Consider the following 57,671-nt stretch of genomic DNA (forward strand, 5'->3'; position numbering starts at 1 on the left):
CACAAGCTGATCAGTACGATGGACGACATCCTCGATCTGATGGAAGACGTGGCGACTGCCGTGTGGATGTACGACATCAAGAGCGTGCCGTCCGAGGCCCGCACGCTCGGCGAGATCTGCGTGAAGTGCTGCGAGCGTGTGCAAAGCACGGTCGCGTTGCTCAACGACATGGATCGCGCCCGCGACATTCTGAAGCTTTGTGAGGAGATCGACGGTCTCGAATCGGAAGCCGACCGACTGCTGCGCGCATCGCTGTCGAAGCTGTTCCGCGAGGAAGCCGACGTGAAGGAACTGATCAAGCAGAAGGCGGTGTCCGAATTGCTCGAGTCGGTGACCGATAAGTGCGAGGACGTTGCCAACATCATCGAAGGCATTGTGCTGGAAAACGCCTGAGCGGAGACTTTCGATGGCAACGCTGCACATCAGCCTCTGGCTGGTCGGACTCTTGGTCGTACTGGCGCTTCTGTTCGACTTCATGAACGGTTTTCACGACGCCGCCAATTCGATCGCCACGGTCGTCTCGACGGGCGTGCTCAAACCGCATCAGGCGGTGGCTTTCGCCGCCATGTTCAACGTCATCGCGCTGTTCGTCTTTCACCTGAAAGTCGCAGCGACGGTGGGCAAGGGCACGGTGCACCCCGAGATCGTCGATCACTATGTGATTTTCGGCGCGCTCGTCGGGGCCATCGCCTGGAACATCATCACGTGGTACTACGGCATTCCGTCGAGTTCGTCGCATGCACTGATCGGCGGTCTCGTCGGCGCTGCGGTGGCCAAGGCGGGCACGGGATCGCTCGTCGCGAGCGGCCTGCTGCAGACCGTGGCATTCATTTTCGTCTCGCCGCTGCTCGGTTTCGTGCTCGGCTCGTTCTTCATGCTGCTCGTGTCGTGGCTCTTCTTCCGCACGCCACCGGCGCGCGTGGATCGCTGGTTCCGTCGCTTGCAACTGGTTTCGGCCGGTATGTATAGCCTCGGGCACGGCGGCAACGATGCGCAGAAGACCATCGGCATCATCTGGATGCTGCTGATCGCGGCCGGCCTGTGGCCGCAGGAAGCTGCCGAACCGCCGCTGTGGGTGATCATCGGTTGCTACCTGGCGATCGGTCTGGGCACCATGTTCGGTGGCTGGCGCATCGTGCGCACGATGGGGCAGAAGATCACGAAGCTCAAGCCGGTCGGTGGCTTCTGCGCCGAAACGGGCGGGGCGTTCACGCTGTTCTTCGCGTCGTGGCTCGGCGTGCCGGTCTCGACCACGCACACCATTACCGGCGCCATCGTCGGTGTGGGCGCCACGCGCAAGCTCTCGGCAGTGCGTTGGGGCGTGGCAGGCAACATCGTCTGGGCGTGGGTGTTGACGATCCCGGCATCGGCGTTCATTGCCGCCATTGCGTGGTGGGTCGGCAAGCAGTTCCTGTGATGCGGTTTGCCGTCGACCGACGGCGGCAGGCGTCAGAAACAGAAAAAGCGGCTTCGGCCGCTTTTTTTGTTTTTCACCGGTGATTGAAATGGCAAATCGGCATCATCGGGACAATCAATTTCAATAGTTAATTGCGATTGATTATCATTTTTTCATAGCGTTTTTTTTGAGTCCCGCAGGAGGCTGACATGACCCCATTGATCCGATCGCTTCGCCATCATCCGCTGCGCCTGTTGATGGGCGCTGCGATCAACCTCGGCGGTGCGGCGACCTTGCTCGTGCATCTGCATTGACGTGACCCTCAAGCAGATTGTGGCCCGTGCGCGGCGTGCGGTAGGGGCTTCGCCCGATGGGCACGACGGATCTCGCCGGCAGGCGTGACTACATCGAACTGTTGGCGAAGCGTGCGATCGGATCGTCGTCCTGAGCCGGTGGGGCGGTGAGGCGGGCAGTGCTGCTGGGCGATGTCGCCTGGGGTGTTTCCAGCGGCGAGGCCGTAGATGCTGTCAATGGACGATTCGGTGCCGTATTCATGGGCACGTTCGGCAGAGGAGCCGCAGCCGGTGCTTCGGCAACCGTCGCCGGTGCGGAGCGGTCGACGTAAATCGTATTGCCTGCGGGGGCCTTGTTGGCGGCCACGCGGCGCACACCGTCGATACGCTTTGCCCAGTACGGGATGAAAATGCTCTCCAGCCGTACGGTGCCGCCGGAGTTCGGCGCATGCACGAACTTCCCTTGTCCCACATAGATGCCCACGTGCGAATGCGGGCGTCCCGTGGTGTTGAAGAAGATCAGATCGCCTGAGGCGAGGTCGTCGCGCTCCAGAACGGTGCCTACACCGCTCATGTCCGCGGTCGTGCGGGGCAGATTGACGCCGGCGGCGCGCGCCACCACATAGCGCACCAATCCACTGCAATCGAAACCGGAATCGGGTGTATTGCCGCCGTAGCGGTAAGGAATGCCAACGAGGCTCATCGCTTCGAGCGTGATTTCTTCCTGGCCGGCGCTGCGCTCCGGACCGACGGTGCGGTTGCCATAGTTCGCACTGCCACCTTGCCGCACGGTAGGGCCGGAAGAGCATGCAGCAACCAGCAGGGTCAGCGCCAGCACCCCGGCGCTTCGCCACGGCACGCCGGCCAGCGTTGTGGGTGACGTCTTGCTACGGGCCATCGGACGAGTCGGGGAACGAGACATGCTCGGCGGGCGCTGGATTGGCATGCGCAGAGTTTACGACGCTTGCCGTGCGAATGCATCGCAAAAGTGCCGATTTTCGGGCCTTTTGTAGCATCGACGTCACAAATTTGCGGCTTCCCGGGCGATTTCGTCGGCGCAGTGCCATGGTTCCTTGAGGGAAGCGCGTCGATGGCGTGGTTATGCTTCGCACAAAAAAACGGCGCCCGAGGGCGCCGTCTTGTCCGCATCGATCCCCGAGATGGGGTGGGGTAACGTCAGAGAATTTCTGCCGCGTAATCGGCCAGACGCGAACGTTCGCCGCGCGCCAGTGTGACGTGTCCGCTATGTCCCCAGCCCTTGAACCGATCCACGACGTACGTCAGCCCCGAGCTGCCTTCGGTAAGGTAAGGCGTGTCGATCTGTGCAATGTTGCCCAGACAGATCAGCTTGGTGCCGGGGCCGGCACGCGTGACCAGTGTCTTCATCTGCTTCGGCGTCAGATTCTGCGCTTCGTCGATGATGACGAACTTGTTCACGAACGTGCGTCCGCGCATGAAGTTCATGCTCTTGACCTTGAGTCGCGAGCGGATGAGTTCCTGCGTGGCGGCGCGACCCCATTCGCCCGCGGAGTCGTCCGTCTTTTGCAGCACTTCGAGGTTGTCGTCAAATGCACCCATCCACGGTTGCATCTTCTCTTCCTCGGTGCCCGGCAGGAAGCCGATATCTTCACCGACGGGCACGGTCGCGCGCGTGATGATGATTTCGTTGTAGCGCTTCTCGTCGAGCGTCTGCGCCAGACCGGCGGCAAGTGCGAGCAGTGTCTTGCCGGTACCGGCCTGCCCGAGCAGCGTAATGAAGTCCACTTCGGGATTCATCAGCAGGTTCAGCGCGAAGTTCTGCTCGCGGTTGCGTGCCGTAATGCCCCACACGTTGTTCTTGTGATGGCCATAGTCACGCAGCGTTTGCAGCAACGCCGTCTTGCCGTTGATCTCCCGAACCTGCGCGTAGAAAGGCGCCTCGCCGTTGTTCGTCTCCAGATAGACGAACTGATTGATGAGGAAGCTCGCGCAGAGCGGGCCGGTAATGCGATAGAACGTGGTGCCGGTGCGGTTGTCCTGCCAGCTCTCCATGCCTTTGCCGTGCTTCGTCCAGAAGTCCGGCGGCAGGGACATCACACCCGAGTAAAGCAGGTCGCTGTCCTCGAGCACCTTGTCGTTGAAGTAGTCTTCCGCAGGCAGGCCGAGCGCATGCGCCTTGACGCGCATGTTGATGTCCTTTGACACCAGCACTACCTGGCGGTCGCGGAACTTGTCCTGCAGCGCGCGCACGACGCCCAGAATCTGGTTGTCGGCCTTGCCTTGCGGCAGTCCTTCGAGCGGCGGGACATCGGGCAGATCGGTCTGGAAGTACAGGCGCCCGGTGGCGTCCTTGTTGCCGAGCCGCGAGAGCGGAATGCCTTCGGCCATCGACTTCGTGCCGCTCTCGGCAACCAGCCCATCGAGCGTGCGGCTCACCTGACGCGCATTGCGCGCGACTTCCGACATGCCCTTCTTGTGATTGTCGAGCTCTTCCAACGTCATCATCGGCAGATAGACGTCGTGCTCTTCGAAACGGAACAGACTGCTCGGGTCGTGCATGAGCACGTTCGTGTCGAGCACGAACAGCTTGGCCGGTTCCGTATCCCTGCCGCGCGTACGTTTCGAACCCGAACCGCTTGCCGTCGACTTCACGGACTTGAGCGATGGGCTGGCGCCGGTCGAGTCTGCCGGCGACGGCGACTGAGGCGAACGTGCGACGGGCGACGGCTGTGGTGCAGTCTGCGTCGCCGGGGCGGTTTTCGGGACGACCTTCAATTCGGTCGCGTTTGCGGCAGTTGCAGCACCTGCAGCACCGGACGTTTCGCCCAGTGCATGTTGTTCAGACGAGGGAATCGGTTTCTTGGCCTCCGTGCGCGAAGGTTTGAGGCGAGTGGGGAATTGTTCCGGGGCAAGCAGCGTGCCCGGTTTGGTCGGCGCCGATGGCAATGGCATAGATTTCCCGTTCAAGAAAACACAACACTACTCGGCCGGGACAAACGGCAATACATCACGTCCCGGCAACAAAAAAGCCGCCTGCCCGGACGCACCGGAGAGGCGGCTTGGCTGAAGGCGCCGCCATGGCGACGCCTGCAATAGTCTCGTTCAATGCGCTTGATCATTACGGCCGACTATAACGTCTCTTGCCGTGCTTGTATAGCGTCGAATGCCCTCACTGGCGGTCGCAGCGGCCCTTGCGCAACACCACAGCGAATAGCGCTCGGGCGGCGGGCGTGCTCGCACGCGACCGCCCGTGCGACGCAGATGTCGTGGGTGGACCGAGCGGTCAGAGCGCCTGCACGGCAGCCAGCACTTCCGACACGTGATCGGGCACGCGAACGCCGCGCCATTCCTTGCGCAACACGCCTTTCTCGTCGATCAGAAACGTGCTTCGCTCAATGCCAAGATGCTCTTTGCCATACAGTTTTTTCAACTTGATGACACCGAACAGCTTGCATACCGCTTCATCGGTGTCGGAGATCAGCGCGAAGGGCAATTCGAGTTTGTTCTTGAAGTTCTCGTGCGAGCGCAGGCTGTCGCGCGACACGCCGACGATCTGTGCGCCGGCGGCCTGAAATTGCGCGTAGCTGTCGCGGAAATTCATGCCTTCCGTGGTACAGCCCGGGGTGTTGTCCTTCGGGTAGAAGTAGATCACCACCTTCTGGCCGCGATGGCCTTTGAGCGAAAAATCGCCGCCGGTGGCCGGTGCGGTGAAATCGGGCACGGGAGTGTCGATGGCTACCGTCACTATGGTCTCCTTGGATGGCCTGTGGCAGGCCGGTTCGGGAAAGGGTTTCGAATTCTGTTTGCGATGTCTGCCGGCACGGCGAGCCGTGTCATGTCGCGCCTGGCGATCAGGCGACGGCCTGGCCTTCGAGGATCAGGTCGCCCGAGCGGCCCGGAATCTCACCCCACACCACAGGATGGGCAGGCAATGCGGCGAGATCGAGCGTCTCGTAATACTGGCCCATCGTGATCAGATCGTGCCCCTGGCGACGCCAGCCGGCCAGAACCTGGCGGAACAACGGCGCAAGCTTTTGACCTTCGAGTTCCGCATGTAGCGTGAACACGTGATCTTGCGCCGGATTGGCGCTCAGGGCAAGCAGATGCGCCGCCACATCGTTAATGTCACGGCCATCGACGCCAAGCAACTCGTCGACGGTCGGAAGCGTCGTCGGCATTTGCACGTGTTTCAGGCGCACGCCGTCCACGATCGGATAGTGCGGCGCGGTGCCGCGGCCATCCGACGAGTATTTCATGCCCCAGGCATCGATCTGGCGAAACGCATGGTCGTTCATCTGCCAACCCGCCGCGCCATGCGTTACCGGGGGTGCGCCGAAGATCTGTGTGAAGCGCGCGTGCGCTTGCGACATCTGACGCTGCGTCCAGGCGGCGTCTCGCGTGCGCACATTGTCCTGCCAGTACGTGTGGTCCCACGTATGGATGCCGGTTTCGTGTCCGGCGCTCTGCACGGTGCGCATGACGTCGGCCGCACGTTTGCCGATGTCCGGGCCGGGCAGCAGGGTGCCGTACATCAGGGTCTTGAAGCCGTAATGTTCGACGACCGACGTGCGCGACACCTTCTTCAGGAAGCCGGGGCGAAAGACGCGCTTGAGTGCCCAGCCGGTGTGGTCTGGGCCGAGGCTGAACAGAAAGGTCGCTTGTGCGTCATGCTCGGCCAGTGCGGCGAGCAGGTTGGGGACGCCTTCACGCGTGCCGCGCAAGGTGTCGACGTCGATCTTCAGGACAATTTTGGCCATAGCCGTCCTTGAGGGGGACATCGGGATGTGGCGCGTGTGGCGCGCGATATCTCGAATGTCGAATCAATTTACGAAGTCGAACTGCGCTGTCCGGGTGATGCGCCGGCATCCGCAGTCAAAAACGCCCGATGCGCCAAAGGGCGCACCGGGCGTGTCGGGCGTATCTGGCGAAGCTCAGACGGTGCCACATGCTCGACGGGCCACAGTCCGAGCGATGCGCCGGCGTTATTCGCCCTCGACCAGACGGCGAGCTTCGGCGACGTGACCGCGATACGCTTCGAAAATCTTGCGCAGTGCGTCGTCCATCGACGTGGTCGGCTTCCAATCGAGTTCCTGCATGGTGTTCTCGATCTTCGGCACGCGGTTTTGCACGTCCTGATAGCCGTTGCCGTAGTAGGCGCCCGACGACGTTTCGACGAGTTGAACCTTCTTGGCCGTCTCTGCGTACTCCGGGAACTCGCTGGCGAGCTTGAGCATCATGTTGGCCAGTTCGCGCACCGAGAAGTTGTTCGTCGGGTTGCCGATGTTGTAGATCTTGCCGCTGGCGATGCCGCCCTTGTTATCGATGATGCGCACCAGTGCGTCGATGCCGTCGTCGATGTCGGTAAAGGCGCGCTTCTGGTGACCGCCGTCAACCAGGCTGATGTTCTCGCCGCGAGCGATGTGGCCGAGGAACTGCGTGACCACGCGCGACGAGCCTTCCTTCGGCGTGTAGATCGAGTCAAGGCCGGCGCCGATCCAGTTGAACGGACGGAACAGCGAGAAGTTCAGGCCTTCCTGCATGCCGTAACCCCAGATCACACGATCCATGAGTTGCTTCGAGCAGGCGTAGATCCAGCGCGGCTTGTTGATCGGGCCGTAAATGAGCGGGGAGGCTTCCGGGTCGAACTCGGCGTCGGTGCACATGCCGTACACCTCGGAGGTCGACGGGAACACCAGATGCTTGCCGTACTTCACGGCCGAGCGAACGATCGGCAGGTTGGCTTCGAAGTCGAGTTCGAACACGCGCAGCGGTGCCTTCACATAGGTCGCCGGCGTGGCGATGGCAACCAGCGGGAGGATCACGTCGCACTTGCGAATGTGGTACTCGACCCATTCCTTGTTGATCGTGATGTCGCCTTCGAAGAAGTGCATGCGCTCGTGGTTGACCAGATCGCCAAGGCGATCGGTGAGCATGTCCATGCCATAAACTTCCCAGTCGGTCGTCTCCAGGATGCGCTTCGACAGATGGTGGCCGATGAACCCGTTGACACCGAGAATCAGGACTTTTTTCATATTACGGTCAGTGATTGAGCTGGGAAAACTGTTCCGGCGCGACAGGCTTGCCGTCCAGCATTAGTTCATGAATGACAATGGCATTTCCGTCGCCGCAAATGCCGAGGAGCGCATTATCCACTACTTGCAGTCCGCAGGGCAAACCGGCGGGCACGCGCGTGCCCGACAGGCGGGCACGTGTGACCACGAACCGACGCTGTGCGAGGTCGGTGAACGCCCCCGGATACGGCGGTGCAACGGCGCGGATCAGGTTGTAGACCGCCTGCGCCGGCTGAGTCCAGTCGATGCGACCGTCCTCGGGTTTGCGTCCGCCGAAGTAGCTGCCGGCGGCCAGTTCGTTCGGATGACGCACCGCCGTGCCGGCGATCAGCCCCGGCAGGCAGCGCCAGAGCGTTTGTTCGGCGGCCACTGTCACTTTCTCGAAAACCTCGCCCGCAGTGTCGTCCGGCAGGATGGGCACCGACGTCTGGTCGATGATCGCCCCGGCGTCCGGCTTGAGCGCCATCTCGTGGAGCGTTGCACCGGTTTCCGTTTCGCCTCGCAAAACCGCCCAGTTCACCGGCACGCGGCCGCGATACTTCGGCAGCAGCGAGCCGTGCATGTTGAACGCGCCGCGCGGTGCGATGTCCAGCACGGCCACCGGAATCATGTGCCGGTAATAGAAAGAAAAAATAAAGTCCGGCGCAGCGGCGCGAACGCGTTCGGCCAGCGCCGGATCGGCCGGATCGTCGGGGGTGATCACCGGAATGCCGTGCTCGGCGGCAACGCCGGCGACGCTCCCGAACCAGATGTTCTCGTTCGGATTGTCCTGATGCGTGACCACGAGCGCGACCTCGACGCCGCGCGCGAGCAGTACCTGCAGGCAGCGCACGCCAACGTTGTGATACGCGAATACGACGGCCTTGGGGGCGCTGGTAACGCGGTTGGCTTGCGTGCTCATGGGGCGTGCGATCCCAGTTCGGTGGCGCCAGTGCTCAGCGTGGCGCTTTGTGCACCACCTCGCGCGTCGTCTGCTGTCTTGTCGGTGCGGCCAGCCGATTCTTCGAGTACCGCCTGAACCAGATAGCGCGGACGTTGACGCACCTGCTGGTAAATGCGGCCGATGTACTCGCCGAGCAGGCCCATGCCGAACAGGATGACGCCGAGCAGGCAGAAGGTCACGGCAAACAGCGTGAAAACCCCCTGGACTTCGGAGCCGAACAGGAAGCGTCTTGCCATCAGTACGATGAACAGCACACCGGAGGCCGCCGAAAGCGAAATGCCCACGCCCGAGAGCCATTGCAGCGGCACCACGGAAAAGCCGGTGACGAGGTCGAAGTTCAGGCGAATCAGCGCGTAGAGCGAATACTTCGATTCGCCCGCGAAGCGCTCTTCATGCGCGACGTCCACTTCCGTCGGATTCTGCGCGAACGTATAGGCGAGCGCGGGGATGAACGTATTGATTTCGCGGCACTGATTCACCGTATCGACGATGTGACGGCTATAGCCGCGCAGCATGCAGCCCTGATCGGTCATGCGAATGCGCGTAATGCGCTCGCGCAGACGATTCATGGCGCGCGATGCATTGCGCCGGAACCATGTGTCCTGGCGGTTCATGCGCACCGTGCCAACGTAATCGTGGCCGGCGGCCAGCTGGGCAACCAGCTTGCCAATTTCTTCGGGCGGATTTTGCAGGTCGGCGTCTAGCGTGATGACCCATTCGCCACGGGTGTGTTCGAAGCCCGCGAGAATGGCCATGTGCTGGCCGTAGTTGCCGTTGAACAGCACGACGCGCGTCACGTCCGGGCGCGCACGGTATTGCTCGGCCAGCAGGGCGGCCGAGCGGTCGCGGCTGCCGTCGTTGACGAACACCACTTCGTAGGTCACGCCCAGCTTGTCGAGCGCCGGGTATAGCCGGGCGAATAGTGCGCCGAGGCCCGCCTCCTCGTTATAAACCGGGATGACGACGGAGAGTTGTGGTCGATTCATTTTTGATGATCAGCGCAAATGGCATTTACGGCTTCGCAGACGCGCGCAACGTCGGCATCCGTCATGGCGGGGAACAGCGGCAGCGTCAGAATGGCGCGGCCCAGGCGTTCCGTCAGCGGGAACTGGCCTTCCTTGAAGCCCAGCGCACGGTACATTGTAAACAGGTGGATCGCAGGGTAGTGGACACCGCTGCCGATGCCGCGCGCCTTCAGCTGCTCCATGAAACCTGCGCGGTCGATGGTCAGGCGCTCCAGCGGCAATTCGATCTGAAACATGTGCCAGTTCGAATTGGTGAAATCGGCGTGCGGCAGCCCGACACCCAGCTTGACGGCTGCGCCGCCCGCGAGCGTGTCGAAGTACAGGCGCGCCAGCTCGGTGCGGCGGCGGTTGAATTCCGCCAGATGCGGCATCTGGCCCAGCCCGACGCGCGCGGCCACGTCCGTCAGGTTGTACTTGCCGCCGAGCACGTCGACATCCATGCCGTCGAGCCCAAAGCGCGTCACACCTTGCAGACGATACTTCTCGGCCAGGCGTGCTTCCTCATCGGTATTGAATACGAGCGCGCCGCCTTCGATGGACGTCAGATTCTTGTTCGGATGGAAGCTGAACGACACAAGGTCGCCGAACGAACCGATACGTTTGCCTTTCCAGCTCGAACCCATGGCCTGTGCAGCGTCTTCGACCACGCGCAGGTTGTGACGGCGCGCGATGTCGTACAGACGGTCCATATCGACCGGCAGACCCGCGAGATAGACAGGGATGATGGCCTTGGTCTTCGGCGTGATCGCCTTTTCCAGCAAGTCGAGATCGATGTTGCGCGTGGCGGGGTCGACGTCGACGAACACCGGCGTGGCGCCCACTTCGAGAATGACGTTGGACGTTGCGACCCACGACAGCGGCGTCGTAATGACTTCGTCGCCGCCTTGCACGCCGGCGATACGCAGGCCGATCTCCAGCGTCGCCGTGCCCGAATTGAACACGCGTACGGGACGGCCGCCGAAATATTCGGACAGGGCCTTCTCAAACGCCTGGACTTGCGGACCCGAGGTAATCCAGCCCGAGCGCAGAACTTCGGACACACCGGCGATGGTGGCGTCGTCGATGGTCGGCCGCGTGAACGGGATGAACGGTTGATTCGGTTGGGAGGTTGCCGAGTCGCTCATGATGTATGACTAAGCCTCAAAGTAGCTCGAATATGCAGGGGAAACACGCCGGTCCGCCCGTGGCCCGGACGCCCCACAGTCCTGAGGGTTTTCCGGTGCGGCCACGGCGAAAGCGGCGCGTTCTGCGATTGCGTCGGGCGCAGCCTTAGCTGCGCGCCAGAATATAAACACCCACCAGAATGATGCCGATGGCGACCATGCGTTGCATCGACAGCGTCTCGCCAAACAGGTACCACGCGGCGAACGCATTCACCACATAGCCCAGCGACAGCATCGGATAGGCGATCGACACTTCCACGCGCGAGAGCGCCAGAATCCAGACGACCACGCTGATGGCATAGCAGACGAGCCCGCCCATGATCGGTACCTGCGTGGCCAGCTTGATGCCGATCGGAACGATGTTCGCGCGCGTGAACTCAAGCGCGCCGATGGCGTTGGCGCCCGCTTTGAGCAACAACTGGGCGCATGCGTTGAGCAGCACGCCCGTGAGAATAAGGGAAAACGTGGCGAGATTCATGGAACGTTTGTGAACGTTTGTGAATAATTATGGATACCGCAAATGGTCTCGGAAAGCCCCGAGCGCGTTATTTTACGTTGTCTTCGGGCAGCGGTTTCGAGATCACGACGCGACGCGCATCGCGCGCGATGATGCGCATCGGCAAATGCACCGCCTCAAGCTGCCTGAACGTGTCGGGATCGACCAGCGCAAGCGCCTTCGGATCGGCCCGCCAGCGTGCGTAGAAATCCTCGAGCGTCGGCAGCCACTTTTGCGGCTCCTGTTTCACGCCGAACTCCAGCTCGTCCGGGTGCTGCACCATGATCATCGTGTGCCCGAGGTAGTAGGGCATGGTGTGATCGAGCACGTTCACGGAGTAAAACGGCACGTTCGGCCCGAGTCGCTGCATCTCCGCCTTGACGGCCGGGACCAGCAGCACGCCCGTACTTTGTCGGCCGAACACCTCGTGGCCCATGCCGCCAATCGTCACGAGCAGCAACATGCCGCCGGCGAAGGTCAGCAACGCGCGGCGCGCACTGTGACGGGCGACGCGCCACGCGACGAGCGTGCCGATCAATCCGGCGCCGAGCGCGAAGTAGAGCCAAACCTGAAATGCCTTGTACAACTCGTTCGGATTGCGCACGCTCCCGGCGCGTCCGGCAAAGATGGCGACCATCACGAGCGCCGCGATCAGGAACACGGCGTAGCCGGCCATGTGCACGCGCACGGTATCGCGACGCAATTGCGCGAGATACAGGCCGAACAGCAACGCCATGGCCGGCGCGATCGGCAGCAGATACGAAATCAGCTTCGAGTGCGATGCACTGAAGAAGACGAAGATGAACGCGGACCATACCCACAGCATGACGGTGGGCGCGAACCCGTTGGGTTGCCGCGGCATGCGCAGCGTGGCGCGCACGGTGCCCGGCAAAACCGACAGCCACGGCAGAAAGCCCACGACGAACACGGGCACGAAGTACCACGGCGCGCCGTCGCGGTTATGGCCCTCCATCGCGAAGCGGCGGAAGTGCTCGTTGATGAAGAAGAAGTCGAAGAACTCCGGGTTGCGCATCTGAACGAGCACGAACCACGGGGCGGCGATCGCGAAGAACACGATCAGGCCGCTGCCCAGATAAAGGCGGCGCCACAATGCCCAGTCACGGGTGATGAGCGTGTAGAGCACGAGTACGGCGCCCGGCAGCACGACACCGACGAGCCCCTTGCTCAGCACGGCAAGCGCCATCGCCGCCCAGCACAGCCACATCCAGCCGCGCACGGCGCCGCGCGCCAGCCCGGGTCGTTGCGCCAGCAGCAGCGCGCAGAGCGACAGTCCCATGAAGAACGACAGCCCCATGTCGAGCACGTTGAAATGCCCGAGCAGCGACCACAGCGGTGCGGCAGCCAGCGCGGCGGCGGCAAACAGGCCCACGCGCGCGTTGAACACGCGGCGCGCGGTGAAGCCGACCACCAGTACGCCCGCGAAGCCGGTGAGCGCAGTCCAGAGTCGCGCCTGCCATTCCCCCAGCCCGAACGCGGCAAACGTCAATGCATTCATCCACGTTTGCAGCGGCGGCTTTTCGAAGTACTTGTAGCCGTTGTAGCGCGGCGTGATCCAGTCGCCGGTCGTCCACATCTCACGTGCCATCTCGGCGTAACGGCCTTCGTCGCTCGAAATCAGATGGCGATAATCGAGCACGCCGAACCATACGAGCGCGAATGCGATGAGCAGCATCCAGAACGCCGCCGGTGACAGCGGGTAGGCGGCGTCACCCGGCAGCGCGGGCGGCGGTGCGGCGGTGGTCGCGAAAGGTGGTGGCGTAGTCAGCGAGGTGGGCGTGGTGGGCGTGGTGGTTGCGGTCGGCGTAGTCGCGTTGAGCGGCTCGGCCGCCGACGGACCGGAAGCGAGCGGGCGGCGGCTCACTCAGCCGTCCCGGTTTCGATGAGCAGGGCAAGCACGACGCGGCGTCCTTCGCTCATCAGAATGTTGTACGTACGGCAGGCCGCCTGCGTATCCATGGAGTCGACGCCGACGCGCTGGCTGGTGAGCGCTGTGGTCAGGCGGGGGTGCGCAAAGCGCAGGCGCGCGCCGCTGCCGAAGATGACGACCTCGGGTTCGCGGGCGCGGAGCATGTCGAAATGGGAGGCGTCGAGCGCGTCAAAACGCGATACCGGCCAGGGCGAAATCTCGCCCTCGGGCGAAATGATGACGCTATGGTCGTAGCGAACCTTGTTGACCTCGACATAGCCCGAGCCGTAGCCGGTGACCGTGTTCAATGCCGCTTGCGACGGGTCTTGATGCAGTTTCACTTTCGGAGATTCCCTACCCAGTGGTGGCTGAGCGTCGACAGATCGTGACGGATAACGGGCGGGCATCTTGCCTTGCGTGCCGCAAACCGTCAATGATGCATTGCCGAACTCTGTCATAATTGGCTAAATTATAGCTTTTTGCCGTACGCAGCACGGCAAAACCGTTGCAGCGCGGCATTTTTCACTTCATCCCGCCTGTTACCGGCCTGTCCGGACCCCTGCGCCGCCCGTCAAGACCACAACCGCCGTGAAACCGATCCTCAAATCGCAGAAATTGCAGAATGTCTGCTACGACATTCGTGGGCCCGTGCTCGAACATGCCAAGCGCATGGAAGACGAAGGTCATCGCATCATCAAGCTCAACATCGGCAATCTGGCGCCGTTCGGTTTCGAGCCGCCTGACGAGATCGTTCAGGACATGATCCGCAATCTGCCGAACTCGGCCGGTTATTCGGATTCGCGGGGCGTGTTCGCGGCGCGCAAGGCGATCATGCATTACTGCCAGCAAAAGCACATCAACGACGTGCAACTTGACGACATCTATCTCGGCAACGGGGCGTCCGAGTTGATCGTGATGGCGATGCAGGCGCTGCTCAACGATGGCGACGAAGTGCTGGTTCCGGCGCCCGACTACCCGCTCTGGACGGCGGCGGTCAGCCTGTCGGGCGGCACGCCGGTGCATTACGTGTGTGACGAGCAGGCCGACTGGCAGCCCGATCTGGCCGATATCCGCAAGAAGATCACGCCGAACACGCGCGCGATCGTGGTCATCAACCCGAACAACCCGACGGGCGCACTGTACTCGGACGAACTGCTCAAGGACATCGTGGCGCTTGCCCGCGAGCACAAGCTCATCATTTACGCCGACGAGATCTACGACAAGATCGTGTACGACGGCGAAGTGCATACCTCGATCGGATCGCTTTCCGAAGACGTTCTGACGATCACCTTCAACGGTCTGTCCAAGAGCTACCGCGCGTGTGGTTACCGCGCGGGCTGGATGGTCGTCTCGGGCGACAAGCGCCATGCGCGCGACTATATCGAGGGGCTCAACATCCTCGCATCGATGCGTCTTTGCCCCAACGTGCCGGGGCAGTACGCCATTCAGACGGCGCTGGGCGGCTATCAGAGCATCAAGGATCTGATCGTGCCGGGCGGCCGGCTGTACGAGCAGCGCGAACTCGCGCACCGCATGCTCACCGACATCCCCGGTGTGACGTGCGTGAAGCCGAAGGCGGCGCTGTATCTGTTCCCGCGTCTGGATCCGGCGGTGTACCCCATCGCCAACGATCAGGACTTCATTCTCCAGTTGCTGCTCGAAGAGAAGGTCCTGCTGGTGCAGGGCAGTGGCTTCAACTGGATGCATCCCGACCATTTCCGCGTAGTGTTCCTGCCTCACGAGGGCGACCTGGAAGACGCCATCAGTCGCATTGCCCGCTTTCTTGACGGTTATCGCCGTCGCCACGGCACGTGATGCGCGCCAACCGATTTCGACTTTTGAGTAAAACTGCATGAAACCGATCAAATTGGGCCTGCTGGGCCTTGGCACGGTGGGCTACGGGGCCTTCCAGGTACTGGCTCGCAACCAGGAAGAAATTCAACGTCGTGCCGGCCGGGGTATCGAGATTACGAAGGTCGCGGTGCGTAATGTCGAACGCGCCAAGGGGCTCGTGGGCAATGCGGCCGTCGTCACCGGCGACCCGTTCGACGTCGTGAACGACCCGGACATCGACGTGGTGGTCGAGACCATCGGCGGCTACGATCTGACGAAGGAGCTGGTCCTCAAGGCGATCGAGAACGGCAAGCACGTGGTCACCGCCAACAAGGCGTTGCTGGCCGTGTACGGCAACGAGATCTTTGCCGCGGCGCGCAAGGCGAACGTCATGGTCGCGTTCGAGGCGGCCGTCGCCGGTGGCATTCCTATCATCAAGGCATTGCGCGAAGGTCTCACGGCCAACCGCATTCAGTGGATCGCCGGCATCATCAACGGTACGACCAACTTCATCCTGTCGGAGATGCGCGACAAGGGCATCGACTTCGACGTGGCGCTCGCCGACGCACAGCGTCTGGGCTACGCGGAAGCCGATCCCACGTTCGATATCGAAGGCGTCGACGCCGCCCACAAGCTCACGCTCATGAGCGCCATCGCATTCGGCGTGCCGGTGCAGTTCGATCGCGCCTATGTCGAAGGCATCACCAAGCTGGCCGCGCTCGATATCAAATACGCCGAAGAACTCGGCTATCGCATCAAACTGCTGGGCATTACGCGTCGCGCAGAATCCGGCATCGAGCTGCGCGTGCATCCGACGCTGATTCCGGCCAAGCGCCTCATTGCCAATGTCGAAGGTGCGATGAACGCCGTGCTGGTGCAGGGTGACGCCGTGGGCGCTACGCTCTACTACGGCAAGGGGGCGGGCGCCGAGCCGACCGCGTCGGCCGTGGTGGCCGATATCGTGGACGTGACGCGTCTGCAAACGGCCGACCCTGAGCACCGTGTGCCGCACCTGGCGTTCCAGCACGATTCGCTCTCCGACATTCCGGTCCTGCCGATCGATGAAGTCACGACCAGTTACTACCTGCGCCTGCGCGTGGTGGACCGTGCCGGCGTGATGGCGGAACTCACGCGCATTCTGGCCGATCTGGACATTTCGATCGACGCACTCCTGCAAAAGGAATCGCGCGAGGGCGAGCACCAGACCGACATCATCATCCTGACGCATCAGACGCTGGAAAAGCACATCAACTCGGCCATTGCAAAGATCGAAGCGATGGACACGGTGCTCTCGAAGGTCACGCGCATTCGTATGGAAGCGCTGAGCTGAGCCCGACGCACCGACCCGACAGGACAGGATCCAAATGAAATACATCTCTACGCGCGGCGCGGGCCTGACCTCCGGCGAACCGCAATCGTTCTCGAGCATTCTGCTCGGTGGCCTGGCCCCGGACGGCGGCCTGTACCTGCCCACCCAATACCCGCAGGTCACCGCCGACGAACTGCGCGCCTGGCGTCAGCTCTCGTATGCCGAGCTCGCCGCACAGGTGCTCGGCAAGTTTGCCGGTGACATTCCGGCAGAAGTGCTGGCCGACCTGACAAAGCGGACGTACACCGCCGAGGTGTACCGCAACGTTCGCCCGGGCGAGGACGCCGCCGACATCACGCCGTTGTTGCCGCTGGGTGTCGAACAGGATACGCAGCTCTCGCTGCTGGCGCTGTCCAACGGCCCGACACTGGCCTTCAAGGACATGGCCATGCAATTGCTCGGCAACCTGTTCGAGTACGCGCTGGCGCAGCACGGCGACGCGCTGAACATTCTCGGTGCGACGTCCGGTGACACGGGCAGTGCGGCAGAGTACGCCATGCGCGGCAAGGAGGGCATTCGCGTCTTCATGCTCTCGCCGGCGGGCAAGATGAGCGCGTTCCAGACTGCCCAGATGTACAGCCTGCAAGATCCGAACATCTTCAACCTTGCGGTCGAAGGCGTGTTCGACGACGCGCAGGACATCGTGAAGGCGGTCTCGAACGATCACGCCTTCAAGGCGCGCTACAAGATCGGTACCGTCAATTCGATCAACTGGGCGCGTGTGGTGGCGCAGGTCGTGTACTACTTCAAGGGTTACTTCGCGGCCACCGGCGGCAAGTCCGGGCAGGACGGCGAGGTGTCGTTCACGGTGCCCTCGGGCAACTTCGGCAATGTCTGCGCCGGGCACATCGCGCGCATGATGGGCCTGCCGATCCGCAAGCTGGTCGTGGCAACCAACGAAAACGACGTGCTCGACGAGTTCTTCCGCACCGGCCGTTATCGCGTGCGCAAGTCGGCCGAGACGTTCCACACGAGCAGCCCGAGCATGGACATCTCGAAGGCATCGAACTTCGAGCGTTTCCTGTTCGATCTGCTGGGTCGCGATGCGACGGCAACGGCCGATCTGCTCTCGAAGGTCGAGCGCGAAGGCGGCTTCGATCTGTCGGGCAGCGAGGCGTTCGCGCGCGTGGCGAAGTTCGGTTTCGTGTCGGGGCGCAGCACGCACTCGGATCGTCTCGCGACGATTCAGGACGTGGCTCGGCGCTACGATGTGATCATCGATACGCACACCGCCGATGGCGTGAAGGTGGCGCGCGAAGCGCTCGAACCCGGCGTGCCGATGGTGGTGCTGGAAACGGCGCAACCGGCCAAGTTCGCCGAGACGATTCGCGAGGCATTGCACCGCGAGCCGCCGCGCCCGGCGGGTTTCGAGCAACTCGAATCGCTGCCGCAGCGTTTCGATACCGTACCGAACGACGTCGAGCGCGTGAAGGCCTATATCGCGGAGCACACCGGCCTTTGAGCCGTGGCGTCGTCTTGCCGACCCGCCGCACGCGTTGTGCGCCATGGGTTACGCGCCATCAGTTACGCGCTCTGAGTTCTACGCTCTGAGTTCTACGCCATGACTTGCGAGCCATTTGCATGCTGAGTACACAAGAAGCCCTCGACGCCGTGCTGGCTGCGGCACGCCCGCTCGATCGACACGAGACGGTCGATACGCTCGCGGCCAACGCTCGGGTGCTGTCGGCCGACGTCGTAGCCACGCTCGATGTCCCGCCGATGGACACCAGCGCCATGGACGGCTACGCCGTGCGCATCGCCGATCTGCGCGATGGCGAAACGGTATTGCCCGTCTCGCAGCGTATTCCCGCGGGCCACTCGCCCGAGCCGCTTGCTAGCGGCACGGCGGCGCGTATCTTCACGGGCGCGCCGGTGCCTGCGGGGGCGGACGCCGTGGTCATGCAGGAGCAATGCGAAGCGCGTGACGACGGGGCGGTTGTCGTGCGACACACGCCGGTCGCAGGCGAGTTCGTCAACCGTCAGGGCGCCGACATTCGGCGCGACAGCGTGGTGCTCGCCGCCGGTACCCGGTTGCGCGCGCCGGCGCTCGGTCTGGCGGCGTCGGTGGGCATCGCCCGGTTGCAGGTGGCGCGCCGCGTGCGGGTGGCGGTTTTCTTTACCGGCGACGAACTGACGATGCCCGGCGAGCCGCTGCGACAGGGCAGCATCTACAACTCGAACCGGTTCGTGCTGCGCAGTCTGCTGGAGAACCTGGGCTGCGAGATGACGGATTACGGCATCGTCCCGGACAATCTGGCCGCCACGCGGGCGATTCTGCGCGACGCGGCACGCGGCAACGATCTGATCATCACGTCGGGCGGCGTGTCGGTAGGCGAGGAGGATCACGTCAAGCCGGCAGTGGAGGCGGAAGGGCGTCTGAACCTCTGGCAGATTGCGCTCAAGCCGGGCAAACCGCTGGCGTACGGCGAGGTGCGTCGCGCCAATGGGGATGGCGGCGCGGACACGGCTCACTTCATCGGTCTGCCGGGCAACCCGGTGTCGAGTTTCGTGACGTTCCTGCTGTTCGTGCGTCCGTTCATTCTGCGATTGCAGGGCGTGACGGATGTCGCGCCACGGCGGATCGCCATGCGTGCCGATTTCACGCAGAAAAAGGCGGATCGTCGCAATGAGTTCCTGCGCGCGCGTGTCAACGATCAGGGGGGGCTCGACGCGTTCCCGAATCAGAGTTCGGCCGTGCTGACCTCGACCGTGTGGGGCGACGGCCTGATCGACAACCCGCCGGGGCACCGCATCGAGGCGGGGCAGACCGTGGCGTTCCTGCCATTCTCGGACCTCCTATATTGAAAGAGAGGGTTGCGGTCGGATTTTCCGAATGGCGCCCGCACAGACTATGCAGATCGATCTACGTTTTTTCGCCAGTGTCCGCGAGGCGCTGGGTGTCGCCGAGGAGCGAGTGGACGCCGTGCCTGCCGGGATTGCCACGGTGGGAGACGTTCGTGAATGGTTGTGCACGCGCGGTCCGGTCTGGGCTGAGACGCTCGGGCCGCAACGCTCGCTGCGCATGGCGCTGAACCACACGATGGTGCCTGCTTCGACGCGTCTGGCCGACGGGTGCGAAGTGGCGTTCTTCCCGCCCGTTACCGGCGGTTGAGCGCGACGGCACGTCAGACGCCGGGCGCCAGCCGAGGCGCGCCCAAGCACGCCCAGGCATGCCATCGGCGGACACGCACACGATACACAAGCACACAGGAGACGACCGCCATGGCGATTCGCGTTCAGACCGAAGATTTCGACTTGTCGGAGGAGGTTCGCCGCTTGCGCGCCGGCGACTTGCGCGTGGGCGCCGTGGCGACTTTCGTGGGCACCGTGCGGGACCTGAACGACGGGAAGGACATCTCGCGCATGACGCTCGAGCACTATCCCGGCATGACGGAGAAGGCGCTCGAATCCATCGTCGCACAGGCGCGCGAGCGCTGGCGTCTGTTCGACGCGCTGGTCATCCATCGCTACGGAGAACTCGGGCCGGGCGATCAGATCGTGCTGGTAGCCGTCACGTCGGCGCATCGCGGCGATGCCTTCGCCGCGTGCGAGTTCATCATGGACTACCTCAAGACCGAGGCGCCGTTCTGGAAGAAGGAAGCGACACCCCAGGGCGAGCGCTGGGTCGATGCGCGAGAGACGGATACGGCGGCACGTGAGCGCTGGGCGACCGGCGGGAAGGTCTGAGCCTCGCGCGGGATGCGCGGCAATCCGAAAATGCTGTAATTTCAATCAACGTCGGCGAAAATATATAATCCTCGCCGAACGTCTTGCTCAATCATGTTGTCGCGCCGGGCGCCGTTGCTTGATGGTGTCCAGCAACGCGCGTTGCGCTGGCGGCAGCGTATATTCCCACCCGAATAGATTCAACTGAAGGCTCTCCGCGATCCGGGTCGCCGGTTCCGCAAAGGCGAAGGCCGCCTGCGGTTCGAAGAGCTTGTCCAGCGTGTCGAAGAAGAGCGCAAGCCAGCGACTGAAGTGCTCCCCGCTTAGATGCGCGAAAGGCTGGTGCGCCTGCGTCACGTTGCCACGGTAACGTTTGGCGCCGAGCACGATGCTGCACCAGAACGCCACCATCTTCTCGAGATGCATGTCCCAGCGGCCTTCGAGCGCCTGGCGAAATACGGGCCCGAGCAGGTCGTCGTCGCGAATGCGCCCGTAGAAGGCATGAACGAGCAGGCGTACGGCGTCTTCATCGATCTCGGCAATGCGGGTCGCAGGCCATGCGGTGCCCGGATCCGGCAATGGCTTCTCCGAAAAGGCCCTGGGGGCGGGGGCACCCGGCGTGCCATGGGTGGGAGAGGGATAGGGCGCGATCGTTGGGCGAGTGGGTTCGGCAGACATATCGTCGGGCGGTCATGCGGCACTGAGACGGTGTTCGGACCCGCAATCCGGGAGGGAATTCCGGACCGCAATTTCGTCCTTCAGGCTTTCCGGCTTTCCGTCCTTCCGGCGTCACGGAGCCGCATGGTGCGCCATGCTGAAAATCGCTATTATGAGCTTCAAACCGAGGCGTGTCCTGCGGTCGTCCCGGCCCACCATCAGGCGATTCCGGGCCGATTCCGGGTGGATCGTAATTCGCGGTGCCGAGCCTGCGGCATGCCCGAAAACCGGCCCCCGACCGATATCGCGCGAAATGTCAAATGTCGCGCTGTAATGCCCCTTGAAACCACAGGGGATTGTCCGCACATCCGATCCAGAAAGATTTCTTACCGGAGCACTAGATGCGACAAGACAAATTCACCACGCAGTTCCTGGAAGCGCTGGCTGATGCCCAAAGCATGGCAGTCGGTCGCGACCAGCAATACATCGAGCCGCTGCACCTCCTCGCGGCGCTGATCGCACAACCCGAGGGCGCTGCGCGCTCGCTGCTGCAGCGTGCCGGCGTGCAGGTGCAGCCGCTCGCCCACGACATTGAAACGGCAATCGCCAAGCTGCCGCAGGTGCAGGGCACCGACGGCAACGTGCAGGTCAGCCGCGAGCTTGCAGGTCTGCTCAATCAGGCCGACAAGGAAGCTCAGAAGCATGGCGACAGCTACATTGCCAGCGAAATGTTTCTGCTTGCGCTCGCCGACGACAAGGGCGATACGGGCAAACTCGCCCGTGCGCGCGGCCTGACCCGTAAATCGCTGGAAGCGGCCATCGAAGGCGTGCGCGGCGGTGCGTCCGTCGACAGTCAGGACGCCGAAAGTCAGCGTGAAGCCCTGAAGAAGTACACCCTTGATCTGACCGAACGTGCAGCCGCGGGGAAACTCGACCCGGTGATCGGCCGCGACGATGAGATTCGTCGCACGATTCAGATCCTGCAACGCCGTACCAAGAACAACCCGGTGCTCATCGGTGAGCCGGGGGTGGGCAAGACCGCCATCGTCGAGGGGCTCGCGCAGCGCATCGTCAATGGCGAAGTGCCGGAGTCGCTCAAGAACAAGCGCGTGCTCGCGCTCGATATGGCCGGGTTGCTCGCGGGCGCCAAGTTCCGTGGCGAATTCGAAGAGCGCCTGAAGAGCGTGCTGAACGATATCGCCAAGGATGAGGGCCGCACGATCCTCTTCATCGACGAAATTCACACGATGGTCGGTGCGGGCAAGGCAGAAGGCGCGATGGACGCGGGCAACATGCTCAAGCCGGCGCTCGCGCGCGGCGAGCTGCATTGCATCGGCGCCACCACGCTCGACGAATACCGCAAGTACATCGAAAAGGATGCCGCGCTGGAGCGTCGTTTCCAGAAGGTGCTCGTCGAAGAGCCGAGCGTCGAGGCGACCATCGCGATTTTGCGTGGCCTGCAGGAGAAGTACGAACTGCACCACGGCGTGGAAATCACCGACCCGGCGATCGTGGCAGCGGCCGAACTCAGCCAGCGCTACATCACCGATCGCTTCCTGCCGGACAAGGCCATCGATCTGATCGACGAAGCGGCGTCCAAGATCAAGATGGAAATCGACTCGAAGCCGGAAGTCATGGACAAGCTCGATCGTCGCCTGATTCAGCTGAAGATCGAGCGCGAAGCGGTCAAGAAGGAAACGGACGAAGCCTCGCAAAAGCGCCTCTCGCTGATCGAGGAAGAGATTTCGCGACTGGAGCGCGAGTACGCCGATCTGGAAGAAGTGTGGACGGCCGAGAAGGCCGCCGTGCAGGGCAGTGCCCAGGTCAAGGAAGAGATCGACCGGGTGCGGGCCGAGATCGCGAAGCTCCAGCGTGAGGGCAAGCTCGACAAGGTGGCGGAACTGCAGTACGGCAAACTGCCGCAGCTCGAAGCCCGGTTGAAGGACGCCGACGCCGCGGAGGCCGCCGGTCAGCAGTCGCAGCCGCGTCTGTTGCGCACGCAGGTGGGTACGGAAGAAATTGCCGAAGTGATCTCGCGTGCAACGGGCATTCCGGTCTCGAAGATGATGCAGGGCGAGCGCGAGAAGTTGCTCAACATGGAAGCCAAGCTGCACGAACGTGTGGTGGGGCAGGACGAGGCGATTACCGCCGTGGCCGATGCCATCCGCCGTTCGCGTGCCGGACTGTCGGACCCCAACCGCCCCTACGGGTCATTCCTGTTCCTCGGGCCGACCGGTGTGGGCAAGACCGAGCTGTGCAAGGCGCTCGCGATGTTCCTGTTCGATTCGGAGGATCACCTCATCCGCATCGACATGAGCGAGTTCATGGAAAAGCACAGCGTGGCGCGTCTGATCGGTGCGCCGCCGGGCTACGTCGGTTATGAAGAGGGGGGTTATCTCACTGAAGCCGTGCGTCGCAAGCCGTACAGCGTGATCCTGCTCGACGAAGTCGAAAAGGCGCACCCGGACGTCTTCAACGTGCTGCTGCAAGTGCTGGACGACGGCCGCATGACTGACGGTCAGGGACGTACCGTGGACTTCAAGAACACGGTCATCGTGATGACGTCGAACCTCGGCTCGTCGATGATCCAGTCGATGGTGGGTGAGCCGCAGGACCGGATCAAGGATGCCGTGTGGACGGAGATCAAGGACCACTTCCGTCCCGAGTTCCTGAACCGCATCGATGAAGTCGTGGTGTTCCACGGGCTCGATCAGAAGCACATCGAGTCGATTGCCACGATCCAGATCGAGATCCTGCGTCAACGTCTGGCGAAGCTCGATATGCATCTGGAAGTCACCAAGGCGGCGCTCACGCATGTGGCACGCGAAGGTTTCGATCCGGTGTTCGGGGCGCGTCCGCTCAAGCGGGCGATCCAGCAGGAGATCGAAAACCCGGTCGCCAAGCTGGTGCTCGCGGGCAAATTCGGCCCCAAGGACACGATCCCGGTCGACTGGCGCAACGGTCGCTTCACCTTCGAGGGCGACACCGCCGCGCAGGTGAGCAAGGAGACCGAGGCGGCTGCCGAGTAAGCCTCGTCGGCGCAACGGCCCGGGCTGTCCGAGCGATCAATCCCCGCGTTTCGAAAGGAGCGCGGGGATTTTTTTGTCCGGTGCCTGCGCGACGTGTGCGCGGTATCCTGCTGTCACAAATGTCGGCGACAATGCCCGACCGCCGCGTTGACTCGATGGGAGGGTGGGTTGGCGAGGGGGCGATGCGCTGCCGTTTGAGTCGTTCGCGCCGTTCGCGCCAAATGGGCACCGCTGACGGCGCGCTGGCGCCGTTCGTCGCAAACCGGCTGCCCGCGGCATGTTCCTGCCTTACCGTCACGCCATGAAACGGACTCGATGAGGATGTCATGGCGACGATAGTGGGTGTGCATCTGGCGGTAGCGGTGTTGGCAATAGGACTCGGTGCGGGCATCTTGCTGATGCGGCGCGGCACGCCACGGCACCGGTGGATGGGGCGGCTGTGGGCGTTGGCAATGGTGGCCACGGCGCTCACGAGCTTCGGTATTCGCGAATTGGGGAACGGGCATTTTTCCTGGCTGCATGGCCTCTCGCTGTACGTGCTGGTGAATCTGGCGCTCGCTGTTGTGGCGATCCGGCGGGGCAACGTGAAGGCGCATCGCAGGCAGATGACGGGGCTGTACGTCGGGCTGGTCGTCGCCGGCGTGGCGGCGGTGGCGGTGCCCGGCCGTCCCTTGAACAACGCGCTGACGCGCATGTGGCAACATGGCACACGGCCGGTGGCGTCCATGGCACCCGTTGCGCGCGTTGCAACTGCCGGGACCCTCGTGTCCCCCCGTTGACCCTCATGTCCGCGACACCTTAACCACCGGCGGACCATCACCATGGCGCCATTGACGTCGACGATGAAAACACCGCAATCCATGCAAGCCGTTCAGACGGCCCCCGACGCGCCGACGCGTGGCCTGTGGCAGCGTTTTTTCCGCGAGATTGCCGGGGTATTGCTGTTCAACACGTTGATCGCGGGATTGCTCTCGTTTATCGGCTTCGGTGGCGCATTCGTGCACAACCTAGTGTTTGCGCAATGCATCGGGGTGGCGATCGCCGTCTTCGTGGACGGTGGACGCCGACTGATCTGGCGCGACGCCAGGCCATCGATGCCGTGGTTCCTGGGGCTCGTGGTGCTCGGATGTGTGGCAGGGCTGGCCGTCGGGATCGCGCTGGGAACGGCGCTGCTGGGGCTGCCAATCTCGATGTGGCGTCCGGTCAACGGGCATGCGCTTCCCGCCGTCTTGCTCGTCGCGCTGATCGCGACAGCCATCGGCAGTTATCACGGATGGTCGCAGGCCCGGATTTCCCAGTTGCGGGAAGCCACGGCGCAGCAGGCACTTCGCGAAGCCGCCGCAGACCGTCAGTTGGTCCTCGCCCGGCTTCAGACGCTTCAGGCACAACTGGAGCCGCATTTTCTATTCAACGTGCTCGCCAACCTCGATTCGCTGATTGCGAGTGATCCAACCCGGGCGAGGCATTTGCTCGGTCATCTCAATCGTTTTCTGCGGGCCTCCCTTGCGGCGACGCGCGCGCAAACGACAACGTTGGCCGAAGAGTTTGCGCTGCTCGACGCCTTGCTGGCGATTCAGAAAGTGCGTTTTGGCGAGCGTCTGCGTTATACGTTCGATCTGCCGCAGGCGTGCCGAACGCTGTGTCTGCCCCCCATGCTCGTGCAGCCGCTCGTGGAGAACGCCGTCAAGCATGGCGTCGAGCCGCTCGCGGCGGGGGCGACGGTCGCCGTCAGCGCCCGGTTGGAGCGCGCCGCGTCCGATAAGGCGTATGTGGTGGTGCGCGTCGAAGACGACGGTGCCGGGTTTGCGCAAGCGGGCATGGGGCGCGCTGCGGAGCGCGCCGTCGGTAGCGGCATCGGCCTGACGAATATCCGGGCGCGCCTGCGCGTGCTCTACGGGGACGACGCGCGCCTCACGCTCACCGAGGGCGTGCCGCGTGGTGTTGTCGCGAGTTTGCGTTTGCCTGTGGTGTCCACCGGGCAGCGCAAGGACAACGATTTCCAGTCGCAGAGAGTAGATGCATGACATCCCCCGTCGCCCTGATCGCCGAAGACGAACCGTTGCTTGCCGACGCGCTGCGCGCCATGCTGGCGCAGGCATGGCCCGCGCTGCACGTGCTGCCTGTCGCGCCTGACGGCACGTCGGCCATTGCCGCCATTGCGCAGTCGAATCCGGATGTCGTGTTTCTCGACGTCTCGATGCCGGGCGCGACCGGCATCGAGGTCGCACGTGCGTGCGCGCGCCTGACGCGTGCGCCGCAAATCGTTTTCGTCACGGCATTCGACCGCTTTGCGCTCGACGCCTTCGATGCCGCCGCAGTGGATTATCTGCTCAAGCCCGTCGAGCCTGAGCGGCTCGCGCGAACGGTGGCGCGGGTTCAGGAGCGCCTGTCGCGGCCGGGCGAGGATACGCTCACGCAACTCTTGACGACGCTGCGTGCGCATCTCGACGCCGCCCCTTCGACGACTCGCGCTACGGACGGCACGAACGTTACGACCCCGGCGGTCGCTTCGGTGGCCCCGTCGGTGGCCCCGTCGCCTGTCGCTTCGTCTGTACCCCGCGACTATCTGCAATTCGTGCGCGCGTCCGTTCGCGACGAAATTCGTATCGTGCCCGTCGAAGAGATCTGCTTTTTCGAAGCGGCGGACAAGTACGTGGTGGTGGCCACCGCCGACGGCGATCTGTTGATTCGCACCAGCCTGCGCGAGCTATTGCCGCAACTCGATCCGTCGCGATTCTGGCAGGTGCACCGCAGCACGGTCGTGAACGTGGGCGAGGTGGTAAGCGCCCAGCACACGCCCCTCGGGCGGCTGACGCTCAAGCTCAAGCGACGCAAGGACCGGGTGGCGGTCAGTCGTCAATACGCCCACTTGTTCCGGCAGATGTAGTGTCCGGGACGGTGGCGAAGAAGTCGGTCGGGGTGCGTCCGAAGGTGCGTTTGAACATCGCGGAAAAGGCGCTCTGGCTTCGATACCCCAGCTCGCGTGCAATGCGGGCGAGCGGATATCCCTTCGATGCGAGCGGTATCGCCTGGGCGAGCACTGCCTGCTGACGCCACTGCACGAAGCTCATGTTCAGTTCCTGCCGGAACAGGCGCCCGATGGTCCGTGGGCTCGCGCCGGCGTATCTTGCCCATTGGTCGAGTGTCCAGGCGCGCGCAGGGTCGGCCAGCATGGCGTTGCACAGCGTGAGCAGGCGCTTGTCGCGCGGCAGCGGCACTTCGAGCGGCAGCGGGGAGGCGCGACGCAGTTCGTCCAGAATCAGGCCGCCGAGCATGTGTTCGCGCGGCGCGTCGAGGTCGGCGGCGGGCACGTCGATGGCGGCGATCAGCTCACGCAGTAACGGCGAGACTTCCACGACACGGCAGTGATCGAGGCCGGGCGGGATGACCTCGGGATGCACATACAACGTGCGCAGATACGAGGGCTCGTTGACCAGCAGACTGTGTTCGATGTCGGGGGGAATCCAGATCGCACGTGATGGCGGCACGATCCAGGCGGCGTCGGCGACCGCGATCTGGATGACGCCGCGCGGCGTGTAGGCGACCTGCGCCCAGGCGTGGCGGTGATTGGGCACGCGAATGCCGTCGCGCAACGCGCGCGCACGCAACCGTACCGGACGCGCTTGCGTTGGCGTGAAGGCATCGGGCACGACATAACTGTCGGGCGCGTTATGCGCGGCGAGGGTCGGCTCCGGGGGCGTGACAGCAGCGGGCGACGTAGACGCAGTGGGCGAATCGAACGGATCGGACGCAAGATTCGGCATGGCGGGACCGTGACAATTGGGATTTTTGTAAGTGTAAACTCGTTGCCTGTCACCTTCGATCCGGACCCCCGCAATGACCAACGCAGCCCATGATCTTCCCGACACCGGCGACCGTCAAAACGGCGCCGTGCATGTGTTTGTCTACGGCACCCTTCGGGCGGGCGAAATCAACGACATGATGCGCGCAGCCGAACGCCACGGCATTGGCGCGCCCGTATACATCGGCACATGCACGGTGGGCGGGCGGCTATACGACTTCGGCAGCTACCCCGGCATGGTGCCCGGTGTGGAGGCGTCGGTCACGGGCGACGTCTATCGAATTCCGGCGGCGCTGATCCCCGTGCTCGATGAAATCGAGGCGGTCTATCCCGGTGAGGCGGGGTTGTTCGTTCGGGAGGTGCACGACGTTGCGTGCGAAGGCGCGACGTACCCGTGCATCGTCTACCCGGTGAGCGCCTCTGCCGTGAGCCACTTGCCCCAGATTCCGGGCGGTGACTGGGTCGCGTATCGCCGTGCCCGGGAGGCGAGTGCCGCCTGAGCGCAACCTGATCGGGCGATGGCCGCGATGTCCGATTATGACCAGCGCTGACTGCGTCGATGTGGGAGGATTCGCACATCCCGATGCTTTCAGGACGTCGTCTGCGCCGTCCTTCCGACCATGCGTTCATCCGATATCGCCCGCTTGCTCACGCTCTCCGCTATCTGGGGAGCGAGCTTTCTTTTCATGCGCATCATCGTGCCTGCGCTCGGGCCGTTGCCCACGGCGTTCTTTCGCGTCACGTTAGGCGCCATCGGTCTGGCAGTCATTCTGCTCGCGATGCGCGTTCGTTGGGAGTTCAAAGGGCTGCTGGGGGCGTCGATGCTGCTCGGTGTCATCAACTCCGGCATCCCGTTCGTGATGTACTGCCTCGCCGCGCGGGTGCTGCCGGCCGGGTACTCGGCCATTCTCAACGCGACCACGCCATTGATGGGTGTCGTCATCGGAACGCTGTTTTTCCGTGAACGTCTGACGAGTGCCAAGAGCTGGGGCGTAGTGCTCGGTTTGGTCGGCGTGGCGGTGCTCACGCGCACCGGACCGGTCACCATGTCGGCGCCCGTGGTGATGGGCGCGCTTGCCTGTCTGGTCGCCACGTCCTGCTACGGTCTGGCCGGCTATCTCACCAAGCGCTGGATCACCGAGCGGGGCGGTCTCGATGCCAAGCTCGTTGCGTTCGGAAGCCAGTTGGGCGCGTCGGTCGTACTGCTGCCGTTTTTCGGCTACGTATCGGCCACGTCCGGCATTCCCGGCCCTGCGACCGGCGGGGTATGGGCGGCGATGGCGGCGCTCGGCTTTTTGTGCAGCGCGCTCGCCTATATGTTGTTCTTCCGATTGATCGCCGATCTCGGGCCGCTGCGCTCGCTGACCGTCACCTTCCTGATCCCGCCGTTCGGCGTACTGTGGGGCGCGTTGTTCCTGAATGAAGCGGTCACGATGGCGCACGTCTTCGGTGGATGCTTCATCGCACTGGCGGTCTGGCTCGTGTGCAAGCCGCCGAAGGTCGCGCCCTCCACCAGCGGCGCGGCCTCGTAGCGATAGCCGACTGTGTGCGCCGACGCTTCCGGGCGGCGCGCACCGACCCCTCTGCGCCCTCTGTGAGGCCGATGACCGATGTCATCGGCCTTTTTTTCATGATGTGGAATGTCTTTGCGATCCGTAAAAATTTGCGCTGCTCGGCACAACGGCGCAATTTCAGGAAGGGAAATTACATTTCACATCAAGAAAATATTTTTATAAGTATTTGAATTTAAACGTCAAAAAACTTTCATCTACACCCTGATTCGTTCTGTTGCGTTGCGTGAGAAATCCCTAAACTCTTATACAAGACCTGCCGATTTGGAGACGCAAAATGCGGTCAACCGCAGCGGCGACGATCCCACGGCAGCAAAGAGTCACCCCTTTTTATTTGTATCGAGAAACCAGGAGAGATCATCATGACGACGCGCCAAGAGCAAGTGAAGCAACTCGAGCAGGACTGGGCGACCAACCCGCGCTGGAAGGGTATCAAGCGTGGCTACTCGGCTGAAGATGTCGTGCGCCTGCGTGGCTCGATTCAGCCGGAACAGACGCTGGCCCGTCGTGGCGCCGAGCGCCTGTGGAGCCTGATCAATGAGAAGCCGTTCGTGAACGCGCTCGGTGCGCTCACCGGCAATCAGGCCATGCAGCAGGTCAAGGCGGGCCTCGAAGCGATCTACCTGTCGGGCTGGCAAGTGGCGGGCGATGCGAACCTGGCCGGTGAAATGTATCCGGATCAGTCGTTGTATCCGGCAAACTCGGTGCCGCAAGTCGTGCGCCGCATCAACAACACGTTCACGCGTGCCGACCAGATTCAATGGTCGGAAGGCAAGAATCCGGGCGACGAAGGCTACATCGACTATTTCGCACCGATCGTGGCCGACGCGGAAGCGGGCTTCGGTGGCGTGCTGAACGCCTTCGAACTGATGAAGGCGATGATCGAAGCGGGCGCCGGCGGCGTGCACTTCGAGGACCAACTCGCTTCGGTCAAGAAGTGCGGCCACATGGGCGGCAAGGTGCTCGTGCCGACGCGCGAAGCCGTGGCCAAGCTCGTGGCGGCGCGTCTGGCGGCTGACGTACTCGGTGTGCCGACGGTACTCATCGCCCGTACGGACGCTGAAGCGGCCGATCTGATCACGGCCGACGTCGATCCGCTCGACCAGCCGTTCTGCACGGGCGAGCGCACGGTCGAAGGCTTCTACCGCACGCGCAACGGTCTGGATCAGGCCATCGCTCGCGGTCTGGCCTATGCGCCTTATGCGGATCTGGTGTGGTGCGAGACGGGCAAGCCGGACCTCGAATTCGCCAAGCAATTCGCCGAAGGCATCCACAAGCACTTCCCGGGCAAGATGCTTTCGTATAACTGCTCGCCGTCGTTCAACTGGAAGAAGAACCTCGACGACGCGACCATCGCCAAGTTCCAGAAGGAACTCGGTGCGATGGGCTACAAGTTCCAGTTCATCACGCTGGCCGGCTTCCACAGCCTGAACTACTCGATGTTCAATCTGGCGCACGGCTACGCCCGCCGTCAGATGAGCGCCTTCGTCGAGTTGCAGGAAGCCGAGTTCGCGGCTGCCGACAAGGGCTTCACGGCAGTCAAGCACCAGCGCGAGGTGGGTACGGGCTACTTCGATGCCGTTACGCAAACGATCGAGCGTGATGCGTCGACCACGGCCCTGAAGGGTTCGACGGAGGACGAACAGTTCTTCGACGAGAAGAAGGCGCAGGTCAAGGCAGCCTGACAGGGCTGAGGGAGGGCGCGACGCGCCCACAGGCCGGCGATGCGCGTGGGGGCACGTCGTCGGCACGTGGGAGGTGTCGTGTTCGGACCGCGCGTCCGGCTTATCCGGCCGGGGCAGCCCTGACGGCGTTCCCGTCGCGGTGAGGGTTGCGTTGCACGCCTGAACGAGAAAAGGCCCGCGAGCTTATCCGGCTCGTGGGCCTTTTTTCATGTGCGGCCAACGGTTTTTTCGGCACGATGCGCGCGTTGTCGCGGCCACCGCGTACCGACTCCACGCTCGCTCGGTGTCACCGATAGACGAGCACCGGGATCTTGGAGTGCACCAGAACGCGTTGTGTCTCACTGCCGAGCAGCAAGCTGGTAAGGCCGCGTCGACCATGGGATGCCATCAGGATGACGTCGCAGCCGTGGCGCTCGGCGGCATCGATGATGCCCAGATACGGCGCAGGAAAGGTGGAACTGTCACGCTCGAAAGGCACACCCGCTGCGGCAGCGGCCTTCGCCAGTTCGTCCAGATGCGCGCAAGCTTCTTCGGCAATCCGTTCGCTGAACGTGGCCGGTGCTTCGAGCACATATTCGCTGAACGGGGAGTAAGGGTACTCGGCAAGACAACAATAGCCGGTGACTCTGGCATTGAGGGCACGCGCCAATTCCAGTCCACCCGTGACGGCTTTTTCGGAGAGTTCCGAGCCGTCGGTCGGAATGAGGATGTGGGTAAACAACATATGACCTCCCGCAGTTGGCGTTGCTGAACACGCGTTCACAGGCTCGCGCAGGTATCACGGTCTTGCACCCGGTCCGCGCTATGCTGCTCGCGCTGCCATCGGTGCATCCGAATATCCATGGCATCGCCCGCGAACCTCTCGCTTCGATTCTATGGCTTCGGCGCGCTGCAACAACAGGGGCAAACCCGACATGGGCGCGTACCCTTCGCTGTGTTGTCGCCGAAGTCCTCCGTCAGGCCCAAAGCCGGTGCATCGGCATGCTGTGGATTTGCGTGTGCGCGTGCTAGTCGTGTCGTCCGGTCGTGCCGTCCTCGATGGTAAGACGCGCCTTCGGTGACAATCGTTCCTGTGGGCGCGCAGCGCCGGCGTGCGTCACAACGACGCGGGGGTCGCCGCGCCATCCGGCATATCGTCCTGCCAATACGCCGAGCTGCTGTAGTGATGCTTGAGGTGGTCGATGAACAGACGCACACGCAGCGGCAAATGCCGACGTTGTGCAAAGACGGCGTGAATACCGATGGGCGGGGCGGCGAACGCATCCAGCACGGTGACCAGACGACCGGCGCGAATATCGTCGCCGACTTCCCACCAGGAGCGCCATGCCAGTCCGTAGCCGTCCAGACACCAGTCGTGCAGAACGGCGCCGTCGGTACATTCCATCGTGCCGTTCACGCGGATGGTGACGACCTTGCCATCCTGCGCGAAGGTCCAGCCGCGTTGCTGGTTGGCGGTCGAGCCGAAGGCGAGGCAGTTGTGGCGGGCCAGCGCCTCCAGCGATTCGGGACGCCCGTGCTTTGCCAGATAGGCGGGGGCCGCCACGCAGACGCGCCGGTTATCCCCCAGCCGCACCGATACGAGACTGGAGTCGGGCAATTCGCCGAGTCGAATGGCGCAGTCGAAGCCCTCGTTGACCAGATCTACCAGCCGGTCGGAGAGATCGAGTGTCGCGCTCACATCCGGATGCGCTTCGATGAACAGCGGCAGCAGGGGAGCCACGTGCCGCCGTCCGAACCCGGCCGGGGCCGAGAGCCGGAGGTGGCCGCTGGCCTTCACGCCACCGGCCGACACGGCAGCTTCTGCGTTGTGCATGTCGTTGAGAATCCGCTGGCACTCCTCCAGAAACGCCGATCCTTCGAACGTGAGCGTGACGCGGCGGGTCGTGCGCACGAGCAACTTGACGCCCAGCCGGTACTCCAGCGCGTCGATACGTCGCCCGATGACAGCCGGTGCCACGCCTTCGAGCGTGGCTGCCGCCGACAGGCTGCCTTTGGCAGCGACAGCGACGAAGGTTTCGATTTGTTTGAAGCGGTCCATGACGCGGATTATGTACTAAAAAGTCATAGATAAAGTGATTTTCATGCATCTTTATGATGATTGGCTTCAATAATAAAATTGATCGTCAATGCTGCCGGACCCTGTTTCCTCTGTTTCCCCTGTTTCCCCTATGGTTCCTGTGGTTCTAGGCATTGCCAGGAGTGCGCGCCTGACACACCCGACGAGGTGGCAGGCCCAGTGCAAAGCCCCTGATGTCTTCCTTGCGGCGCACGCCTTATATAAATCAAGCTGTTGGAGATCCCTGATGCCTTTGACTTTGCCCCCCGGCATGCAACTGCATGTCGACGCCGCCGATATCCGTGCCGAATACGAAGCCATCCTGACGCCTGACGCGCTGGCTTTCCTCGCCAAGCTGCACCGCGCGTTCGAATCGCAGCGACAGACGCTGCTCGCCGCCCGTGAAGCTCGGGTCGCGCGACTGGACGCGGGTGAGGTGCCCGACTTTCTGCCGCAGACGCAGGCGATCCGCGATGGCGACTGGCGCATTGCGCCGCTGCCGCCGGCGCTGCAATGCCGCCGCGTGGAAATCACGGGGCCGGTCGAGCGCAAGATGATCATCAACGCGCTGAACTCGGGGGCGGACAGCTACATGACCGACTTCGAGGACTCCAATACGCCGAATTGGCACAATCAGCTCCAGGGTCACATCAATGTGCGCGACGCGGTGCGCGGCACCATCAGTCTCGAACAAAACGGTAAGCAGTACCGACTGAACGACAAGGTCGCCACGCTGATCGTGCGCCCGCGCGGCTGGCATCTGGACGAGAAGCATGTGAGCGTGGACGGCGTGCGCATGTCGGGCAGCCTGTTCGACTTCGGTCTGCATTGCTTTCACAACGCCAAGGCATCGCTCGAGCGTGGCTTCGGCCCTTACTACTATTTGCCGAAGCTGGAGAGCCATCTCGAAGCGCGTCTGTGGAACGACGTGTTCGTGTTCGCACAGAACGAACTCGGCATTGCGCAAGGCACGATCAAGGCCACGGTGCTCGTCGAGACCATTCTCGCGGCATTCGAAATGGACGAGATCCTGTACGAACTGCGCGAACATAGTTCGGGCCTGAACGCCGGCCGTTGGGATTACATCTTCTCTTGCATCAAGAAGTTCAAGGTCGACGCCGACTTCTGTCTGGCCGACCGCAGCCGCATCAACATGACGGTGCCGTTCATGCGCGCTTACGCACTGTTGCTCCTCAAGACGTGCCATCGCCGCAACGCGCCGGCCATCGGCGGCATGAGCGCGCTCATTCCCATCAAGCATGACCCGGAAGCCAACGAGAAGGCCATGGCCGGTATTCGTGGCGACAAGGCGCGCGATGCGACCGACGGCTACGACGGCGGCTGGGTCGCGCATCCGGGGCTCGTGCCGGTGGCGATGGAAGAGTTCGTGAAGGTGCTGGGTGAGCGTCCGAACCAGATCGACAAGCAGCGCGACGACGTGAACATCAAAGGCCGTGATCTGCTCGAGTTCAAGCCGGAGGCGCCGATCACGGAAGCGGGGCTGCGCAACAACATCAACGTCGGCATCCACTATCTGGGGGCATGGCTAGCGGGCAACGGCTGCGTGCCCATCCACAATCTGATGGAAGATGCCGCCACGGCCGAAATTTCGCGCTCGCAGGTGTGGCAGTGGATTCGCTCGCCGAAGGGCAAGCTCGAAGATGGCCGCAAGGTCACCGCCGAGCTGGTGCGCGAGCTGATTCCGCAGGAGCTTGCCAACATCAAGGAACTCGTGGGGCAGGTGGCGCCGACGTACGACCGCGCGGCCGTGATCTTCGAGCAGATGAGCACGAGCGAGGATTTCGTCGATTTCCTCACGCTGCCGTTGTACGAAGAGGTCTAATGGTCGGTTTGATGGCCGGTCTGATGGCTTCGCGATATTTCGGACGCTAGTCGCCTCGCGCGGGCGATGTCCGGCAAGACGCCGCATTGGGACGATGGTGACATCGTCCCATTTTGCTTTTGGCTTGCTTTGTCTTGTTTGAGGCGCCGCGCTACACTGAACTTTGACGTAGTGGTCCTCGTCCTACTCGTCCGCGCCGATGGTTCGGACGTATCAAGCCAGGTCATTGTTCACGTGAGGATGCCGATGTCTCCCGATATTCCCGATCTTCCTGAGGTTGCGGACCCTACCACTGCGCGCACGGTTGCGTCATCACGCCTGCCGCGCGGGCCCGGCAAGGTCGTTGAGGCCATTCCGGCGTCGCTGCGTGGGTTGTATCCGCCCATCGAACCCTTCGAGAGCGGCATGCTCGATGTCGGCAACGGGCACCGCATCTATTGGGAGCGCTGCGGCAATCCGAAGGGCAAGCCCGCAGTGTTTCTGCATGGCGGCCCCGGCGGGGGATGTTCGTCGGAACATCGACGCTTGTTCGATCCGGCGAAGTACTGCATCACGCTCTTCGATCAGCGCGGGTGCGGGCGCTCGTTGCCGCATGCAAGCCTCGACTACAACACGACGTGGGATCTCGTCGACGATATCGAAGCGTTGCGCACGAAATTCGGCTATGCGCGATGGCTCGTCTTCGGCGGCTCGTGGGGCAGCACGCTCGCGCTGGCGTATGCGCAGGCGCACGTCGATCGCGTGAGCGAACTGATCGTGCGCGGCATCTTTACGGTGCGACGCGAAGAGGTGCACTGGTACTACCAGAAAGGTGCGTCGTGGTTGTTTCCGGATCGTTGGGAGAAGTTTTTGGCGCCGATTCCCCTCGAAGAGCGCGGCGATCTCATGCGGGCCTATCAGAAGCGACTCACGCATCGGGACGAAGCGGTGCGTGTCGAGGCGGCGCGCGCATGGAGCATGTGGGAGGGCAGCACCATCACCCTCCTGCCGGACGATCAGCTTGCCGATGCGTTCGGCGACCCGCACTACGCGATTGCATTTGCCCGCATCGAAAATCACTATTTCGTCCACGATGGCTTTCTCAAGCCCAATCAGCTGATCGGCGGCGCGCATGTCTTGCGCGATGTTCCCGGCGTGATCGTGCAGGGCCGCTACGATATCGCGACGCCTGCGCGCACTGCCTGGGATTTGCATAAAGCATGGCCTGAAGCCGATTTCTACTGGGCGCCGGACGCGGGGCATGCCTTCAGCGAGCCGACCATCCTGCACTGGCTGATCGAGTCCACCGACCGGTTTGGCGCGGACTAGCGGGCGTGAGCGACGGGTCGCAAGCCGTTGCAGCGCTGATAAACAAAAACCCCTGCATCGACGACTGTCAGTGCAGGGGTTTTTTGTGCGCCTTGGCGCGTGTCGTTTTGCGCGAGATCCGAGCGATTCAGATCTCGCCGACATTTGACCGCTCAGATGGCTTAGTCGCCGCGGCGCTTGTTGAAGCCGCCACCGTTGCCACCGGTGCTGCGGTTGCCGTAACCGCCACGATCCTGACGCTGGCCGTCGAAGCTGCGCGTGCCGCGATCCTGACGATAGCCGCCTTCGAACGAACGGCCGCCGCGGTCCTGGCGGTTGCCGTCGAACGGGCGCGGCGAACGACGCTCGAAGCGGTCCGTGGACGCGCCGGTCGAGAAGCCATTGCTCCCGCCATTGCCGCCATTGCCACCGTCGCGTTGCTGGTACCCGCCCTGATAGCCGCTGGACTCACGACGTTCGAACGTACCGGCCGGCTTGTTGCCGCCAAAACGCTGACCGCCCTGATAGCCGCCATTGTCGCCACCATAACCACCGCTGCCCTGACGCGGGCCGCTGTTGCTCCAGCGACCACCGCCATTGCCACCGTTGCCACGATTGCCGTAGCCGCCGCGGCCCTGACCCGGGCGCTTGCCACCTGCACCCGCCTTCGGCGGCGAGCGGCGCGGCTCGAAACCGGCCACGACATTCACCGGCAGCGGCTGACGCGTATAACGTTCGATGCGACGCACGGCGCCGATTTCGGCGTGTGCCGCGAGGCTCACGGCCACGCCACGACGACCGGCACGGCCCGTACGGCCGATACGGTGGACGTAGTCTTCCGCAAACTTCGGCAAGTCATAGTTGAACACGTGCGTGATGCCCGGCACGTCGATGCCGCGCGCGGCCACGTCGGTCGCCACGAGCACGCGAACACGGCGCTCGCGCAGGGCGCGCAGCGTACGGTTACGCACGCCCTGCGGCATGTCGCCGTGAAGTGCTGCGCTGTCGAAACCGGCTTGTTCGAGTTGGTCGGCCAGCAGGTCTGCGTCGCGCTTGGTCGACGTGAACACGATGGCCTGATCGAGCGAGTCGTTGCCGAGCAGGTGCGTGAGCAGACGATCCTTGTGGGCACGGTCGTCCACATAGTGCAGCGTTTGCTCGATGTTTTCGTTGGTGCGCTGGTCGTTGCTGCGCGTGATCTCGATGGTTTCCGGATCGCGAAGCAGGCGGCGCGTGATTTCGCCCATGCGGCCGTCGATCGTTGCCGAGAACAGCAGCGTCTGGCGCGTTTGCGGCGTGGCGTCGACGATGGTCTGAATGTCGTCGATGAAGCCCATGTCGAGCATGCGGTCGGCTTCGTCGAGCACGAGCATCATCAACTGCGACAGATCGATCTTGCCGCTGGAGATGTGGTCGAGCAGACGGCCCGGCGTTGCCACGATGATTTCGGGTTGCTTGGCCAGCATTTCGAGCTGACGCGGGTAGGGCATGCCGCCCAGAATGCTCACCGTGCGCAGACGGCGCAGTTGCTTGCCGTACGTATCGGCAGCGGTCGACACCTGTTGCGCCAGTTCACGCGTGGGCGTGAGCACGAGCAGCAGCGGTTGCGCTGCAACGCGACGAACGCGCTGGCCCTTGCGCGGCTTTTCGCCCGGGGCGGCCGGTTGATTGCGCGGGTGTGCGGCCGGCGCACGATTGTTCAGCTCGCCCTTGGCCTGCATTTCTGCGAAGCGGTGGATGGCGGGCAACATGAAGGCGGCGGTCTTGCCGGAGCCCGTCGGGCTCGACACGAGCAGATCACGACCGGCGAGCGCGGCGGGAATCGCGCGCTGCTGCACGGGCGTCGGGTGCGTGTAACCGGCGGTGGTCAGTGCTGCGAGAATGGCTTCGTTCAGGCCGAGTTCGGCGAACGTGGGCTTGCCGTCGTCGTCGCTGGCGACTTCAACGATGGGCTTTTCGTTTTCTTCGGACGAAGGAAAATACGTCTGCGCGATGGCAGACAGCTTGGAGTGCTGTTCCATGAATCCTCTTGCGGATTGTAAGGTTATGTCGGGGCGTTGGCGCCAATCGGCAAACCCAATTCGTCGCAAGCAGGAAGCAAATCGCGGATGGGGCAGAAAGCGGATCGAAATCCGTATCGTAAGCCAGGGGACGGTGGCGGGTCGTTCCTAAGAACGCCAGTACCGGCAAGAACTACAGCGGCTTATCACAGGATTGGGGCAAAACGCGGTTTTTCGTCGCCAGACGGGAATTACGTTGGGTCCCGCGAGGCGAAGCGCGCATTATATACCCATTTTTTGGAAAATGCACGTTCGGATTTGCACGGAGTGAAGAAGCCTTGCTGGGCGGTGATTTGCTGTGGGTGTGCGGCGCTGGTGCCGCCTGGATTTGAGAGATGCCTTGCGCACATGCGATCTCGCTAGGTCGCGCGCCGCGCGCCCGATTACAATAGCGCCATGTCTTCGATTACGCTTCTCGCCCTCGACACCTCGACCGAGTTCTGCTCGGTTGCCGTGTACCGTCATGATCCTGCCAGTCACGCGAGCGCGCTTGTCGTCGAGCGCCATCTCGATACCGGCCCCGTCTCCAGTACGCATATTCTCCCTGCGGCCCGTGAAGTGCTTCGCGAGGCCGGTGTGACGTTGGCGCAATGCGATGCCATCGCGTTTGGCGCCGGTCCCGGCTCGTTTACCGGGCTGCGCACCGCTTGCGGCGTTGCACAGGGATTGGCCTTCGGCGCCGGACTGCCGGTAGTGCCCGTCGGAACGCTCCTTGCCTGCGCGCAGGCCGCCCGTGCCATGCGCGTCGGTACCGAGCGCGTGCTCGTCGCGCTCGATGCACGCATGAACGAGGCGTATTGGGCCGATTATCAGTGGGACGACGTCTGCGGCGACTGGCGCGAGATCCAGGCGCCGTCGCTCGATGCCGCGGAGCAGGTGCGCGCGCCGGACGCCGAATTCGTTGTTGCCGGTAACGCGGTGACGGCCTTCGGCGAACGTTTGCATGCGAGTACGCGGGCGCAAGCCGTGCTGGCCGACGCCATGCCGCGCGCCCGTTACGTCGCCGAGCTGGCGGCGCGGGCGTTTGCGCGAGGCGAGGCCATTGCGGCCGATCGCGCGATGCCCGTCTACATTCGCAACAAGGTGGCGCAAACGACGGCTGAGCGCGAGGCGATCAAGCTGGCTGCAAGTCAGGCGGCAACGCCGGATGCGGCTCGGGCCGACGGCAAGGGGGCGTCCTGATGCGTCAGGCCGGACCCAACCATTATTCGCCCATGACGCTGGCCGATCTCGACGAAGTCGTCGCGGTCGAAGTGCGGGCGTACCCGTTTCCCTGGACGCGTCAGAACTTCGCCGACTCGCTCGACGCGGGGCACCTTGGTGTTTGCCTGCGGGCCGTCGACGGTACGTTGCTCGGCTATTTTTTGCTGATGCCGGTGGTCGACGAGTCGCATCTGCTCAACGTCTGTGTCGCGCCCGAAATGCAGGGCAACGGGCTGGGCGTGCAATTGCTGCAGGAAGTGGTGCGTGTCTCGCGAGAGCTGGGCATGGGCGGCGTGCTGCTGGAGGTGCGTCCGTCGAACATGCGCGCACTGCGCATTTATGAGCGTTTCGGTTTCGAGCAGATCGGCCGACGCAAGGGATACTATCCGGCGAGCGGGCGTCGTGAGGACGCTATCGTGATGCGCCTGTCCTGGGAGACCGATCGTGCCGTGGCCTAAAGCGATTCTGGAAGAGTTCGGGCTCTGGCCGGTGTGGATGTCCAATGACGCCGTGGCGAATGCTGAGAAGGCTTCGAATGCCGCAATGGTGGCGTCCGCCGCAGCCGTTGGCCTGGAGGATGATGGGGGCGTGGCAACGCTGGCCGCTCCCATGTCCTCGCCCGGCGCCCGCAGCAAGGATCTACCCCCCTGGGACGTGACGTCAGAGGTGGCGCCTGTAGGAGCGACGCGATCCGCCTCACCGGCCGCTTCACGGTCCGCTTCACAGTCCGCTTCACAAGTCGCTTCCCAGGCTGCTGCGTTCGACGGCGCGATGTCGTCCTCCCCGAGACGGGAAGCCCCCTCGGCGCCGGCTGCACGAGCGGGCAACCGGCGTGACACTGACATGCCGCCCGACGACGTGCCGATGTGGCTCGACAGCGATGGATATGGCGATGGCGATGCCGCCGCCGATGCTGCACTCTGGTCGATCGTGCGCGACGCGCATGAGGTGGCGCCGTCGCGAGCGCTGTTGCCGGGTGTCGAAACGCTGGATTGGGACGCGCTCACCGAGCGCGTCGCCAATTGCCGATTGTGCGGTCTGTGCGAAAAGCGCACGCAGACCGTGTTCGGTGTTGGCGATCGCGAAGCCGATTGGTTGCTGGTGGGTGAGGCGCCGGGACAACAGGAAGACTTGCAGGGCGAACCGTTTGTCGGCCAGGCGGGCAAGCTGCTCGACAACATGCTGCGTGCATCGGCCCTCAAGCGAGGCGAGAACGTCTACATCGCGAACGTGTTGAAGTGCCGACCGCCGAACAATCGCGATCCCGAAGCCGATGAAGTGGCGAGCTGCGAGCCGTATCTGAAGCGACAGGTCGCGCTGCTCAAGCCGCGCGTGATCGTGGTGATGGGGCGCTTCGCGGCGCAGAGCATTCTGCGCACGCAGGCGAGCATCGCGAGCCTGCGCGGGCGTGTGCACGAGTACGAAGGGGTGCCGGTGATCGTGACATACCATCCGGCGTATCTGTTGCGCAGTCTGCCCGACAAGGCCAAGGCCTGGACGGATTGGTGCCTGGCGCGGGCTACCTACGAGGCAGTGTGCGAAACGACTCCGGACAACAAGCCTACGGCGAACTGATCGAAGCCCTGCGCGAGGCGCCAGTGCGCGACCTCGCGTGGTTGCTGTTGTCCGCCGATTTGCTGAGCGCCGCGCGGTTTCCGGCGGCGCTCGCCCATTTCGACAGCGTGCAGGCAGCGGCCGATGACGCTGTCGCCTCACCGTTGGGTGGGCCACCCGACACGCCTAGCGGCATCTCGGAACCCGTCTTCCATTCCCGCTTTCTGCACGATTGGCTCCTCGCTTGCGACGCCGATCCGGAACCGTTGCGCGACATGCTCGCGCGCGGCGAAAGTCACCGGTTAGGGCGTTACGCTGAGCAGCTGTTGCATTTTGCGTTGCTCCACAATCCACGCTTCGACCTGCTTGCGGCGGGTTTGCAGGTGCGCGACGCGCGTCGCGGCAACATGACACTGGGCGAGTGCGACTTCCTTCTGGCGCGCCGTATGGATCGCCAGTTGCTGCATTGGGAGCTGGCGGTGAAGCTGTATCTGTTCGTCCCACCGGAACCCGGCTCGGGTGCGTCGGCCATGCTCGATGAGCGAGCGATTCAGTTTCATTGGCTGGGGCCGAATCTCGCCGACAGTCTCGCCGACAAGGTGGCGAGGTTGCTCGGGCATCAATTGCGTCTGACCTCGCTCGACGCAGCGCGCAGCGCGTTGCCTGCTGCCGGGCCGTGGTTGCCGCAGGTGTATCTCAAGGGATGGTTGTTCCATCCGCTGGGGCAGCGCGGGACGTTGCCGCAAGTGGCGTCCGAGACGCACGGTCGCGGCTGGTGGGCAACGCTGGACGAATGGTGGGCGCATGCCCAGCGAATGACACGACACACTTCACAGCAAACGCCGCAGCAAGCTCGGGCGTGGGCCATGCTGCCTCGTGCGCGTTGGCTTGCGCCGGCACGTGTGGCGGCGTCCGGCGCGCTGCCGCTCGATGCCATGCGTGTGCGGATCGAGTCGCACTGGCGAGAGCGTGGCGTTGCAGAACCCTTGTTGATCGTGTCGTTGATGCGACGCGCACGTAACGATCAAGGGGGTGACGTACCGGCTGACGGCGCGAGCGACTGGTTCGAATGCGAGCGCGGCTTCATCGTCCCCGACTTCTGGGCCCCGCGTGCGCGGCACCGCATTGAAGAGCTGCGCGAACGCGCGGACGCCGCCGCACGGCGCGCGCTGGCGCAGACGGCAGACGATGGTGCCCCGTCGATCTGAGCGTTGTCGTATGCCTGGCCGTCAGTCCTTGCGCCACACCGCATGGAAGTGGTGGACAGGGCCGATCCCCTTGCCGATGCGCAACTCGTCGCTGGCGGCCAGCGCGCCGTTGAGATAGGCCTTGGCGTCGCGCACAGTGTCCGACCAGTCGTTGCGACGCGGACGCAGTGCTGCGAGCGCGGCAGACAACGTGCAGCCCGTGCCGTGCGTGTTGTGCGCGGCAATGCGCGGCGCCGTGAAGCGCTCGACGCCGGCGGCGCTCACGAGCCAGTCGGGGCTGAGATCGCCGGCAAGGTGGCCGCCTTTGACGAGCACGTTGCGTGCACCCAGCGCACGCAGGGCTTGCGCCTGGCGCTCCATTTCGTGCTCATCCGTCGCCGCGTCCACGCCCAGCAACGCAGCGGCTTCCGGGAGGTTGGGCGTGATCAGATCGGCAAGCGGCAGCAGTTCGTCGCGCAGTGCGGCAACGGCATCCGGTTGCAGCAGCGCGTGACCGCTCTTCGAAATCATGACCGTGTCGAGTACCACGAACCGGGGCTTGTACTGGCGCAATCCGGCGGCCACGGCGCGTACAACGTCGGCGTTCGCGAGCATGCCGAGTTTCACGGCATCGACATCCAGATCCTGAAAGACGGCGTCCATTTGCGCCGTCACGAAACTCGCGGGTGGCGTGTGAATGCCCGTAACACCCTGCGTGTTCTGTGCGGTGAGCGCCGTGATCACGCTGGCGCCGTAAGCGCCGAGTGCTGAGAACGTCTTGAGGTCCGCCTGAATCCCGGCGCCACCGCCGGAATCGGAGCCGGCAATGGTCAGGGCGATGGGAATGGGTGACGTGTGCGACGACTGAGGCAAATTCATATCAATGCTTGACTTCGCCAATGAGCGCCACCGAGTCGAATTCGCGCTGATTGGCCTGGTGACGCTTCATGACGAGCCACATCGTGCCTGAGACGAAAACACCGAACAGAATGATGACGACACCCACCGGCACGTTGAACCAGATCAGTAGCGCATAGAGGCACAGCATGATGAGCACCGAGAGATTCTCGTTGAAGTTCTGCACGGCGATGGAGTGGCCCGCCGATAGCAGCACGTGACCGCGGTGCTGGAGCAGGGCGTTCATCGGGACCACGAAGAAACCTGCGAGCGCGCCCACGATGATGAGGAAGATGTACGAGATGATCAGATACAGCGGCACCTTCCACTCGGTGCCCCACGGCAGGAGATCCTTCGAGAAGAAGGCCATGGCCATGACGGCAATGCCCATGGCGATGCCGACCGGCAGCACCGACAGCGAGCGCTTGAGCGGAATGCGCGAGGCGGCGACGATGGCGCCGATGGCCACGCCGACGGCCGACACCGCTTGCAGGATCGCCCCTTCGGAGAGCGTCATGCCGAGCGCCTTCTCGGCCCAGCGAAGCACGATGAATTGCAGTGTGGCGCCGGCGCCCCAGAACAACGTGGTGACGGCCAGCGAAATCTGGCCAAGCTTGTCGCGCCACAGCGTGACGAAGCAATCGGCGAAATCGGACACGAGTTTGATCGGGTTGCGTTCCTGACGCGCATAGCGTGCGCCGGTGTCGGGAATTCGCAGATTGAACAGTGCCGCGATCACGTAAATCCCCATGATGACGATCATCGCGGCCATGGCCGGCGAGTTGATCACCTCAGGGGTGTGAAGCAGCACCCATTGGGAGATGTGCGGACTGATCAGCGCACCGCCGAGCACAGTGCCGAGAATGATCGAACTGACGGTGAGTCCTTCAATCCAGCCATTGGCCGCCACGAGCCGTTCGGCGGGAAGCAGCTCGGTGAGAATGCCGTATTTCGCGGGCGAATAGGCGGCGGCGCCGAATCCCACTACGCCGTATGCAATGAGCGGATGTGAGCCGAACAACATCATCAGGCAACCGGCGACCTTGATCGAGTTGCTGATGAACATGACCTTGCCCTTGGGCATCGAGTCGGCAAACGCCCCGACGTAGGCGGCGAGAATGACGTAAGAGAGAACGAAGAAGAGTTTGAGCAGCGGTGTCATCCACTGCGGGGAATGCAGATCTTTCAGGAGTGCGATTGCAGCAATGAGCAATGCATTGTCGGCCAGCGACGAAAAAAACTGCGCGGCCATGATGGTATAAAAGCCTTTCTTCATCGGTACTTGAGTCGATCCCGTGCGGCGTAAAACTTGCGTGTCTCGGTTGTCGGCATCCGCGGTATCCCCCAGGGATACCCATACGGGAAGAAACCGGGCTTAAACACAGGGGTATCTGCGCTCATCGGCCATGCAAATGTCGCTATTGGACCGTATGTTCGGTCTTGAAGCCCCCGTGTCGGGCGCCCGGTCGCCCTCGGTCTGAGACCGATATTGTTATCGGGATAAAGATTTCGGCAAAACAAGTTGTGCGCACGGCTTTATAACACGAAAATATGCCGATGCGTTATGCCGCCGGCCTGTGCTGGCGAGCTTCTCCTACGATTCGATTCCCGCCATGCCTCGTCCAATCAAAGTTTCGATTCATACCGCAGCACTCGCCCATAATCTCGACGTCGCACGCCGCCATGCCCCCAACGCCAAGGTCTGGGCTGTGGTCAAGGCCAATGCCTATGGGCACGGCATCGAGAACGCGTATCCCGGATTGCGCGACGCCGACGGATTCGGCCTGCTCGACCTCGAGGAAGCGGTGCGTTTGCGCGAACTCGGCTGGGCCGGCCCCATTCTGTTGCTCGAAGGATTCTTCAAGCCCGAAGATCTCGCGATCGTCGACAAGTACGGTCTGACGACGACCGTCCATAGCGACGAACAGCTGCGTATGCTGGAGACCGCGCGTCTGAGCAAGCCGCTCAACGTACAGCTCAAGATGAACTCGGGCATGAACCGTCTCGGTTTTGCGCCCGATCGTTTTCGCGCTGCCTGGGAACGTGCACGCGCCATTCCGGGCGTCAGCCAGATCGTGCTCATGACGCATTTCTCGGATGCCGATGGCGAGCGCGGCATTGCGCATCAGATGGAAGCATTCGAGCGCGGCGCTCGCGACGTGCCCGGCGAGCGCAGTCTGTCGAACTCGGCGGCCACGCTGTTTCATCCGGGCGCGCATGGGGCATGGGTGCGTCCCGGCATCATGCTTTACGGCTCGTCGCCGAAAGGCCTCGAAGTCACGGCCGCCGAACTCGATCTCCAGCCGACGATGACGCTCGAGAGCGAACTGATCGGCATTCAGGACGTGCCTGCCGGCGGCTCGGTCGGCTACGGCAGCGTGTTCACGGCGGATGCACCAATGCGCGTGGGCACCGTCGCGTGTGGCTATGCGGACGGTTATCCGCGCGTGGCCCCCACCGGCACGCCGATTCTCGTCGATGGCGTGCCAACGCGCACGATCGGGCGCGTATCGATGGACATGCTCTCCGTCGATCTCACGCCCGTGCCCCAGGCACGCGTTGGTACGCCCGTGACGCTGTGGGGCCGGGGACTTTGCATCGACGACGTCGCGGCATCGGCGGGCACACTCGGGTATGAACTGATGTGTGCCGTGGCACGTCGCGTGCCGGTTCACGCCTTCTGAGTGCCACCACAGGAATTGCTGCATGGCTAAAGCCAAGACCGTCTATATCTGTACCGAGTGTGGGGGGCAGACGCCCAAATGGGCGGGGCAGTGCCCCAACTGCAACGGGTGGAATACGCTCGTCGAGTCTGTTGCGGAGACGTCCACCGGGCATCGCTATCAGGCGTTGGCCAAGAGTACCCCGGTGCGCAAGCTCGCCGAGATCGAGGCGTCCGACGTGCCGCGTTTTTCCAGCGGTGTGAGCGAGTTCGATCGTGTCCTGGGCGGTGGTCTCGTGGCGGGCGGCGTGGTGCTGATCGGTGGCGATCCCGGCATCGGCAAGTCGACGCTGCTGCTTCAGTCGCTCGCCCATCTGGCGCGTGAGCGGCGAGCGCTGTACGTCAGTGGCGAAGAGTCGGGTGCGCAGATTGCCTTGCGCGCGCAGCGGCTCGGGCTTGGCGCGGCGGGGGAAGGCGGCGGTGAGCTTGACCTGCTCGCCGAAATCCAGCTGGAGAAAATTCTCGGTGCCATCGAATCGGAGAAACCGGATGTCGTGGTCATCGACTCGATTCAGACGATCTATTCCGAGGCGCTGACGTCGGCCCCCGGATCGGTGGCGCAGGTACGCGAGTGTGCTGCGCAGTTGACGCGCACGGCCAAGCAAAGCGGTGTCACCGTCATCATGGTCGGTCATGTGACGAAGGAGGGCAGCCTCGCCGGGCCGCGCGTGCTCGAACATATCGTCGATACGGTCTTGTACTTCGAGGGGGACACGCATTCGTCGTATCGTCTCGTCCGTGCGTTCAAGAACCGCTTCGGTGCCGTGAACGAGCTGGGCGTGTTCGCCATGACGGAGAAGGGGCTGCGAGGCGTGGCCAATCCGTCGGCCCTGTTTCTCTCGCAGCACGAGCAAAGTGTGCCGGGTTCCTGTGTGCTGGTCACGCAAGAGGGCACACGTCCGCTGCTCGTAGAAGTGCAGGCGCTGGTCGATACGGCGCAGGTGCCGAACCCGCGGCGCCTTGCCGTCGGGTTGGAGCAGAATCGCCTGGCGATGTTGCTTGCCGTGATGCATCGGCATGCGGGCATCGCCTGCTTCGATCAGGACGTGTTTCTGAACGCCGTTGGCGGTGTCAAGATCACCGAACCTGCCGCCGATCTGGCGGTGTTGCTTGCGATTCACTCGTCGCTGCGCAACAAGCCGTTGCCGCGCGGCATCGTGGCGTTCGGTGAGGTGGGGCTGGCGGGCGAAATCCGGCCGAGCCCGCGCGGTCAGGATCGCCTCAAGGAAGCCGCCAAACTTGGCTTCTCGATTGCGATCATTCCGAAAGCGAATGCGCCGAAACAGCCGATCGACGGACTGGAGGTGCATGCCGTCGACCGCCTTGAGCAAGCGATTTCCGTGGTCGCGGGGTTGTAGTCGAACCTGTGTCGCTGCGACTGGCGAGGACAAAGAAAAGCCCGGTCGGATGACCGGGCTTGTCGTTTGCTCGGCGCTCAAGCACCTGGGTGCCCGAGCGGGGGCATAAGCCGTCATGCGTCGTCATGCGTCGTCATGAGCGCCCGGAAGCACCCTTCAGCCCCTGAAGCCCCCGGAAGCGGGCCTCAGACGATTTGCTCAAGCGCCTCCTGGGCTTCGAGCCATTCGGCTTCGACCTCCGCGAGCTTGGCGGCGACCTCCGCCTGCTGCTTGAGGCTATCCGTCAGCAGCGTCTTCTTCGACTCCTCGTACGTGCTGCTATCGGCCAGAATGGCATCGAGCTTCGCCTTCTGATCCGAGAGCGTGCCCATCGACGCTTCGAGCTTGTCGATCTTTCGCTGAATCGGCTTGCGCAATTGCGACAAACGCTGGCGCTCCTGTGCCTCGGCGCGCTTCTGATCTTTGCGGTTGACGCCATCCTCGGCGCTCGCGCCGTCGCCGCTACCGATGCCCGCTTCGCGAGCCGCCGCGCGCTGATCTGCGGCATGTTGCAGCAGCCAGTCGCGATAGTCGTCGAGGTCACCGTCGAACGGCTTGACTTCGCCACCCGCGACCAACAGGAACTGGTCCGTCGTGGCGCGCAACAGATGTCGATCGTGCGAGACCAGAATCAGCGTGCCATCGAATTGCGCGAGCGCCATCGTGAGCGCGTGGCGTGTTTCGAGATCCAGGTGGTTGGTCGGCTCGTCCAGCAACAGCAGGTTCGGCTTTTGCCAGATGATGAGCGCCAACGCCAGACGTGCCTTCTCGCCACCGGAGAACGGCGCGATCGACGCCGTCGCCATGTCGCCACGGAAGTTGAAGCCGCCGAGAAAGTCGCGCAATTCCTGCTCGCGCGTATCGGGCGCGAGGCGTTGCAAGTGCTGCAACGGCGAGTCGTCATGGCGCAGTGTCTCGACCTGATGCTGCGCGAAGTAGCCGATCTGCAGGCCCTTGCCGGTCTTGACCGTACCCGCCAGCGGCGCGAGCGTGCCGGCGAGGGTCTTGATCAGCGTCGACTTGCCCTGACCGTTCGCACCGAGCAAGCCGATGCGCTGTTCGTTCTGCACCGACATCATGACGTGCGGCAGGATGACCTTTTCACTGTCGTCGTCGAGGTGATAGCCGCAACGCACCGCTTCGAGCACGAGCATCGGATTCGGCGCGCTATCGGCCGGGCGGAATTCGAACGTAAACGGCGACGCCACGTGCGCGGGCGCGATCCGCTCCATCTTCTCGAGCGCCTTCATGCGGCTTTGCGCCTGACGTGCCTTCGACGCCTTGGCCTTGAAGCGCGTAATGAACGATTCCAGATGGGCAATCGTCTTCTTCTGCTTTTCGAAGGCGCTCTGTTGCAGCGTCAGTTGCTGGCCGCGCAGGATTTCGAACTGGCTGTAGTTGCCGCCGTAGCGCTTGATCTGTTGATTCTCGATGTGCAGCGTGACGTTACAGACTTCGTCCAGAAATTCGCGGTCGTGCGAAATGACGATCAACGTGCCCTGATAGCGCTTGAGCCAGTCTTCGAGCCAGACGATGGCGTCGAGGTCGAGGTGGTTGGTCGGTTCGTCGAGCAGCAGCAGGTCGGACGGGCACATCAGCGCCTGCGCCAGATTCAGGCGCATGCGCCATCCGCCGGAAAAGCTGGCCACGGGCAACTGTGTTTGTGCGAGCGTGAAACCCAGGCCGAGCAGCAGGGCTTCGCCGCGTGCGGGCGCCGTGTAGCCGTCGGCGTCGGCGAAGGCGGCGTGCGCCTCCGCCTGGGTGTGGCCGTCGTGCGCGGCCTCGGCGGCAGCGATGGTGGCTTCGATTTCACGCAGGCGCGTGTCGCCGTCAAGCACGTAGTCGAGGGCGGTGCGCTCGACCGCCGGGGTTTCCTGCATCACGTGCGCAACGCGCCATCCGCTGGGAACGAAGACATCACCGCCATCGGCGTGCAATTGTCCGCGCAGCAGCGCGAAGAGGGTGGACTTGCCTGCGCCGTTGGCGCCGACGAGGCCGACGCGCTCGCCCGGATTGAGCGTCACGGAGGTGTCCTCGAAAAGCGGCTTGGTGCCGCGCGCGAGGCTGAGGTGTTCGAATCGGATCACGAAAAAGGCCGAAGGTAAAGCAGGTCGGTTCGTCCGGTACGGCGCGGGGCGCAAACGCCGCCTGCGTAGGTGCAGACGGCTAAGGCATTGCGGTTGACCTGGCGTAAAACGCGCCGCGGACGGCAAAACGGCATTTTACCGGTCTGGCCGCCCGAATGCGATGCCGTAGGGGCCGATGCTTACAGAATCGGCGCGAAAAGGCGCGAAACGCGCATCACGATCTGACGCCATGTCGGAATCTTCCGGAAGTCGTCCTTGTTGAGCAGCGTGGCGTGTTCGAAGTCGTTGGTCAGCATGTAGGCGACATCGTCCGCGAAACCGCGATCGACCGTCAGCAGCATGATTTCGAAGTTCAGGCGGAACGAACGGTTGTCGAGATTGGCGCTGCCCACAGCGGCGGCGCTGTCGTCGACCAGCACGACCTTCTGATGGATGAAGCCATGGTGATAGCGATACACGTTGATGCCGCTGCGTGCCGCCTCATAGGCATACGACGTGGTGGCTTCGAACACGACATAGTGGTCTGCCCGGTCCGGGATCAGCAGGCGCACGTCCACGCCGCGCAGCACGGCGAGCCGCAGCGCCGAGAAGACGGCTTCGTCCGGCACGAAATACGGCGTGGTCAGCCAAACGCGCTTTTGCGCGGCATTGATCGCCGTGACGAAAAAGAGCGAGGACGTTTCCAGCCGGTCGGCCGGGCCGCTCGGCACGACCTGACAATGCATATCTTCGCCCGAAGCGGCGGGCTGACGGTTGAGCTCCGGCACCGTGCCCGTGCACCAGTGCCAGTCTTCGGCGAATGCACGCTGAATGCCCACCACTGCGGGGCCGCGCACGGAGATATGCGTATCGCGCCAGGGGGCCAGCGGCGGCTTTTCGCCCAGATACTCGACACCGACGTTGTGCCCGCCTGTGAACGCTTCATTGCCGTCGATCACGACGATCTTGCGATGATTGCGGAAATTGAGCTGGAACCGGTTGACGACGATGCCGCGTTTTTTGGCCGCAAACTCGTGCACCTGCACGCCACCCTGACGCAACTTCTCGCAATAGCTGCGCGGCAGATCGTGACTGCCGATGCTGTCGTAAAGGAAATAGACCTTCACGCCGGTGGCCGCACGCGCGAGCAACCGGGCGGCGAGGGCGCGCCCGAGGGCGTCGTCCTTCACGATGAAGAACTGCACGAGAACGTAATCGCGTGCGCGGTCGATCGCGGCAAAGATGGCATCGAACGTTGCGCGGCCGTTCACCAGCAACCGCACGCGATTGCCTGCCACGAATGACATGCCCGTCATGGCGGTGAGCGCCGCGAACTCCGGATGGGCCTCCATGGCTACGGGCGGCTCGCCACTCCACTGCGTCTCGCCCATGCGCGACTGCAACGCCTCGTTGCGCGCGCGACGTGCCTCGACATAGCCAATGAATTTCGAGCGTCCGAGAAACAGGTAGGGGATGAGCGTGAGATAAGGCATCGTCACGAGCGACACTGCCCACGCCACGGCGCCTTGCGAGGTGCGCACTGTCAGAACGGCATGGATCGCGGCGGCAATCCCCAGTGCGTGGATACAGGCGACGGCAAAGCCGACGTCGAGCCAATTGAGCACCATGACGGACAACCTTCCTCCATGCCGTGAGTCGCGACGACTCGGGAACCCGAGTGTAACCGGGGTGCGTGAATTTAGGCGAGGTCCTGGGCGAGGGCTCGCCCCGTCTCGAACGTGCGAGCCCGTGCGCCCCCTGCAAGCGCGCTGTCGGATAGAGGGCGTCAGCCCGTGAGGCGCTACGGCAGATCGGCGGCGTGCACGAGAAACACCATGTCGTCGCCCGCGCTCGTGGCGAGCCACGTCATCGGCAGATCCGGGAACGCCGCTTCCACGAAGGGCCGCTCATTGCCGATCTCCACCACGAGCACGCCATCATCCGTCAAATGTTCGCGAGCGCCTGAAATGATGCGGCGAACCACATCCATGCCGTCGTCGCCACCGGCCAGCGCGAGGCGCGGCTCATGACGATACTCCGCCGGCAGCACTTGCATCGACCCTTCGTTGACGTACGGCGGATTGGTGAGGATGACCTCGTAGCGCTTGCCCGACGGGAGCGGGGCGTACAGATCGCCGAGATGCAGGGCGAGACGATCTTCGAGGCCGTAGTCGGCCACATTGATCTTTGCAACGGCGAGTGCGTCCGGCGAGATGTCGACCGCATCGATTTGCGCCGACGGGAACGTCTCGGCAGCCAGAATCGCCAGGCAACCCGAACCCGTGCACAACTCGAGAACGTCGGTAACGGCCTCTGGATGATTCACCCACGGCTGCAATCCGTCTTCGAGCAGTTCGCCGACGAATGAGCGCGGGACGATAACGCGCTCGTCCACGTAAAAGCGATGCCCGTGCATCCACGCTTCGTTCGTAATGTACGACGCCGGAACGCGTTCACCCGCGCGACGATTGATGACCGAGATCACGCGCTCGATTTCGTCGGGCAGCAGGCGAGCGTCGAGAAACGGATCGAGCGTATCGATGGGCAGATGCAGCGTATGCAACAGCAGATAGGCGGCTTCGTCGTATGCGGTGGCCGTGCCATGGCCGAACGCGAGTTCGGCTTGCGTGAAGCGCGACACGGCGTAGCGCAGCAGATCGCGCAACGTCTGGAAAGGGTGGGTCGTCTGAGTCGTCATGTTGGGTTTGCTTCTCACGCCTCAAGCCACCAGACGTGTCAACACGCCACGATAGACATTTTTGAGCGGCTCGATATCGGCCACGGCGATATGCTCGTCGATCTTGTGGATGCTCGCGTTACACGGACCGAACTCGATGACCTGAGGGCAAATGCGCGCGATGAACCGACCGTCCGACGTGCCACCCGTGGTCGACAGTTCCGTTTCCAGCCCGGTTTCCTCGCGAATGGCGCTCGACAGGGCATCCGACAGGTCGCCGCGAGGCGTGAGGAACGGCTGGCCGCTGATCGACCAGTCGAGCGTGTAGGTCAGGCCATGACGGTCAAGCAACGCATGCACGCGTTGCTGGAGCCCGTCGGAGGTGCTGGCCGTCGAGAAACGGAAGTTGAACATCACCGTCAGTTCACCCGGAATGACGTTGGTCGCGCCTGTGCCTGCGTGAATGTTCGAAATCTGCCAGGTGGTGGGCGGGAAGTACTCGTTACCGTCGTCCCATACCGTCTGCGTCAGTTCGGCGAGTGCCGGGGCGAACAGATGAGTGGGGTTCTTTGCGAGATGCGGGTAGGCGATGTGGCCCTGCACGCCCTTGATGACGAGCTTGCCGGACATCGAGCCGCGCCGGCCGTTCTTGACCATGTCGCCCAGGCGCTGGCTGGACGTCGGTTCGCCGACCACGCAGTAATCCAGACGCTCGCCGCGCGCCTGCAGCGCTTCGACGACCTTCACGGTACCGTCAGTCGCGGGCCCTTCTTCGTCGCTGGTCAGCAGGAAGCCGATGGCGCCCGCGTGATCGGGATGTTGGGCAACGAATTCCTCCGAGGCGACGACGAATGCAGCGAGCGACGTCTTCATGTCGGCGGCGCCGCGCCCGTAGAGCATGCCGTCGCGATGCGTCGGTGCAAACGGGTCGGAATGCCATTGCTCGACCGGGCCGGTCGGCACCACGTCGGTGTGGCCTGCAAAGACGAGCAGCTTGCCGTCGGTGCCGCGCGTGCCGCGTTTGACCGCCCACAGGTTGGTCACGCCGTTCGAGGCGATGGTCTCGCACGCGAAGCCGATCGCCGTGAGCCGGCGCGCCAGAATCGCCTGGCAGTCGCGATCTTCGGGCGTCACCGAGTGACGGGCGATCAGTTGCTCGGTAAGCGCCAGCGTGGCGCCTTGGGAGGAAGTCATGAAATCAGAATCGTGAAGCGTAACTGTCGGGCGTGAAGCCCACGGAAACCTTGCCGTCGGCCACCAGCACCGGGCGCTTGATCAGCGACGGGTTTTCGATCATCAGGGTGCGTGCCACCGATTCGTCGGCGGCGGCAGCTTGCTGTTCCGGCGTGAGCTTGCGCCACGTCGTGCCCTTGCGGTTGAGCAGCGTGGCGAGCGGCACCTGAGCGAGCCACGTGCCAAGCAGTGCGTCGTTCACGCCCGCCTTCTTGAAGTCGTGAAAGTCGTACGCCACGCCGTGCTCGTCGAGCCACGTGCGTGCCTTCTTCACGGTATCGCAGTTGGGAATGCCGTACAGCACAGCCGTCATCGCCTGAACTCCTGAAGTCGCCATTGCCAAAACTAAAGCTAAAACCAAAGCCAAAACAAAAGGCGAGGCAAGCACGCCGCCTGACAGGCTGGGGCGCTTGCCTCGCGAGCCGGCGCAGGCTTATTCGCCGCGCAGCAGATCGTTGATGGCGGTCTTGGCGCGCGTTTGCGCGTCGACCTTCTTCACGATCACGGCGCAATAAAGGCTGTACTTGCCGTCCTTCGAGGGCAGGTTGCCCGGCACGACGACCGAACCGGCCGGCACACGACCGTAATGCACTTCGCCGGTCTCACGGTCGTAAATCTTGGTCGACTGCCCCAGATACACGCCCATCGAGATGACCGAATTTTCTTCGACGATCACGCCTTCCACAACTTCCGAGCGCGCGCCGATGAAGCAGTTGTCTTCGATGATGACCGGGTTGGCCTGCAGCGGTTCGAGCACGCCGCCGATGCCCACGCCGCCCGAGAGGTGGACGTTCTTGCCGATCTGGGCGCAAGAGCCGACGGTGGCCCACGTATCGACCATCGTGCCCTCGTCGACGTAAGCACCGATGTTGGTGTACGACGGCATCAGCACGACGTTCTTGCCGATGAACGAGCCGCGACGCGCCACGGCCGGCGGCACCACGCGGAAGCCGCCGCGTGCGAAGTCTTCGGCCGTGTAGTCGGCGAACTTGCTCGGCACCTTGTCGTAGAACTGGCTGAAGCCGCCGGCAGGCATCACGGCGTTGTCTTCCAGACGGAACGACAGCAGCACGGCCTTCTTGATCCACTGGTTCACGATCCACTGGCCGTCCTGCTTCTGGGCGACGCGCAGCGCACCCTTGTCCAGTTCGGCGATGACGTGGGCGACAGCCTCGCGCACTTCGGCGGGGGCGGACTTGGCGGAGATCTCGGTGCGGTTTTCCCAGGCTTGATCGATGGTGGTTTGCAGTTGTTGCGACATGGCGAGAATCAGTTGCAGTTGGAATTAAAGGGATTGGCAGAACTGCACGATGCGCTGGGCGCCTTCGGTGCATTCGTCCACATCGGCGACGAGCGCGATGCGCACATAGTTCTCGGCCGGGTTGGCGCCGTGTGCCGCTCGTCCCAGATACGATCCGGGCAGTACGGCCACATTGTATTGCGCCAGCAACCGGCGCGTGAATTCCGTGTCCGACAGGCCGGTTCGGGCGTCGACCCTCGCCCACAGATAGAAGCCGGCATCGGGCAGACGCACGTCCAGCACTTCGGCGAGCATCGGCGTGACCGTCTGGAATTTCTTGAGGTATTTGCTGCGGTTCAGACGCACGTGAGCCTCGTCGTTCCAGGCGGCAATGCTCGCTGCCTGAACGGCCGGGCTCATGGCGCAGCCATGGTACGTGCGATACAGCAGGAATTTCTTGAGGATGGCGGCGTCGCCGGCGACGAAGCCCGAGCGCATGCCCGGCACGTTCGAACGCTTGGACAGGCTCGAGAATACGACAAGGCGCTCGAAGCCCCGGCCCAACTGGTGCGCCGCAGCCAACCCACCCAGCGGCGGATGTTCTTCGTCGAAGTAGATTTCGGAGTAGCACTCGTCCGAGGCGATGACGAAACCGTATTGGTCCGAGAGCTCGAACAGGCGTTTCCAGTCCGCGAGGCCCAGCACCGCGCCGGTCGGATTGCCGGGCGAGCAAAGGTAGACGAGCTGGACATCGCGCCAGACGTCGGCCGGCACGGCGTCGTAATCCGGTGCGAAATTGCGCGCCGGGTCGCTGTCGGCGTAATACGGAGTGGCCCCGGCAAGCAGCGTGGCGCCTTCGTAGATCTGGTAGAACGGATTCGGGCAGAGCACGCGCGCGCCCGGCTTGCTGCCGTCGACGACCGCCTGTGCGAATGAGAACAGGGCTTCGCGCGACCCGGTGACCGGCAGCACTTCGGTGGCCGGATTCACGTTGGGCAGCGCGTAGCGACGCTCCAGCCAGTGGGCGATGGCCGCGCGCAGCGGTTCACCGCCGGCGGTCGCGGGGTAGTTCGAGAGGCCGCCCAGCCCTTCGATCAGGGCTTCCTTGATGAACTGCGGCGTCGGGTGCTTGGGCTCACCGATACCGAAACTGATGGCCTTGAAACCGCTCGCGGGCGTGACGTCGGCCACGAGCGACTTCAGACGTTCAAACGGGTAGGGCTGGAGCTTGTCGAGTAATGGGTTCACTTGGATTCAAACAGACTCAGGGCTAAGGTTCGCGACGCCGTTCAAGGGCAAATCAAAGGCAAATTCGGGACGTCGGCAAACAAAATCGGGACCGTCCGAGGCCGCGACGGGCGGCTGGGCGAAATCTGAGACGCGCCGGCGCGCTCGGCGACACCGTGCCTGTTCTTGACCATACTCGACGAATCGCAAGCCGGACATAGGCCCGTGCTTATTCGTTTCATCACGCGAAGGGGTTCCCGGACGCGTTCAAGAATGGCAAGATCGGCAAAGCGAAAATTATACCGTTACGGCGCCCACAAAACGCGCCCGCCGCGTAATTCAGCACATTCCGAGGCGCCAATAGGGCAAGTCTGCGGAGTATCTCAGGTTTTTCAGGAGTCAACAGTATGACCGTAGCCGGAAACGGCGCGCCCGGCCCCCAGACGACAGCGTCCGGTGCCGGCACTTCCCTTGGCGCGCGGGCCGCGCCCGCCCTGGCCATTCTCATCGGGTCTTCCGTCTGGGGGCTCGCCTGGTTCCCCTATCGGATGCTCGCCCAGTGGGGCGTAGCCGCGGTCCCGGCGCAGATCTGCACCGCAAGCGTAGCCCTTTTGCTGCTCACGCTCGTATATCGCCGCTCGCTCCGCACCCTGCGCTGGTCCTGGCTGCTCGTCGGCGTTGCGTTTGCCGGGGGCACGACCAATGTGGCGTTCGTGTGGGGTACCACGCACGGGCACGTCATGCGCGTGTTGCTCCTCTTTTACCTCACGCCCGTTTGGACCGCGCTGTTCGCGCACTGGCTGCTGGGCGAGCGCGTGGGGCTTCGGGGCATGGGCCTGATCGCGCTGGCGCTCGGCGGCGCCGGGCTGATGCTCTGGTCACCCGAATTGGGGTGGCCGGTGCCGAACAATCCCGGGGAGTGGGCAGGGGCCATCGCCGGCGCCGCGTTCGCGATGAATAACGTGCTGTTGCGGCGCGTCAGTCAGGCGTTGCCGGACGTTCGTGCCGAAATGCGCAGCTGGACGCTGTATCTCGGCTGCGTCGTCGGCGGGTTTCTGGTGCTGCCGCTCGACGGCGGTGTCGTGACCGGCCAGACGGCTGTCTCGGCGCTGACGTCGAGTGCAGCCACGGCGGCCGTGGCGCTTGCGCTGGGTTGCACCATCGCGTTGACCAACGTCATCGTGCAATTCGGTCTGGCCCGGGTGCCGGCCAATCAGGCGGCGCTCATCATGCTTTTCGAGATCGTCATTGCCGCGATCTCGTCGTGGTGGCTGGCCAGTGAAGGCATGGGAGTGCGTGAAATCGCAGGCGGGCTGTGCATCGTCGCCGCAGGTGTGCTGTCCGGAATTTTGCCCGATTCCGGGCGTTGTAAATCCGCGACGGCGGGGGATGCGATGGTATGATGCGTACCGTCGTTGCATCGCGGTAAGCAACACCGAATTTGCAAGAAAAGCGGCCCGCGCACGCCAGCGTGCCCGGGCCCGACAGGACCAGCTAGCGCGTCTGCGTCTTTCCCATCATTCAATGACCGATAGAGCGAACCTGCCGTGCGTCTGACTTCCATCAAACTCGCTGGCTTCAAATCCTTCGTCGACCCGACGAACTTTGCGGTTCCCGGCCAGTTGGTCGGGATCGTCGGCCCGAACGGGTGCGGCAAATCCAACATCATCGATGCCGTGCGCTGGGTGCTCGGCGAGTCGCGCGCCTCGGAGCTGCGCGGCGAATCGATGCAGGACGTGATCTTCAACGGATCGACCGCCCGCAAGCAGGCGAGCCGCGCGAGCGTCGAACTTGTCTTCGACAACAGCGCCGGGCGTGCCGCCGGGCAGTGGAGCCAGTACGCCGAAATCGCCGTCAAGCGCGTGTTGACGCGCGACGGCACCTCCAGCTACTACATCAATAATCTGCCGGCCCGCCGCCGCGATATTCAGGACATCTTCCTGGGTACCGGCCTCGGGCCGCGTGCCTACGCCATCATCGGGCAGGGCATGATTTCGCGCATCATCGAGGCGAAGCCGGAAGAGTTGCGCGTGTTTCTCGAAGAAGCCGCCGGCGTCTCCAAATACAAGGAACGCCGTCGTGAGACCGAGAACCGTCTTCAGGACACGCGTGAAAAC

Annotated in this window: 50 protein-coding genes (2 of these 50 cut by a window edge); 25 read left to right on the forward strand and 25 right to left on the reverse strand. The window is 63.4% G+C overall.

Annotated features, from left to right (window positions below; all coding sequences use genetic code 11):
* Positions 1-393 carry the 3' portion of a DUF47 domain-containing protein gene (locus PCA31118_RS19100; protein ID WP_044455534.1) on the forward strand. It extends 234 nt beyond the left edge of the window, so only the last 393 of its 627 coding nucleotides appear in the window; its start codon lies off the left edge, out of view; its stop codon occupies positions 391-393.
* A 13-nt stretch (positions 394-406) separates the two neighbouring features.
* Positions 407-1,417, forward strand: a complete 1,011-nt coding sequence (locus tag PCA31118_RS19105) for an inorganic phosphate transporter (protein ID WP_044455536.1) — start codon at positions 407-409, stop codon at positions 1,415-1,417.
* A gap of 381 nt (positions 1,418-1,798) precedes the next feature.
* Here PCA31118_RS19105 and PCA31118_RS19110 read toward each other — a convergent pair whose 3' ends face one another.
* The 11 genes from PCA31118_RS19110 to PCA31118_RS19160 form a co-directional block, all read right to left on the reverse strand.
* Positions 1,799-2,587: a C40 family peptidase gene (locus PCA31118_RS19110; RefSeq protein WP_246190315.1), complete on the reverse strand. Its 789-nt coding sequence runs from the start codon at positions 2,585-2,587 to the stop codon at positions 1,799-1,801.
* Between the two features lie 278 nt (positions 2,588-2,865).
* A complete protein-coding gene (locus PCA31118_RS19115; RefSeq protein ID WP_150626661.1) occupies positions 2,866-4,620 on the reverse strand; it encodes a PhoH family protein in 1,755 nt (584 codons plus the stop codon).
* Positions 4,621-4,951: 331 nt separating this feature from the next.
* Positions 4,952-5,413 carry a peroxiredoxin gene (locus PCA31118_RS19120; protein ID WP_150626662.1) on the reverse strand — a complete coding sequence of 154 codons (462 nt, stop codon included), beginning with the start codon at positions 5,411-5,413 and terminating at the stop codon, positions 4,952-4,954.
* 106 nt (positions 5,414-5,519) lie between these two features.
* Positions 5,520-6,425, reverse strand: a complete 906-nt coding sequence (locus PCA31118_RS19125; protein WP_150626663.1) for a polysaccharide deacetylase family protein — start codon at positions 6,423-6,425, stop codon at positions 5,520-5,522.
* A 225-nt stretch (positions 6,426-6,650) separates the two neighbouring features.
* Complete coding sequence (locus PCA31118_RS19130; RefSeq protein WP_044455542.1) at positions 6,651-7,700, reverse strand: bifunctional UDP-4-keto-pentose/UDP-xylose synthase; 1,050 nt, start codon at positions 7,698-7,700, stop codon at positions 6,651-6,653.
* Between the two features lie 7 nt (positions 7,701-7,707).
* Complete coding sequence (locus tag PCA31118_RS19135) at positions 7,708-8,640, reverse strand: formyltransferase (protein ID WP_150626664.1); 933 nt, start codon at positions 8,638-8,640, stop codon at positions 7,708-7,710.
* The gene (locus PCA31118_RS19140; protein ID WP_246190316.1) at positions 8,637-9,668 is read right to left on the reverse strand and encodes a glycosyltransferase; all 1,032 of its coding nucleotides are present in this window, start codon (positions 9,666-9,668) and stop codon (positions 8,637-8,639) included. Before PCA31118_RS19140 ends, PCA31118_RS19135 begins: the two co-directional genes overlap by 4 nt.
* A complete protein-coding gene (locus tag PCA31118_RS19145; RefSeq protein ID WP_150626665.1) occupies positions 9,665-10,831 on the reverse strand; it encodes a DegT/DnrJ/EryC1/StrS family aminotransferase in 1,167 nt (388 codons plus the stop codon). The genes PCA31118_RS19140 and PCA31118_RS19145 overlap by 4 nt, the downstream gene beginning before the upstream one ends.
* Positions 10,832-10,976: 145 nt before the next feature.
* Positions 10,977-11,348, reverse strand: a complete 372-nt coding sequence (locus PCA31118_RS19150; RefSeq protein ID WP_044455546.1) for an SMR family transporter — start codon at positions 11,346-11,348, stop codon at positions 10,977-10,979.
* Positions 11,349-11,415: 67 nt separating this feature from the next.
* Entirely contained in the window at positions 11,416-13,059 is a 1,644-nt protein-coding gene (locus tag PCA31118_RS19155; protein WP_246190325.1) for a glycosyltransferase family 39 protein, read from the reverse strand.
* A 185-nt stretch (positions 13,060-13,244) separates the two neighbouring features.
* Positions 13,245-13,634, reverse strand: coding sequence for an Mth938-like domain-containing protein (locus tag PCA31118_RS19160; RefSeq protein ID WP_150626767.1), 390 nt, complete (start codon positions 13,632-13,634; stop codon positions 13,245-13,247).
* A 247-nt stretch (positions 13,635-13,881) separates the two neighbouring features.
* Between PCA31118_RS19160 and PCA31118_RS19165 the strand changes: the two genes are divergently transcribed.
* The 6 genes from PCA31118_RS19165 (at position 13,882) to moaE (ending at position 20,182) form a co-directional block, all read left to right on the forward strand.
* The gene (locus PCA31118_RS19165; RefSeq protein WP_150626667.1) at positions 13,882-15,108 is read left to right on the forward strand and encodes a pyridoxal phosphate-dependent aminotransferase; all 1,227 of its coding nucleotides are present in this window, start codon (positions 13,882-13,884) and stop codon (positions 15,106-15,108) included.
* Positions 15,109-15,145: 37 nt separating this feature from the next.
* Positions 15,146-16,456, forward strand: coding sequence for a homoserine dehydrogenase (locus PCA31118_RS19170; protein WP_150626668.1), 1,311 nt, complete (start codon positions 15,146-15,148; stop codon positions 16,454-16,456).
* A 34-nt stretch (positions 16,457-16,490) separates the two neighbouring features.
* Positions 16,491-17,957 carry a threonine synthase gene (gene thrC, locus PCA31118_RS19175; protein ID WP_150626669.1) on the forward strand — a complete coding sequence of 489 codons (1,467 nt, stop codon included), beginning with the start codon at positions 16,491-16,493 and terminating at the stop codon, positions 17,955-17,957.
* A gap of 119 nt (positions 17,958-18,076) precedes the next feature.
* Positions 18,077-19,300: a molybdopterin molybdotransferase MoeA gene (locus PCA31118_RS19180; RefSeq protein WP_150626670.1), complete on the forward strand. Its 1,224-nt coding sequence runs from the start codon at positions 18,077-18,079 to the stop codon at positions 19,298-19,300.
* Positions 19,301-19,346: 46 nt separating this feature from the next.
* Positions 19,347-19,607, forward strand: coding sequence for a molybdopterin converting factor subunit 1 (gene moaD / locus PCA31118_RS19185; RefSeq protein ID WP_150626671.1), 261 nt, complete (start codon positions 19,347-19,349; stop codon positions 19,605-19,607).
* Positions 19,608-19,717: 110 nt separating this feature from the next.
* A complete protein-coding gene (gene moaE, locus PCA31118_RS19190; RefSeq protein ID WP_150626672.1) occupies positions 19,718-20,182 on the forward strand; it encodes a molybdopterin synthase catalytic subunit MoaE in 465 nt (154 codons plus the stop codon).
* 87 nt (positions 20,183-20,269) lie between these two features.
* Here moaE and PCA31118_RS19195 read toward each other — a convergent pair whose 3' ends face one another.
* A complete protein-coding gene (locus tag PCA31118_RS19195; RefSeq protein WP_150626673.1) occupies positions 20,270-20,740 on the reverse strand; it encodes a group III truncated hemoglobin in 471 nt (156 codons plus the stop codon).
* A 479-nt stretch (positions 20,741-21,219) separates the two neighbouring features.
* Between PCA31118_RS19195 and clpB the strand changes: the two genes are divergently transcribed.
* From clpB to PCA31118_RS19215, 4 genes are all read left to right on the forward strand, one after another.
* A complete protein-coding gene (gene clpB / locus PCA31118_RS19200; RefSeq protein WP_150626674.1) occupies positions 21,220-23,847 on the forward strand; it encodes an ATP-dependent chaperone ClpB in 2,628 nt (875 codons plus the stop codon).
* Between the two features lie 326 nt (positions 23,848-24,173).
* Positions 24,174-24,626 carry a DUF2306 domain-containing protein gene (locus tag PCA31118_RS19205; protein WP_150626675.1) on the forward strand — a complete coding sequence of 151 codons (453 nt, stop codon included), beginning with the start codon at positions 24,174-24,176 and terminating at the stop codon, positions 24,624-24,626.
* Between the two features lie 42 nt (positions 24,627-24,668).
* Positions 24,669-25,871 carry a sensor histidine kinase gene (locus PCA31118_RS19210; protein WP_150626676.1) on the forward strand — a complete coding sequence of 401 codons (1,203 nt, stop codon included), beginning with the start codon at positions 24,669-24,671 and terminating at the stop codon, positions 25,869-25,871.
* Positions 25,868-26,734 (forward strand): LytR/AlgR family response regulator transcription factor, encoded by an 867-nt coding sequence (locus tag PCA31118_RS19215; RefSeq protein WP_150626677.1) that lies wholly within the window; start codon positions 25,868-25,870, stop codon positions 26,732-26,734. The genes PCA31118_RS19210 and PCA31118_RS19215 overlap by 4 nt, the downstream gene beginning before the upstream one ends.
* On the opposite strand, the gene PCA31118_RS19220 is transcribed toward PCA31118_RS19215, so the two are convergent.
* Positions 26,697-27,611, reverse strand: coding sequence for an AraC family transcriptional regulator (locus tag PCA31118_RS19220; RefSeq protein ID WP_150626678.1), 915 nt, complete (start codon positions 27,609-27,611; stop codon positions 26,697-26,699). The genes PCA31118_RS19215 and PCA31118_RS19220 overlap by 38 nt on opposite strands.
* Before the next feature lie 73 nt (positions 27,612-27,684).
* Between PCA31118_RS19220 and PCA31118_RS19225 the strand changes: the two genes are divergently transcribed.
* The 3 genes from PCA31118_RS19225 (at position 27,685) to aceA (ending at position 30,905) form a co-directional block, all read left to right on the forward strand.
* The gene (locus tag PCA31118_RS19225) at positions 27,685-28,149 is read left to right on the forward strand and encodes a gamma-glutamylcyclotransferase family protein (RefSeq protein WP_150626679.1); all 465 of its coding nucleotides are present in this window, start codon (positions 27,685-27,687) and stop codon (positions 28,147-28,149) included.
* Positions 28,150-28,269: 120 nt separating this feature from the next.
* Positions 28,270-29,181, forward strand: coding sequence for a DMT family transporter (locus PCA31118_RS19230; RefSeq protein ID WP_150626680.1), 912 nt, complete (start codon positions 28,270-28,272; stop codon positions 29,179-29,181).
* Positions 29,182-29,582: 401 nt separating this feature from the next.
* Positions 29,583-30,905, forward strand: a complete 1,323-nt coding sequence (gene aceA / locus PCA31118_RS19235; protein ID WP_044455557.1) for an isocitrate lyase — start codon at positions 29,583-29,585, stop codon at positions 30,903-30,905.
* 286 nt (positions 30,906-31,191) lie between these two features.
* Here aceA and PCA31118_RS19240 read toward each other — a convergent pair whose 3' ends face one another.
* Both PCA31118_RS19240 and PCA31118_RS19245 read right to left on the reverse strand, forming a co-directional pair.
* Positions 31,192-31,626, reverse strand: a complete 435-nt coding sequence (locus PCA31118_RS19240; protein ID WP_174990539.1) for a universal stress protein — start codon at positions 31,624-31,626, stop codon at positions 31,192-31,194.
* 375 nt (positions 31,627-32,001) lie between these two features.
* Complete coding sequence (locus tag PCA31118_RS19245) at positions 32,002-32,943, reverse strand: LysR family transcriptional regulator (RefSeq protein ID WP_150626682.1); 942 nt, start codon at positions 32,941-32,943, stop codon at positions 32,002-32,004.
* A gap of 265 nt (positions 32,944-33,208) precedes the next feature.
* On the opposite strand from PCA31118_RS19245, the gene aceB reads away from it, so the two are divergent.
* Entirely contained in the window at positions 33,209-34,804 is a 1,596-nt protein-coding gene (aceB, locus tag PCA31118_RS19250) for a malate synthase A (protein ID WP_150626683.1), read from the forward strand.
* A 372-nt stretch (positions 34,805-35,176) separates the two neighbouring features.
* Positions 35,177-36,112 carry a prolyl aminopeptidase gene (gene pip / locus PCA31118_RS19255; protein ID WP_246190326.1) on the forward strand — a complete coding sequence of 312 codons (936 nt, stop codon included), beginning with the start codon at positions 35,177-35,179 and terminating at the stop codon, positions 36,110-36,112.
* Between the two features lie 161 nt (positions 36,113-36,273).
* Here the strand turns inward: pip and PCA31118_RS19260 are convergent, their stop codons facing one another.
* The gene (locus tag PCA31118_RS19260) at positions 36,274-38,112 is read right to left on the reverse strand and encodes a DEAD/DEAH box helicase (protein ID WP_150626685.1); all 1,839 of its coding nucleotides are present in this window, start codon (positions 38,110-38,112) and stop codon (positions 36,274-36,276) included.
* A gap of 435 nt (positions 38,113-38,547) precedes the next feature.
* Here PCA31118_RS19260 and tsaB point away from each other — a divergent pair, with 435 nt between their 5' ends.
* The 4 genes from tsaB to PCA31118_RS19280 are packed head-to-tail and all read left to right on the forward strand — an operon-like array spanning position 38,548 to position 42,116.
* Positions 38,548-39,333 carry a tRNA (adenosine(37)-N6)-threonylcarbamoyltransferase complex dimerization subunit type 1 TsaB gene (gene tsaB / locus PCA31118_RS19265; RefSeq protein ID WP_150626686.1) on the forward strand — a complete coding sequence of 262 codons (786 nt, stop codon included), beginning with the start codon at positions 38,548-38,550 and terminating at the stop codon, positions 39,331-39,333.
* The gene (rimI, locus tag PCA31118_RS19270; RefSeq protein WP_150626687.1) at positions 39,333-39,812 is read left to right on the forward strand and encodes a ribosomal protein S18-alanine N-acetyltransferase; all 480 of its coding nucleotides are present in this window, start codon (positions 39,333-39,335) and stop codon (positions 39,810-39,812) included. Before tsaB ends, rimI begins: the two co-directional genes overlap by 1 nt.
* A gap of 37 nt (positions 39,813-39,849) precedes the next feature.
* A complete protein-coding gene (locus tag PCA31118_RS19275; RefSeq protein ID WP_425495385.1) occupies positions 39,850-40,929 on the forward strand; it encodes a uracil-DNA glycosylase in 1,080 nt (359 codons plus the stop codon).
* On the forward strand, positions 40,890-42,116 hold the full coding sequence (locus tag PCA31118_RS19280; protein WP_174990532.1) for a DUF1853 family protein: 1,227 nt from the start codon (positions 40,890-40,892) through the stop codon (positions 42,114-42,116). The genes PCA31118_RS19275 and PCA31118_RS19280 overlap by 40 nt, the downstream gene beginning before the upstream one ends.
* A 21-nt stretch (positions 42,117-42,137) precedes the next feature.
* On the opposite strand, the gene thiD is transcribed toward PCA31118_RS19280, so the two are convergent.
* Entirely contained in the window at positions 42,138-42,974 is an 837-nt protein-coding gene (gene thiD, locus PCA31118_RS19285) for a bifunctional hydroxymethylpyrimidine kinase/phosphomethylpyrimidine kinase (RefSeq protein ID WP_150626690.1), read from the reverse strand.
* 1 nt (position 42,975) lies between these two features.
* The gene (gene lplT, locus PCA31118_RS19290; RefSeq protein WP_150626691.1) at positions 42,976-44,268 is read right to left on the reverse strand and encodes a lysophospholipid transporter LplT; all 1,293 of its coding nucleotides are present in this window, start codon (positions 44,266-44,268) and stop codon (positions 42,976-42,978) included.
* Positions 44,269-44,605: 337 nt separating this feature from the next.
* On the opposite strand from lplT, the gene alr reads away from it, so the two are divergent.
* A complete protein-coding gene (alr, locus tag PCA31118_RS19295) occupies positions 44,606-45,676 on the forward strand; it encodes an alanine racemase (protein WP_150626692.1) in 1,071 nt (356 codons plus the stop codon).
* Positions 45,677-45,698: 22 nt separating this feature from the next.
* Complete coding sequence (radA, locus tag PCA31118_RS19300) at positions 45,699-47,072, forward strand: DNA repair protein RadA (RefSeq protein WP_150626693.1); 1,374 nt, start codon at positions 45,699-45,701, stop codon at positions 47,070-47,072.
* A gap of 185 nt (positions 47,073-47,257) precedes the next feature.
* On the opposite strand, the gene PCA31118_RS19305 is transcribed toward radA, so the two are convergent.
* The 7 genes from PCA31118_RS19305 to dapC all read right to left on the reverse strand — a co-directional run bounded on the left by PCA31118_RS19305 (position 47,258) and on the right by dapC (position 55,575).
* Entirely contained in the window at positions 47,258-49,198 is a 1,941-nt protein-coding gene (locus tag PCA31118_RS19305) for an ATP-binding cassette domain-containing protein (protein WP_150626694.1), read from the reverse strand.
* A gap of 179 nt (positions 49,199-49,377) precedes the next feature.
* Positions 49,378-50,805 carry a cardiolipin synthase gene (cls, locus tag PCA31118_RS19310; protein WP_150626695.1) on the reverse strand — a complete coding sequence of 476 codons (1,428 nt, stop codon included), beginning with the start codon at positions 50,803-50,805 and terminating at the stop codon, positions 49,378-49,380.
* Between the two features lie 173 nt (positions 50,806-50,978).
* Positions 50,979-51,875 carry a 50S ribosomal protein L3 N(5)-glutamine methyltransferase gene (gene prmB / locus PCA31118_RS19315; protein WP_150626696.1) on the reverse strand — a complete coding sequence of 299 codons (897 nt, stop codon included), beginning with the start codon at positions 51,873-51,875 and terminating at the stop codon, positions 50,979-50,981.
* Positions 51,876-51,896: 21 nt separating this feature from the next.
* On the reverse strand, positions 51,897-53,048 hold the full coding sequence (dapE, locus tag PCA31118_RS19320) for a succinyl-diaminopimelate desuccinylase (RefSeq protein WP_150626697.1): 1,152 nt from the start codon (positions 53,046-53,048) through the stop codon (positions 51,897-51,899).
* Between the two features lie 4 nt (positions 53,049-53,052).
* Positions 53,053-53,400 (reverse strand): ArsC family reductase, encoded by a 348-nt coding sequence (locus PCA31118_RS19325; protein ID WP_150626698.1) that lies wholly within the window; start codon positions 53,398-53,400, stop codon positions 53,053-53,055.
* 120 nt (positions 53,401-53,520) lie between these two features.
* The gene (gene dapD, locus PCA31118_RS19330; protein ID WP_150626699.1) at positions 53,521-54,348 is read right to left on the reverse strand and encodes a 2,3,4,5-tetrahydropyridine-2,6-dicarboxylate N-succinyltransferase; all 828 of its coding nucleotides are present in this window, start codon (positions 54,346-54,348) and stop codon (positions 53,521-53,523) included.
* Positions 54,349-54,372: 24 nt separating this feature from the next.
* Positions 54,373-55,575: a succinyldiaminopimelate transaminase gene (gene dapC, locus PCA31118_RS19335; protein ID WP_150626700.1), complete on the reverse strand. Its 1,203-nt coding sequence runs from the start codon at positions 55,573-55,575 to the stop codon at positions 54,373-54,375.
* Between the two features lie 386 nt (positions 55,576-55,961).
* Between dapC and PCA31118_RS19340 the strand changes: the two genes are divergently transcribed.
* Positions 55,962-56,957 carry a DMT family transporter gene (locus PCA31118_RS19340; RefSeq protein WP_150626701.1) on the forward strand — a complete coding sequence of 332 codons (996 nt, stop codon included), beginning with the start codon at positions 55,962-55,964 and terminating at the stop codon, positions 56,955-56,957.
* 144 nt (positions 56,958-57,101) lie between these two features.
* A protein-coding gene (gene smc / locus PCA31118_RS19345) for a chromosome segregation protein SMC (protein WP_150626702.1) crosses the window boundary here: on the forward strand, positions 57,102-57,671 show its start. Its footprint extends 2,946 nt past the window's final position; the window shows 570 of its 3,516 coding nt (coding positions 1-570); its start codon is at positions 57,102-57,104; the stop codon falls past the right edge of the window.

This window comes from Pandoraea captiosa (assembly GCF_902459775.1).
Lineage (GTDB): Bacteria > Pseudomonadota > Gammaproteobacteria > Burkholderiales > Burkholderiaceae > Pandoraea > Pandoraea captiosa.

What these genes read in the sequence shown, in the direction of transcription:
- cls (WP_150626695.1), bottom strand. Translation starts at nt 50,805, where the DNA reads ATGGTGCTCAATTGGCTCGACGTCGGCTTTGCCGTCGCCTGTATCCAC.
- prmB (WP_150626696.1), bottom strand. Translation starts at nt 51,875, where the DNA reads ATGACGACTCAGACGACCCACCCTTTCCAGACGTTGCGCGATCTGCTG.
- PCA31118_RS19220 (WP_150626678.1), bottom strand. Translation starts at nt 27,611, where the DNA reads ATGCCGAATCTTGCGTCCGATCCGTTCGATTCGCCCACTGCGTCTACG.
- lplT (WP_150626691.1), bottom strand. Translation starts at nt 44,268, where the DNA reads ATGAAGAAAGGCTTTTATACCATCATGGCCGCGCAGTTTTTTTCGTCG.
- PCA31118_RS19215 (WP_150626677.1), top strand. Translation starts at nt 25,868, where the DNA reads ATGACATCCCCCGTCGCCCTGATCGCCGAAGACGAACCGTTGCTTGCC.
- PCA31118_RS19135 (WP_150626664.1), bottom strand. Translation starts at nt 8,640, where the DNA reads ATGAGCACGCAAGCCAACCGCGTTACCAGCGCCCCCAAGGCCGTCGTA.
- thrC (WP_150626669.1), top strand. Translation starts at nt 16,491, where the DNA reads ATGAAATACATCTCTACGCGCGGCGCGGGCCTGACCTCCGGCGAACCG.
- moaE (WP_150626672.1), top strand. Translation starts at nt 19,718, where the DNA reads ATGGCGATTCGCGTTCAGACCGAAGATTTCGACTTGTCGGAGGAGGTT.
- radA (WP_150626693.1), top strand. Translation starts at nt 45,699, where the DNA reads ATGGCTAAAGCCAAGACCGTCTATATCTGTACCGAGTGTGGGGGGCAG.
- PCA31118_RS19145 (WP_150626665.1), bottom strand. Translation starts at nt 10,831, where the DNA reads ATGAGCGACTCGGCAACCTCCCAACCGAATCAACCGTTCATCCCGTTC.
- PCA31118_RS19140 (WP_246190316.1), bottom strand. Translation starts at nt 9,668, where the DNA reads ATGAATCGACCACAACTCTCCGTCGTCATCCCGGTTTATAACGAGGAG.
- PCA31118_RS19260 (WP_150626685.1), bottom strand. Translation starts at nt 38,112, where the DNA reads ATGGAACAGCACTCCAAGCTGTCTGCCATCGCGCAGACGTATTTTCCT.
- PCA31118_RS19205 (WP_150626675.1), top strand. Translation starts at nt 24,174, where the DNA reads ATGGCGACGATAGTGGGTGTGCATCTGGCGGTAGCGGTGTTGGCAATA.
- thiD (WP_150626690.1), bottom strand. Translation starts at nt 42,974, where the DNA reads ATGAATTTGCCTCAGTCGTCGCACACGTCACCCATTCCCATCGCCCTG.
- PCA31118_RS19245 (WP_150626682.1), bottom strand. Translation starts at nt 32,943, where the DNA reads ATGGACCGCTTCAAACAAATCGAAACCTTCGTCGCTGTCGCTGCCAAA.
- PCA31118_RS19150 (WP_044455546.1), bottom strand. Translation starts at nt 11,348, where the DNA reads ATGAATCTCGCCACGTTTTCCCTTATTCTCACGGGCGTGCTGCTCAAC.
- PCA31118_RS19170 (WP_150626668.1), top strand. Translation starts at nt 15,146, where the DNA reads ATGAAACCGATCAAATTGGGCCTGCTGGGCCTTGGCACGGTGGGCTAC.
- dapE (WP_150626697.1), bottom strand. Translation starts at nt 53,048, where the DNA reads ATGACTTCCTCCCAAGGCGCCACGCTGGCGCTTACCGAGCAACTGATC.
- PCA31118_RS19325 (WP_150626698.1), bottom strand. Translation starts at nt 53,400, where the DNA reads ATGACGGCTGTGCTGTACGGCATTCCCAACTGCGATACCGTGAAGAAG.
- aceA (WP_044455557.1), top strand. Translation starts at nt 29,583, where the DNA reads ATGACGACGCGCCAAGAGCAAGTGAAGCAACTCGAGCAGGACTGGGCG.
- PCA31118_RS19180 (WP_150626670.1), top strand. Translation starts at nt 18,077, where the DNA reads ATGCTGAGTACACAAGAAGCCCTCGACGCCGTGCTGGCTGCGGCACGC.
- tsaB (WP_150626686.1), top strand. Translation starts at nt 38,548, where the DNA reads ATGTCTTCGATTACGCTTCTCGCCCTCGACACCTCGACCGAGTTCTGC.
- PCA31118_RS19155 (WP_246190325.1), bottom strand. Translation starts at nt 13,059, where the DNA reads ATGCTGCTCATCGCATTCGCGCTCGTATGGTTCGGCGTGCTCGATTAT.
- moaD (WP_150626671.1), top strand. Translation starts at nt 19,347, where the DNA reads ATGCAGATCGATCTACGTTTTTTCGCCAGTGTCCGCGAGGCGCTGGGT.
- dapD (WP_150626699.1), bottom strand. Translation starts at nt 54,348, where the DNA reads ATGTCGCAACAACTGCAAACCACCATCGATCAAGCCTGGGAAAACCGC.
- aceB (WP_150626683.1), top strand. Translation starts at nt 33,209, where the DNA reads ATGCCTTTGACTTTGCCCCCCGGCATGCAACTGCATGTCGACGCCGCC.
- clpB (WP_150626674.1), top strand. Translation starts at nt 21,220, where the DNA reads ATGCGACAAGACAAATTCACCACGCAGTTCCTGGAAGCGCTGGCTGAT.
- PCA31118_RS19340 (WP_150626701.1), top strand. Translation starts at nt 55,962, where the DNA reads ATGACCGTAGCCGGAAACGGCGCGCCCGGCCCCCAGACGACAGCGTCC.
- PCA31118_RS19210 (WP_150626676.1), top strand. Translation starts at nt 24,669, where the DNA reads ATGGCGCCATTGACGTCGACGATGAAAACACCGCAATCCATGCAAGCC.
- rimI (WP_150626687.1), top strand. Translation starts at nt 39,333, where the DNA reads ATGCGTCAGGCCGGACCCAACCATTATTCGCCCATGACGCTGGCCGAT.
- alr (WP_150626692.1), top strand. Translation starts at nt 44,606, where the DNA reads ATGCCTCGTCCAATCAAAGTTTCGATTCATACCGCAGCACTCGCCCAT.
- PCA31118_RS19105 (WP_044455536.1), top strand. Translation starts at nt 407, where the DNA reads ATGGCAACGCTGCACATCAGCCTCTGGCTGGTCGGACTCTTGGTCGTA.
- PCA31118_RS19130 (WP_044455542.1), bottom strand. Translation starts at nt 7,700, where the DNA reads ATGAAAAAAGTCCTGATTCTCGGTGTCAACGGGTTCATCGGCCACCAT.
- PCA31118_RS19230 (WP_150626680.1), top strand. Translation starts at nt 28,270, where the DNA reads ATGCGTTCATCCGATATCGCCCGCTTGCTCACGCTCTCCGCTATCTGG.
- PCA31118_RS19125 (WP_150626663.1), bottom strand. Translation starts at nt 6,425, where the DNA reads ATGGCCAAAATTGTCCTGAAGATCGACGTCGACACCTTGCGCGGCACG.
- PCA31118_RS19110 (WP_246190315.1), bottom strand. Translation starts at nt 2,587, where the DNA reads ATGGCCCGTAGCAAGACGTCACCCACAACGCTGGCCGGCGTGCCGTGG.
- PCA31118_RS19275 (WP_425495385.1), top strand. Translation starts at nt 39,850, where the DNA reads ATGTCCAATGACGCCGTGGCGAATGCTGAGAAGGCTTCGAATGCCGCA.
- PCA31118_RS19115 (WP_150626661.1), bottom strand. Translation starts at nt 4,620, where the DNA reads ATGCCATTGCCATCGGCGCCGACCAAACCGGGCACGCTGCTTGCCCCG.
- PCA31118_RS19225 (WP_150626679.1), top strand. Translation starts at nt 27,685, where the DNA reads ATGACCAACGCAGCCCATGATCTTCCCGACACCGGCGACCGTCAAAAC.